The following is a 57,671-nucleotide window of genomic DNA, read 5'->3' on the forward strand; positions in this document are numbered from 1 at the left end:
GCGGTTGCCGAGCACCGGGTCCCGCCCCGTGACGATGGAGCGCCACAGCGCCAGCTCACCGGCGCGCTCGGCGGACTGGGCCTCCTGCACCAACGCGTGCGACCAGCGCCGGGCGGACGTGCCCACGGGTGCGAGCTTCGGGGTGCGGCCGTCGCGGAGCTGCTTCCACGCCTCGGCGAGGTCGGGCAGCAGCACGCGCCAGGACACGCCGTCGACGACGAAGTGGTGCAGGACCATGATCAGGCGCCCGGCGCCGCCGGTACCGGCGTCGAACCACACGAACTGCGCCATGCGTCCGGCCTTGGGGTCCAGGCGGTCGGTGGCGGCGTCCAGTTCGGCGGAGGCCTGCCCGTGCCAGCCGTCGGCCCAGCTGCCGTCGGTTTCCACGCGGTGGATCAGGGACGCGATGTCGACGGTGCCGGGAGCGGTCACCTCGAGACCGGTCTCCTCGCCGGTGGCCAGGCGGGAGCGCAGCATGTCGTGCCGGTCGAAGACCGCCGACAGGGTGGCGACCAGACCGGCCTCGTCCATGCCGACGGGCAGTTCCACCGCCATCGACATGGCGAACCGGTTCAGACCGGTGCCCAGGTCCAGCAGATAGTGGCCCACCGGCAGCAGCGGCATGAAGCCGACACCGGCGCCCTCCAGCTCCTCCAGGACCAGCCTGTCCTGGCCGCCGCTGACCGCCCTCTCGGCCAGCTCGGCCACCGTGCGCGCCTCGAAGACCTGCCGGGGCGTGACCTCCACACCCTGCGCCCGGGCCCGCGAGACCACCTGGATCGAGCGGATGCTGTCCCCGCCGATGGCGAAGAAGTCGTCGTCGGCGCCGACCCGGTCGAGGCCCAGGACCTCGGCGTACACCCCGGCCAGGACCTCCTCGACCGGGGTACGCGGTGCCCGGTAGGTGGCGGCGGTGAACTCGGGCTCCGGCAAAGCCTTGCGGTCCAGCTTGCCGTTGGGGGCCAGCGGAAGCCGGTCCAGCATCACGAACACCGAGGGCACCATGAACTCCGGCAGCGAGCCGGAGACGAACGAACGCAGCTCACGCGAGGAGACGGTGGCCGTCAGGTCGACCTCAAGGTCGCTCAGGCTCTCCACCGTGCCGAGCCCCGAATCGCCGGCGCCGCGCGGCACCACGTAGCCGACCAGCTGGGTGCTGCCACGGCCCTCGTGCGTGACCACCACGGCCTGTGCCACACCCGGGTGGGCGGTCAGCGCCGCCTCGACCTCTCCCGGCTCGATGCGGAAGCCGCGCACCTTGACCTGCTCGTCGCCGCGGCCGGCGTATTCCAGCTGCCCGTCGGCCGTCCAGCGGGCCAGGTCACCGGTGCGGTACATCCGCGCACCGGCCGGGCCGTACGGGTCGGCGACGAAGCGCTCGGCGGTGAGCCCGGCGCGGCCGAAGTAGCCGCGCGCCACGTTGCCCGCGACATACAGCTCACCCACGACACCCAGGCCCACCGGCTCCAGGCCGGGGCCGAGGACGTAGGCACGCATGTTGCCCAGCGGGGCACCGATCGGCGCGCCGGCCGTGCCGGTCCAGGTGCCGTCGGGGGTGAAGGTGGTGGCGTAGAACGACTCGGTCTGGCCGTAGGCGTTGACGACAGCCGCGCCCGGGATGGCCTCTCGCACCCGCTCCACCAGCGAGGCGGGCAGCGCCTCACCGGCGAACACGACCGCGTCGGCCTGGATCTTCTCGCCGACCTGGTCCAGGAGCTCGGCGAAGACCGACGGCACGGTGCTGATGACCCCGCCGGTCCAGCCGCCGCGCTCACCGATCACCAGCACGTCGCGGACCACTTCAAGAGTGCCGCCGACGGCCAGGGTGGTGATGGTCTCGAAGACCGACACGTCGAAGTTGACCGACGTGCCCGCGAGGACCCGCGTGCCCGCGTCGATCCCGACCGAGTCGGCAAGGCGCAGCACGCCGTTGACCACGTCGCGGTGTGTGATCGTCACGCCCTTCGGCGTGCCGGTGGAGCCCGAGGTGTACATCACGTACGCGGCGTTCGCGGGCCGGACCACGCCAAGGCGCACATCCGGGCCCGCGGCGTCGAAGTCGACGTCCTCGACGAACAGCCTCGGCACGTCCGTCGCCGGGAGCACGCCGACCGTGTCGGCGCTGGTCAGCACCAGCTGCGGACGCGCGTCGGACAGGATGTAGTCCAGGCGCGTGCTGGGGTACCTGGGGTCGATCGGGAGGTAGGCGGCGCCCGTCTTGAGGATGCCCAGCATGCCCACGATCAGGTCCGCCGAGCGCGGCAGGGCCAGTCCGACGACGGTCTCCGGGCCCACCCCGCGAGCCGCCAGCTCACGGGCGAGGCGCTCCGCCCGCGCGTCGAGTTCGGCGTACGACAGCTCTTGGTCCTCGTGGACCAGGGCGGTCGCGTCCGGCGTCGCCGCCACCCGGCGCGCGAGCAGGCCCGTGATGTCGAGCTCGGGCGTCGTGGCCGCGGTGTCGTTGAAGGTCCGCAGGACCAGCTCGCGCTCGTCCGCCTCCAGCACGTCCGCCAGCGCGACCGGGCGGGACGGCTCGGTGACCAGTTGCTCGATGAGGCGCTCGAAACGGGCCATGACGGCCTCTGCCGTGGACCGGTCGAACAGGTCGGTCGCGTACTCCAGGTAGATCGACAGGCCCGGGTCGTCAGGGTCGCTGAAGAAGTTGAACTCCATGTCGAACTTGGCCGTGGGAGTCGCCAGCGGGCCGAAGTGCGCCTTGAGGCCTCCGGGGAGATCGAAGTCGATCCAGCCGCGGGTCGCCCAGGTGAACATCACCTGGAACAGCGGGTGGTACGCGGTGGAGCGCTCCGGGTTGAGGATCTCCACCAGGCGCTCGAACGGCGCGTCCTGGTTGTCGTACGCGGTGAGAGCCTTCTGGTGCACCTGCGCGAGGAGCTGCTCGAAGGACGGGGTGTGGGAAAGGTCGGCGCGGAGCACCCAGGTGTTGACGAAGAAGCCCACCAGGTCGGCGAGTTCGTCATCGGTGCGGCCCGCGATGGTGGAGCCGATGGCGATGTCCTCGCCCGCGCCGAGCTGCTGGAGCAGGACCGTGAGCGCGGCCTGGAACACCATCGGCGCGGTCACGTCGGCGCGCCGGGCCAACGCCTCGACCTTGCCGAGCAGTTCTTCGTCGAGGGTGACGCCGACGCCGTCGCCGCGGTGGCTGGGGGCCGGGAGGCGCGGGCGGTCGGTGGACAGGCGCATCGGCTGCGGTATGCCGGACAGCTCGTCGCGCCAGTAGCCGAGCTGAGTGGACAGGACGCTCTCGGGGTCGCTCTCGTCACCGAGGAGTTCACGCTGCCACAGCGTGTAGTCGATGTACTGGACCGGCAGTTCGGGCCAGTCCGGCTCGCCGCCCCGAACGCGGGCCGTGTAGGCGGCGGCCAGGTCACGGGCGAGCGGGGCCGCGGACTCGCCGTCGCTGGCGATGTGGTGGATCAGGAGCAGGAGCTGGTGGTCCTGGGCACCGGCGCGGAAGAGGGTGGCGCGGACCGGTATCTCCTCGGACAGCGTCATCGCGTAGTTGGCGGCGTCCCGCACCGCCTCGTCCAGTTCCTGCGGGGCCACCTCGACCAACGGGATGTCCAGGCGCACCTGCTCGGCGGGGAGCACCTGCTGCTCGGGGACGCCCTCGTTCTCCACGATCAGGGTGCGCAGGCTCTCATGACGGGTCACCACGTCACGGACCGCCGCCGTGAGCGCCTCCGCATTCAGTTCACCCGTGAGCCGGATGAGGAAGGGAATGTTGTACGTCGCCGACGGCCCCTCGAACTTGTCGATGAACCACAGACGTCGCTGCGCGAAGGACAACGGAATCATTACTTGGCACTCCTGTTCATCTTGCGCAGACGGGGCCGGCTTGCCGCCGAGGTAAATGTGACCGTGCGCGCCGGTTATCCATGTCGTTGACGTCCAATACCGCCCGGGCCGCTGCTCACTGGGCCGCTGAGGCGAACCGCATGCCACTCCACGAGGGGTGGGGCCTTCGGGTCGGTTCCGGATCCGGGGCCGCGATCTGCACGACGTTCTCGGAACCGCGTTGAAGTAATTCTGGAAGCGAACTTGATCGGTCGATGGTGCACTAACTCACGCGTGTACTCCCCCAGGGTTTCGCCAGGTGGCAGCCTTCACAGCCACTCGGCGCATCGGCCTGGCGGCAAGAGAATTACCGCCGGCCGAAGCCGGCAGCGGGTCTCGGCGAGACTCAATCACTGCCACCTCGGCCGAGCCAAATATGGAAAAGCATGGCATGTCAACGCGGGAAACGGCTGCCATTTTCCCCCGAAGAACCTCACGCGATCACGGACATGCCCGTCGATACACCGGGAACCTATCCAGCCAGGCGACTGCTGTCCTGTCAACGGGACTTCGGGCGGCGGCCGCGGGGCGCCGGGGCTGCCACACGGCACTTGACAACACTCCGCCGCGCGGCCCCAAATACCGCACTCCGTTCTGGAGTCCCGCATTCCGCATCACATCGAGGTTTCTGTCCTGACTTTATCGCGGCCGGGAGAACGACGGCTTGTCACCGAGCCTCTTCCATCCCGGCTCTTGAGGGGTGAAAGGCCAGCTCAGGACGGATGTTGGTGACATGCCGAAGCCTCCGTCGCCGGTGGTGGTCCCACTCGTCACACCGACGGCCGGAGGCTCCGCGCGACCCGGACCGTGGATCAGGCCGTCAGGTGCGCAAGCACCGAGCGCATCGCGCGGTGCACGGCCTCGCGCGACTCGTCGGTCGGGTCGAGGGTCTCGAACCCGTGGCGGCCGTGCGGCACGTCGACCACCTCGACGTCCGCCCCGCAGTCCTCGGCCGCGGCCAGGAACTCCTCGACGGTGGCGGCGATCTCGGGCATCTCGAGTCCCGCCCGGGTGAGCACGACGGGCAGGGCGCCCGCGTGCGCCACCGCGGCCGCGGGGTGGAACCGACTGCCTGCCATCCCCCAGTTCGGCAGCGGCGCCAGGATCGGATACGTGGCCGCCAGGCAGCGCAGCCACGCCGGGGGCGCCCCCAGCCAGTCCGCCGTGATCGGACCGCCGCCCGAGAAGAACCACAGCGCGACTCGGTCCGCGTCCACGCGCGGATCGGCCCGGACGAGCTCCACCGCGGCGGCCACGTCCGCGGCGGCACGTTCGTAGTCGGCCACGTCGTGCAGGCGGTGGTCGAGGGTCACGCCCACCACGCCCTCCCCGGCCGCGTACCGGGCGTACCCCATCAGGGTCGGCCAGTCCCGCGGGGTCGGCCGGGCCTCGGCGGGCACCGGGCCGCCGTGCACGAACACCACCGCGGGCGACGGGCCCTCGGCGTCGGGCAGGTACAGGTCGACGTTCCCGGTCCGCTCACGGGGGAGTTCGGGCACGTCCAGCAGGAACGGCCGGAGGTGCGCGGGCGGCTCCGCGGCGCCGGCCGGCTTCAGCCGGTGCCCCTCGCCCGCCGCGGCCCGCAGCAGGACCTCCGCCAGCTCGGCGGGGCAGGACAGCATCGGCCAGTGTCCGGTGGGGAGTTCGAAGAAGGTCACCCCGGGCTCGGTCAGGGCCTGCAGGGCGGGGTCGCCGACGTCCACCCGGATCTGGACCATTTCGATGCCCGCGCCGTTGCCGGTGCACAGCACCCCGGTGCTGGGCACCGCTGCCACCGCGCCGGTGAGCCGCAGCGGCTGGAGCAGGGTGCCCAGCGGCTGCGGCGCGGCGAGGGCGGTGAGCCGGTCGAGGGCCGCGTCGGGGACGCCCACGGTACTGCCCCAGCGCTGCCACTCGTCGCGGGCCGGGGGCGACAGCTCCCCGTCAGTCCCCTCCGCCCCCTCCGCTCCGCCCGGTCCCCCAGCCCCGGCGCGCTCCGCCAACTGCCCGCGCAGGGACCGGTCGGGCACCGCGGCCAGGGCGGGGACGCCGTCCTGCGGCATCCCCGAGTCCAGGTAGACGATCCGGGCGATGCGCTCCGCGCGCCGGTCGGCGGCGCCCAGGGCCGGGTGGATGCCGTAGTCGTGGCCGACAAGGACGATCTCCCGGCCGGCCGCCGCGCCGACCGAGTCGATCACCGCTAGCACGTCGGCGATGTGCGTCTCCAGGTCGATGCCGGCCTCCGCGGTGCCGTCGATGCCGGCCTCCGCGGCACCGAGGGGCCCGTCGAGTCCGGTGAGGGGCACCGCGTGTACGTCCGCGCCCGCCGCGGCCAGTCGCGCGGCCACGTCCTCCCACACGTGTGCGCCGGTGAACACGCCCGACACCAGGATGAATTCGGTCATGGCTCTCTCCTCAGTACGCCGTCGTCCGCGGACCGGTTCGATCACCGTCCGCGCCGGCCCGTACGGTAGGAACTCCCCCTGAGGGAGGTTCAAGTGTTCACGTCACACGACGGTCTGTGCGGCATCGGCGAGCTCGCCGAGCAGGCGGGCGTCACCGTCAAGACCGTCCGCTTCTACTCCGACCGCGGCTTGTTGCCGGAGGCGTCCCGCAGCGCCGGCGGACACCGCCGGTACGGCCCCGACGCACTCGACCGGCTGCGTCTGATCCGCTCCTTGCGCAACCTCGACCTGCCGCTCCCCGAGGTGCGCCGCATCCTCGACGAGGAGGACGAGGCGGAACAGGCAGGCGAGGCGGGCGGCGCGCTGGAGGACGCCGTCGCCGGACAGCTCCGCGGACTCGGCTCCCAGCTCAGGGCCCTGCGCTGGCGGGAGGCGGCGCTGCGCCTTGTGCAGGAGTGCCCGCCGGGGGAACGGGCCGACCGGCTGCGCCTGATCGGCGCGGTGACGGCCCCGCCGAGCACGGACCCGCTGGCCCGGTTCTGGCGCGGCTGGCTGCCGCCGCGGATGCCGGCCCGGTCGACCGCCGCGTTCCTGGAGGCCGCGGTCCCGCAGCCGCCCGACGACCCGGCCCCGGCACAGGTCCTCGCCTTCGCCCGGCTGAACGCCTTCGTCCGCCGGCCGTGCACGGGCACCGAGCGGCCCCAGCCCGAGGCGCACAGGACCGCGGGGTCCGGCGGGTCGGCCGTGCTGTACGCGGGCCTGGCCGAGGCGTACGAACTGGCGGGCGCGCGGCTGCGCCGGGACCGGGGGCCTTACCCGGGCGAGGCACTGGACTGCTTCGTGGCCGCGTACGCGAGCGCGTACGGCACCCGGGACACCCCGGACTTCCGCCGCCTGCTGGCCGGGCAGCTCGCGGCCGACCCGCGGATCGACCGGTACTGGGAGCTGGTGGCCGAGGTGATCACCTCGCCGGGCGGCCGGACCGAGCCGACCCCCGGTTCCGCACACGACTGGCTGCTCGCGGCACTGGACGCACAGACGGCCACCGAGGCGGCCTGAGCCCGCGAGCCGTGCTCACGAGCTCGCCGCGAAGAACCGCTAGCCGCGCGGCCACTCCGGGTTCAGCCGGATCTCGATGCTGTCGGACGGCGTCTCCGGAGCCGGGTCGGCGGTGACGCGCGCCCGCACCGGGCGGCCGGTGTCGGGATCGACGAACGACAGGGGCGGGCGCCCGTCCTGCAGGTGCTTGTCCCCCCACTGCATCAGCGACAGGAACACCGGCAGCAGGTCCTCTCCGGCTTCCGTCAGACGGTATTCGTCGCGGGCCCGCCTGCCCGGTTCCTGATAGGGAACGCGCACGACGATCCGCGCGGACTCCAACTGTTTGAGCGCCCGGGACACCGCAGGTGCGGAGGTCCCGATCCGCGCCACGAAATCCTCGAACCTGGCCGTGCCGTAGAAGCACTCGCGGACCACCAGGAACACCGTCTTGGTGCTCAGCAGGTCCAGCACCCGCTCCGCCGAGCACCCGTCGCCGATCGACCAGGCGTCCCGGTCACGCAGCCGCTTCTCGAACTCCATCGCCATCCCGCCATCGTAACCCACATGGATAACGCTTGCGTTAGCCAGCCCTCCGTGATTCCATCTCGCTAACGACAACGTTAGCCAGGTGGAGGAAGCTGTGGTTGCAGTAGCGGGAAAGGTGGCCGTGGTGACCGGCGGCCGACGCGGGCTCGGGGCGGCGCTGGTGGACGAGTTGCTGGCGCGTGGGGTGCGAAAGGTGTACTCGACCGCGCGCTCGGCGTACACCGACGACTGCCCAGGGGTGGTCACCGCCGAGCTCGAGGTCCGCTCGGCGGAGTCGGTCGCCGCCTTCGCGGAGGTCGCCGCCGATGCCGAGATCGTGTTCAACAACGCCGGTGTCCTGCTGCCTGGCGCGCTCCTGACGGGCGACGTCGAGAACGCCGCCGAGACGTTCGACGTCAACGTCTTCGGGCCGCTGCGGGTGGCGCGGGCGTTCGCGCCGATCCTGGCCGCCAACGGCGGGGGCGCACTCGTCAACATGCACTCGGTGCTGTCCTGGCTGGCGGGCAGCGGCGCCTACGGGGCGTCCAAAGCCGCGGCGTGGTCCGTCACGAACTCGCTCCGACTCGAACTGGCGCCCCAGAACACCCAGGTCGTGGGCGTGCACGCCGGATTCATCGACACCGACATGGTCTCCGCCATCCAACGGCCGAAGGCCACGCCCGCCGAGATCGCCACGCGGATCATCGACGGCCTTGAAGCCGGGGACACGGAAGTGCTCGCCGACGACGTCAGCGTCACCGTCAAAGCAGCGCTCTCCGGGCCCGTGGAGAATCTGACCTTCTCAGCCTCCGCCTGACACCCCATCACGTCACCCGAGGAGTACTGAACCGCCATGCCACTGTGGACAATTCATCACACGCCCGGAATCTTCACCGAAGACGACAGACACCAACTCGCCTCCCGCATCGCCGACCACTACGAAAAGGTCGGGCTGCCCCGGTTCTACGTGGTCACGCTGTTCCACGAAGTGCCGTCCGAGGACTTCTACGTCGGCGGGGAACCCACCCCGGCCGGGGTCCGCATCACCATCGACCACATCGCCCGGCGCAACCCCGACCAGGAGGCCCGCCGCCGGACCACCCAGTGGATCAAGGGCATATTGCAGCCCCACCTCGAACGGCACGCAGAGCTGCACTGGGAGTTCCACGCCGACGAAACCAGCGAGGACCTCTGGATGATCAACGGCATCGTGCCGCCCCCGGGAGGCTCCGACGCCGAGAAGAACTGGGCGCAGCAGAACGCGGCGTCGCCCTACTGAACGCGGCGCGGCCGACCGGACGCATGACTCGGCGCCATGAGCGGCGCCCGCCTCTGTCGCTCCCCCGTGCCGCCGTCCTATGATCCGGGCCGGCTCGTCCTGGGAGGACCGTTGGCTGTCGGACCCGCGACCCCTGCGACCGCGTACGAACCCGTGCCCTTCTGGGCCAAGATCCCGCACGGGGTGTGGCTGAAGGAGGCCACCTCCGTCGCCGTCGACTCCGAGGACCGCGTCTACGTCTTCAACCGCGGCAACATGCCCGTTCTGGTCTTCGACCGGGACGGGCATCTCGTCGACATGTGGGGCAACGACACCCCGTTCGCCGGGACGGAGACGTTCGAGGACCCCTACGGCAACACGATGCCGCGCTGGAGGGGCTGCCGCTTCCAGCGCGCGCACGCCATCACCGTCGACCACGAGGACCACCTCTGGCTCGTCGACGACATCGGCAACCGGATCACCAAGACCGACCGCGAGGGCAACACCCTGCTCACGCTCGGCACCGGCCGCCCCTCCGGCTTCCAGAGCGGCGAGCCGTTCAACCGCCCCACCGACGTGGCGATATCGCCCCGCACCGGCGACGTCTTCGTGTCCGACGGCTACGGCAACTCCCGCGTCCACCGCTACGACGCCCGGGGCACCCACCTCATGTCCTGGGGCGAACCCGGCACCGACGACGGCCGGTTCAGCCTCCCGCACGGTGTCGCCCTGTTCGGCGACGACGCGGTGATCGTCTGCGACCGCGAGAACCACCGGGTCCAAGTCTTCTCCCTGGACGGCGAGTTCCGGACGTCCTGGCACGCGCACAAGGCGGTCGCCGTCTGCGCGGGCCGGGGCGCGGACACGAACGTGTACGTCGCCGAGCAGGGGCCGCCGCCGGTGCAGCGGGGCGTCCCGGGCCTCGGCCACAAGATCCAGATCTACGACCGTGAGGGACGGCGCGTCACGCGCTTCGGCGCCGAACTGCCCGGCGAGGCCCCCGACCGGTTCAACTGGCTGCACAGCGTCGCCGTGGACTCCGAAGGCAGCGTCTACGCCGCCGAGGTGTCGTACACCGAGGCGGGCAGCAAGCTGACGCCGCCGCGCGAGCTGGTGAGCCTGCGCAAGTGGCGGCGCGCGAACTGACGCAAGACTTGCCCGCTCTCGACGTGCTCGGCTACGAGCGTCAGGCCGCCAACTCCTCCACGAGCCCCTCCCGCACGCTCTTGGGGCCGACCACCACGAACGACGCGCGCCGCGTACGCGACGACACCAGTCCGGGCTCGGACATGGACGTACTGCTGTACGGGCTCGCGGGCATCCAGCTCGCCGAACGGATCGCCGCTCAACGGGATTTCGGGCAGCTTCTCCAACGGTGCGGCGGGTGGTCCGGACGCGCTGTCGCCGCCCTTCTCCACTGCCGTGCACCCCACGGCGGTGAGCGACGCGGCAAGGGCAAGGGCAACTGTCCGGAGAGATCGAATCACCGGCACGACCCTATCGCGCCGACGCCTCCCACCTGCGACTTCGGCACCCCCGGAATTCCGCTGCCGTCACCTCATCCATTGATTTGCCTTTTCCGAGAAAGTGTGGGCACAGGAAAAGAGAAAACTCCATTGCTCACATTCACATCGGCTCGTCAAGCGCGACAATGACCACACCAGAATTCTTTTTCCCGGTCGCCGCCACAGGAAATCCGCTGCTATTGTTTGGCTTCGTCCCGAGCCCGGGCGGCGCATGCATCGACCTCCGGCTCGGAGTGCACAGCGGGCGTGACCTGCATGAGCGGCAGATCGCCCAGCCCTGCCCCGCCCTTCCCGGAACCCCGACCTGAGCAGCTCGCTGTCCGTTCCCGAACCCGGTTCTGGTTCCGGTTCGGGTTCCGGCCGGTCCTTTCCAGTTTCTTTCCAGCACACTCTTGGAGTTCATCCATGCCCGCTGACAGCACCACCGCTGTCGTCACACCCGCCCAGCCGGACGCCTCCGGAAGACCGACCGGAGGCCGCCATCTCGGGATCGCCCTGGTCATCATCGCCGCGGCCCAGTTGATGGTCGTCCTCGATGCCACGATCACCAATATCGCCCTGCCGAACATCCAGACCGACCTCGGCGTGACCGACGCCAACCTCGCGTGGATCGTCAACTCCTACGCGCTCGCCTTCGGCGGCCTCCTGCTGCTCGGCGGCCGGGCAGGCGATCTGTTCGGGCGACGGCGGATGTTCCGCGCGGGCATCGTCGTCTTCACGCTGGCGTCGCTGCTCGGCGGACTCGCCCCCAATGAGGGCCTGTTGATCGGCGCCCGCGTCCTGCAGGGCGTCGGCGCGGCCCTCGCCGCACCCAGCGCCCTGGCCCTGATCACCACGACGTTCCCCACGGGCAAGCCCCGCAACACGGCCATGGGTGTGTACGCGGCCATGGGCGGCCTCGGCGCCACGGTCGGCCTGCTGCTCGGCGGCATGCTCACCGACGTACTCGACTGGCGCTGGGTGTTCTTCGTCAACATCCCCATCGGCGTGGCCGTCCTCGCCGGCACCCGCACCCTCGTCGAGGCCGAACGCCACCCCGGCCGCCTCGACGTCCCCGACGCGGTCACCGGCACCGGCGGACTGATCGCCCTCGTGTACGGCATCACGCGCGGCGGCGAACACGGCTGGGGCAACGCCCTCACCCTGGTCTCCTTCGCCGCGGCGGCCGCCCTGCTCGCCGCCTTCCTGCTCCTGCAGTCCCGCACGGCGCACCCGATGATGCCGCTGCGCCTGCTCAAGGACCGCAACCGGTGGGGCAGTTACGCCACCATGCTGTTCATCGGCGCGGGCATGTTCGCCACGTTCTACTTCCTGACGCTGTACATGCAGCTCATCCTCGGCTACAGCCCGGTGAAGACAGGCTTCGCCTACCTGCCCTTCAGCGTCGGCATGGCCACCGCGGCGGGCATCAGCTCCAAGCTGGCGGCCCGCTGGGCACCCCGGATGATCGCAGGTCCCGGCCTCCTGGTCGCCGCCGTCGGCATGTTCTAGTTCGCCGCCCTGGAACCCGACTCCTCGTACGCGGGTCATCTGATGCCGTCGATGTTCGTCACGGCCCTCGGCCTGGGGATGAGCTTCGTACCGATGACGCTGGGCGCGGTCAGCGGCGTCTCCCACGAGGACACCGGGATCGCCTCGGCGCTCCTCAACACAGCCCAGCAGATCGGTGGCGCGCTCGGCCTCGCCGTCCTGTCGACGATCTCCAACACCGCGGCCGACGACCGGCTGCCCGAGGCGGCCAGGGCTCTCCACCAAGGCCTGGCCACCCGGGACTTCGCCCTGGTGGAGCGCGCCGGTGACGCCCTGACGCACGGCTACACGATGGCCTTCGCCGGCGCCGCCGGCCTGTTCCTGGCCGGGCTCGTCGTCACGGGGCTCGCCGTCAATGCCAAGCGGCAGCAGCCCGGCGAGGGGGTGTCCGCCGCGCACATGGGCTGACGGCACGCACGGGGGCCGGGTCCTGAGCTACGGCAGGTCGCGGGTGCGCGTCGCACCCGCGGCCAGCCGGGCCAGGGCGGCGGCCTCGCCGCTTCCCTCCTCGGCGCTGAACACGTGCACCACCAGGCCCGTCTCTCCGGGCTCGGCCGGCACGTGCAGCGTCTCGAAGTCCAGGGTGAGGAGCCCGGCCTCCGGGTGCCGCAGCCGCTTGCGTCCCGCCGCGCACATCACGACCTCGCCGGTGTCCCAGATCCGCCGGAAGTCGGGGCTGCACCCGGAGAGTTCGGAGATGAGCGCGGCCAGTTCCGTGTCGTCGGGATAGCGCCCGGCGGCGACCCGCAGCTGGCCCACGGCCTCCGCGGCCCGGTCCTCCCAGTCCGGGTACACGTCCCGGGACGCGCGGTCGAGGAAGAGATACCGGGCGTTGTTCGGGTCCCGGCGGCCGGGGTCGCCGAGGCCGCCGGTCAGCTCGGCGCCCAGGGCGTTCCAGGCCACCACGTCGAGCCGGTGGTTCGTCGCGAACACCGGGAAGCGGGTCAGGGAGTCGAGAACCCGCCGCAGCAGCGGACTGACCCGGGCCCGCGGCACGGGGGCGCGGCGGGCACCGGCCAGGGTGTCGAGATGCCTGCGCTCCGCCGCGTCGAGGCCGAGCGCCCCGGCGAGCGCGTCGAGGACCTCCGGGGACGGCTGGGTGGCGCGGCCCTGTTCGAGACGTACGTAGTAGTCCACGCTGATCCCGGCGAGCTGGGCCAGCTCCTCGCGGCGCAGCCCGCGCACCCGACGGCGACGGCCGCCCGCGATGCCGACCTGCTCCGGCGCGACGCGGCCGCGGCGGGCGCGCAGGAAGCCGCCGAGGGCCCGCCGGGAGTCACCGGCCCCGTCGCGGCCGTCGCCCTCGCCGACACTGATACCGCCCCCGCCGACCTCGGCACCGTTCCCGATGCGCTCCTCCACGCCGTCCATGCGATCAAGTATGCGTGCCGCGCGCCAAGGTGGTCCTGGCAGTACCAGGACAGCCGGTCCGCCGGTCGCACAGGGTTCTGGCTGCCCCGCCGCGTACGGGAGAACGTGGCCCCATGACCGAAGCAACACAGCAGCCCCAGCCCCTTGCCCAGCCCCAGCCGCAGCCGCAGTCGCAGCCCCAGAAGAAGATCCTCGTCGTCAGCGCCCACCCGGACCCCGCTTCCCTCAACGCCGCCCTCACCGACTTCGCGGTCGGCCGTCTGCGCGCGGCGGGACACGAGGTGCTGCTCTCGGACCTGTACGCGATGAAGTGGAAGGCGACGGTCGACGCCGACGACTTCACCGACCACCTCGCGGACGAACGGCTGCACGTGATGGCGGCCTCCGAGCGGGCCACGCTGGCGGGACGCCTGTCGGCGGACGTCGCGGCGGAGCAGGAGAAGGTGCGCCGGTCGGACGCGGTGGTGCTGCAGTTCCCGATGTGGTGGTTCGGGCCCCCGGCGATCCTGAAGGGCTGGATCGACCGGGTGTTCACGAGCGGGTTCGGCTACGGCCCGCAGGTTCCCCCGCCCTACGCCGAGGGGATCCTGGCGGGACGGCGCGCGCTGGTGTCGGTGACGGCCGGAGCCCGGGAGTCGTCGTTCTCGGACCGGGGCATCCACGGCCGCCTCAGGGACGTCCTCCACCCGCTGCAGCACGGACTGTTCTGGTTCACCGGCATGGCACCGCTGGAGCCGTTCGCGGTGTACGGCGCGAACGACCTGCCGGCGGAGCGGTTCGAGGCGGCGCGACAGGAGTACGGCCGCCGCCTCGACGGCCTCTTCACGGACGAGCCGGTGCCGTTCCGCTCGCTCGTGGGCGGCGATTACGACCACGACATGCGGCTGCTGCCGGGTGTGGAGGGGGCGGGGGTGAGCGGCCTGGACCTGCACGTCCGCCCCGAAGGACAGGCAGGCCAGGCCATGGCGCGGGTGGGGCGGAAGCCGTAGCCGACGGTCGTGTCCTGCAGGTGTCCCCAGAGCTTGCCGTACCAGGGCAGTGTGGTCCGGTGGCGGCGCTGTTGGGCGAGTTGACCGCACGGGCTTCGGCGTCGTCACCGACGCGGCGGTAGGAGGCCGCGAGTTGCTCGTACGCGTGCGGCACGAAGCCGTCCTCGTCCCGCTCGAGCAGGGCGAGTCGTTGTGCGGCCGGCAGGCGGGGGGCGAGGGTTACGTACGTGAGGCCGTCCAGACGCACCGTGTCGGGCCAGACCTGGGGCCTGGCGTGGATGACCTTGAAGTTGGCGTAGTGCATTTTGATGTCGCCGGAGACCGGGGCCGCGTCCCAGAGCGAGAGACCTGCCGCCTCACAGCTGCTGACACCCAGCGCGACACCGCCTGGGTTGCGGAGCTCGGCTGAGGTCGAGCCGGCGGGTCTGCGCTCCGCGGAAGTCCGGGGGTTGCTCGAAGTGGCAGGCGATGAGGCGGATGGGGGTGGGGTATCTCCGCGTGCCGGAGGTTCAGGAGGCCGGTGATCCGGGCGTCGGTGAGATGGAGGCCGGGCACCTCGCCGGGGCCGGACGTGTCGCCGAGGAGGAGGGTGCGGATGACCTCGGCGCGGATCGTTCGCTCGGGCGCCCAGGCGCCGGGCTGTTCAGGGTTCTCGTCCGGGGACTGGCGGAGGTCGATCGGTTCACCGCGAGAGAACGCCTGGTACAGGCGCTGTTCCAGACAGGTCAAGTCCAAGATCTCCACCGGCGGGACATTCCCCGTCGGTGCGACGTCACGGGTCGGGTGGCCGACGGAACGTCACACTCGACGACGGCGAACCGTCCGGCCACGCCCCGGCTCTCGACCGTGAACGCCGCTGGGGACGCCCCCATCGGAACCCGCATGCTCAACGGTCCTGCAGGGCACGGAACGAGTCGAACCAGACAGTGGTCCGCCCGGCCCTTCCGTCCTCCTTCCTGACCGTGCGGTTCGCGTACAGGGGGTTGAGGATCCACGGCTTCTTGTCAGGGCCCCAGCCCGTCTGCATGGATTTGATCTGCACCACCCCGTAGGTGGCCACCGCGAGCTGCCCGGTCTCCCGGAACATCCGCGCCTGCTGCGTCAGATAGTCCTTGCGGGATGCGAACCACGGGCTCATCGCGAGGAAGTCGTCCCACCTCTTCTGGGGGAAGGGCTTGTCGAAGGCGTTGCCGATCACCTGCCACACGCGGGTGTCCGGGGGCACGTTGTACGCCTCGGCGTAGTCCGCCGAGATCTTGTCGTCCATGTGGTCCTCCCAGTGCTGCACCAGGGAGAACTCCGTGGCGAGGAACTTCTTGCTCCGGTCCAGGCGGGACACGACGTACTGGACGTACTTGTCGGCCGCCTGCAGGGAGTCGACGTGCGGATGGACGTCGAGGCCCTCGATCTCCGGCTTCCTGTTGACGAAGCCGACCCACCGCTCGGCGGCCTTCGTGCGCCCTTCCTCCTGGTCGAGGCGGGTGAGAGCCCCCATGTACAGGCGGGTCCTGCAGCCCTGCGGAAAGTTCTTCCCGCGGTAGGCGACGACGTGTTCGGCGACGTGCTCGTAGAAGACATTGAGCCGCGCGTCGCGCTCGTCCTTCATGGTCTCGAGGAAGGGCTCGTTGCCGATGGTGAGGATGTCCAGCTTCCCCATGACAGCGCCCAGCACCCGGTCCACTCGCTCGAGCTGCGCTGCCATCTCCTTGCTGCCCACCTGGGGCAGCGACTGCTCGAGAGTCAGGAAGGGGAACTTCAGCGAGAGGATCGTCCTGAAGTCGTTCCCGCTCGCGTCGAGCAGCCTGGCGATGGCCTGCTGCTGGGCCGGGGGGTGCGTGTCGAGGTATTCCGTCATCGGGACGAAGCCGCGCACCCACTGCGCCGAAAGGGCCCTCACCTGGTCGAAGTTCAGGTCGGACGGGTCCTCGTTGAAGTTCACCCCGAGTGCGCCGTTCGGCGCCTCGCCCGTGGGTGCGCCGCCGCCGTTCGCTTCCGGCCGCACACTCACCTCCCCACCCGGCTGCGTGCTCCCCGTGGAATTGCACGCCGCCGCGAGGAGGGCCGCGCCGGACACTCCCAGCAGCCGGCGCCGCGAGGTCGGCCTCGCGACGGAGGGCGTACCGGACGTGTCCGGCTGTGCGGACGACTCGTACCGCATTGCTGCACCCCGATTCTGGTGAAGTCCCTGTACTACCAACGTAGTTCACCGGCACCAGAGCACGGAGCTCCGCTCCGCCAGCGCGTCGTCGTCTCCTCCGGGGCCGGTGGCCCGGCCTCTGCGTGCCTGTCGGCTCGGCGGTGCCTGGTGAGAAAAGCGTGCGTCCGGCGGATTCCCGAAGTCCCGGGAGCGGGATACCGCAGGGCCGGAAGCGTACCGAGAGGGCGGGAAAGGCGCCGAGAGTGCGGGCAGCGCAGGCCTCCACCCGCTTGGTGCTGATGCCCAGGCGGGCGGCGGCTCCCGCGGTGGTCTGCCGAGGGGCGGCGAGGATGTCGAGTATCTCCCGCTCGCGTGCGGTGAGTCGGGGGAAGGCGCCGTCGCGCCTTGCGGAGCGCAGCTCACGACGACGTCGGGCTGGAATTCGAGGACGCGTGCGACCGCTTCGCGGCCGTCGCAGGCCTCGGCGGCCATGGCGGCGGCCCGCTCGCGGGAGCGGGCCAGGGCGAGGGAGAGACGTACGACCGCCGCGGCCTGCGCGATGTGCCGCGCCACGTCGTGCAGCAGCCGCGTGTCCGCCGCCGAGAAGCCCTCGTCGGCCGAGCGGGTGGCGACGAGCAGGGCGCCGATCTCCTCCCCCTGGTGGACCAGCGGGACCCGCACGGGGTCGGACACCGGCTCCCCCTGCGCGGCCGCCATCGTGCCCTCGACGCCCGTCCCCGGGACGTCGGCCAGCTCGATGGCCACGTACGGCAGGCGCAGCGCCTCCGCCACCGTCGAGGCGGCGGCGGGCAGGACGTCCGCGAGGTCGACGGCCGCCTCGAGCCGGCGGCCGAGCACGGCCAGCGCCGTGTAGGGGTCGTCCCGCAGCCCGTACACCAGGCGGCCGGCCAGGCGCTGGAGCAGCGTGCGCAGCGGCTGGAGCAGCACGGCCACGATGCCGGTGGCGAGCAGCCGGACGGCGCCCGAGCCGGACCGCTCGAACAGCACCCCCAGCGCGCTGACGAGACCGACGTAGAGGCCGACCATGCTCGCCGTCAGCCCGGCGTAGAGGAGGGAGTTGCTGAGGAGGCGGTCGATGTCGAAGAGGTTGTGGCGGACGATGGCGACGGCGATGGCCGCGCTTCTGTCGCGCCGCCCCAGAGCTCCGTCGGTAGCGGAAGAGGAGCGAAGCGACCGCCACCACGAAGGGAGGAAGCAGCACGAGGAGCGACAGGGCAACCACGTGCGTCGTCAGGAACGACAGCGCCGAGATGCCCACAGGGTTGGAGAGTGACGGGAAATACGCGTACTCGCCTCCCAGCGTTCCTGGCATGAAGGCCGCGACGAATCCGATCAGGCAACCGCAGGCGGCCACCTACCATCCGGCGAACCGCCAGCGGGCGGACGGCAGGCGGCCGTCGGGGAACACCAGGAAGAGGAACATCATCGGGAAGGTGAAGAGCACAAAGGCTCCACTCGTACATCCACATGGCCAGCACGCCCCCGGGCAACTCCCGGGGCACGGCATAGAGCCCGTACGCAACGCTGAGAAGCTGGCACGACCCACCGAACCCGGCTGCCAGCAACAGCCGGCCCGCGGAATTGCGTGGGCGGCGCGTGACCACCAGCAGTCCCAGCGGGGCCAGGAACACTCCGGTCAGCGACTCGACGACCAGCAGCCATCCGATGCGGTTGCGCGGCCGCCGCCGGGCCACCACGAACCCCGGGTAGGCGTAGGCGACGAGCGCCGCCGGTTCCGTCACGGCGACCGTCCACGGGTGCCATTCCGGCCGGGGGTACAAACGCGTGGGCAGCGCGAAGGCGGTGGTCGCCACGCCCATGACGACGATGGCGCCCCAGAGGCACCACGCGACCCGAACTCGCCGCCCGGGGCCGGGGCCGGGGCGGTCGAACCTGGTTGCCCTGAACCTCAGAGCGAACAGACGCTTGAGGACCTGCTCCCGGCTTAGGCGGGAGGCAGATGCGTGCGTCACTTGACGAACGTGTCAGAGCCCTGGGGCCCGGACAAGGCGTCCGAGGTGTCGCACACTCCTTCGCAACCGCCGCCAAGTCCCGTTCAGGCGGCGCCCGTTCGCGCAGTCGTGACCGCCACCGTGGCGTAGCGCATCGTGAAGCCGCCGCCCATCGTGTCGATCGCGGCGCCGATGCCGGTGAGCAGCTCCTCGAGGACGGCCTCCGGGAGCTGGTTGTTGCCGCCGTGCGTGGGCAGTTGGTCGAGCCACTGGTCCCGGGTGTACGGGTGCCCCCAGTCGTGCCGCCACTGTTCCGGAGCGCCGAAGGCGCCCGTCTGCCGCATGCCGTCGACCGCCCGTGCGGACAAGGCCTTGTACGCGTCGAGCGGAGGCGTCGACCAGGGGTTGCGGGGCGCGTCGGGCAGCACGCGCCGGTGCACCGCGGCGAAGGCCTCCCGTATGTCGGGGGCGGGGTCGAACACGTTCCAGAACACGGCCAGTCGGCCGCCCGGCCGCAGCGCCCGCGCCGCGTTCGCCGCCCCCGCGACCGCGTCGACCCAGTGCCAGGTCTGCGCGGCGACCACCGCGTCGAAGGTCCGGCCGGCCGGATCCCACGTCTCGAAGGCCGCCACCTCGGCATCGACGCCGGTCCGTCGCGCCAGGTCGGCCATCCGCGCGTCGACGTCGACGCCGAGCACCCGGCAGCCCGCCGCCTGGAACTGCCGGGCGGCGATGCCGGTGCCGACGCCCACGTCCAGGACGTCGGGTCCCGGGCCGGCGGCGACGATGCGGTCGACGAGGGCTTGGGGGTAGCGGGGCCGGGCGCGGTCGTAGCGTGCGGCGTCCGATCCGAAGGATTCCGCCAGTTGCCGGTTCCGGTGAGGCTCGTCGTCGGGGTGACTCGTACGCGTACGCGACGGAGGCATAGTGGGCATGCGCTCACTATGAGTGGGCACTCGCCCACTCGTCAATCGGTAGCGGACCGCGTGAAAGACTCGGCAGCCGGGCAGGCCCGGCGAACGAAGGAGCAGTGCACGTGCCGACAGGAGTGGCCATCCGCGACGCGCGCGAGCAGCTGTTCGGCGCCGCCGAGCGCATCCTGCTCCGGGACGGGCCGAGCGCGCTGACCAGCCGGGCGGTCACGACGGAGGCGGGCTGCGCCAAGGGTGTCCTGCACCGGCACTTCGCGGACTTCGACGCGTTCCTCGCCGAACTCGTCCTGGACCGCGTCGCCCGCGTCGAGGCGCGGGCCGACGCCCTGCGCGCGGCCGCCGGGACCGGCACCGTCGTCGGCAACCTCACCGACGTACTGACGGACCTGTTCGAGTCGGTCGCCGTGGCGATTGTCGGCCTGGTCACGTCCCGGGACGGCCTGCGCGCCCGGCTGCGCCGGGCCCGGCCGACCGGTGTCCCGGTCCTCGCGGAGGCGACGGCCGTGATCGCCTCGTACCTCGCCGCCGAGCGCGACCACGGCCGCGTCGCCGAGGACGCCGACATCGACACGCTCGCCCCCACGCTGATCGGCGCCGCGCATTTGCTGTTCGCCGACCGGAAGAGCGCGCCGCCGGAAGCCGAGGCCGTCGGCAAGGTCGTGGCGACGGTCGTCGCAGGCGTCGTACGGGATCGGCGGCCCTGAGCCGCCAGGAACGCCGCCTCACCGTGCCAGCGCACGATCCACCAGCCGTAGCGCGGCCTTGGCCTGGGCATCCCCCCGCTCGTCCGTGCGCAGCGTAAAGACGGCGGTGGTCGCCGCGCGGCTGCCGTCCGCGGTGACGCCGCTCTCGGAGACGATGCCGAGATGGGTGCCGCCGTGGAACCAGATGCCCGCGCCGCCGCGGCCTGCGGGCCGCCACGCGATGCCCATGCCGTAGCGCACGCCGTCGGCGGGAATCCAGTCGTCGGCCGCCACGGTCCGTTTCATCGCGGCCAGTTGGGCGGGGCGCAGCAGTCGGCCGCCCAGGAGTGCACGCAGGAAGACGGCGTGGTCGTGGGCGGTACTGATGATGCCGCCGTCCGCGCCGCCGCCGGTGGCGAGCGAGGTGTCAGTGAGCCGCGGGCTGCCGGGGAACTGGGTATAGGCCGTCGCAGTCGGCTGCGGTACGTACGCCGAGGTCCCCGGGACGAGGGTGTGCCGGAGCCCGAGGGGCGCGATGACGCGTTCGTGGATCTCCTGGGCCCAGGGGTGCCCGGTGACCTGCTCGATGACGAGGCCCAGGAGGACGTAGTTGGTGTTGGAGTAGCCCCAGCGCCGCTCCCCCGCCGGATCGCTCGCGTCGGGCAGCCACAGCGGAGGCTTGCTCAGGGCGGCCGCCACTTGCTGTCGCGGGGACGACACCCGGAAGCGTCCCTTCAGATAGCCCTCGGGCGTGAAGTCGTCCGCGTCGCCCGCCACGGCGACGTAGTCGTTCAGGCCGCTGGTCTGGCGGAGCAGGTTGGTGAGGGTGATCCTGCGGCCGTCGTTGCCGTTGCCGTCGACCAGGCCCGGCAGCCACCGCTCGACGGTGTCGTCCAGCGCGAGCCGCCCTTCGCCCGCCAGTTGCAGGGTGACGGCGGCGGTGAAGGGCTTGGTGTCGCTGCCGAGGCGGTAGTACGCGTCCCAGGGCGGCGGTTTCCCGGTGGTCAGGTCCGCCGTGCCGGCCCGCGCGGCGAGGCGGCCCCGCGCGCCGTGCACCTCGGCCAGCACGCCGGTGGCCCCGGTCGCCCGGATCGCGTCCACGTCGGCCTGCAGGGCGTCGTGCCCGCGCGGCCGCGCGTCGGCGGGGGCGGCGGAGGCGACGCCGGGTCCGGCACCGGCACCCGTCAGGACGGCCGCCGCCGCGGCCGCCATTCCCCTGCGCCGGCTGATCACCGGCCCACGCCCGCTCACCGGGCGGCTCCCGTGGCCGCGCAGGTGATGTCGCGCTCGGGCAGGGTGCCGTCGCGGAGGTAGTCGTTGACGGCGTCGTCGGCGCAGGGGACGGGGCGGTGGCCGTCGATGGCGCGGCCGTACACGCCGTGCGAGCGGATGTCCGCCGTGACCAGGCGCGATCCGGTGAGCCTGCGGTGCAGGGCCAGGGCGCCGTCGTACGGGACGTTGTTGTCGCGGCGGGCCTGCAGCATCAGCACGGGCACGTCGTTGTGAATGGCGGTGCCCGGCTCGCGCGGCTCGGCCTTCCAGAACGCGCACGGCGCGATCATGCCGTTGACGGCCGGGCCGAAGACCGGCTGCGTGACGCGGCTGCGGACGCTGTTGCGCCAGTACGTCTCCGGGTCCTTCGGCCAGCCTCCGGCGGGCCAGCCGCCGTCCCCGCACATGAACAGCGCGCCGCCGACCATGCTGTCCTCCAGGTCCGGCGAGTTGAGGAGCTGGAGCAGGGCGGCGAGCTCCTGCCCGGGCTCGGTGAGTTCACCGGCCGCGGCGTCGGTCAGGTCGCGCACCACGGCGGCGAGGGCGGGGTCGCTCTCCTGGTGCTGGACGAGCTGCCGCAGCAGGAGCCGCAGTACGGGCGCGTTGAGCCGCTGTCCGGCGACCGCCACCGGCCGGCGTTCGGCGCCGTCGAGCAACTTCTGTACGGTCGCCCGCACTTGGCCGGCGGTCCGGCCGAGCCGGTACCGGTCGTGGTGCCGGGCGGCCCACCCGGCCCACTCGTCGAGCCCCTCCTCCAGCGGGCCGCCCGCCCGCTGGAACAGCTCGTACTGGGTGGCGGCGGGGTCGGTGGAGGAGTCGATCACCACGCGGTCGGCCCGGCGCGGGAACAACTGGGTGTAGACGGCGCCCAGGTCGGCGCCGTAGGAGACGCCGTAGTACGAGAGCCGGGGCTCGCCGAGGGCGGCCCTGATGGCGTCCATGTCCCGGGCCACGTTCCGCGTCGAGGCGTGCGGCAGCAACGCGGCGTTGTCCCCGTGCTCCTGACAGCGCCGCGCCGTGTCCCGCGCCGACCGGACCGACGCGTCGAAGTCCTTGCGCGGCGTGGTGACGGGCCCGGGCCGCTGCGGCGCCGCGGCGGGGGCGCAGCGCAGCGGGCTGCTCTCGCCGAGGAACCGGGGGTCGAATCCGATCAGGTCGTAGTGCTTGGCGACGTCCTTCAACGCGGGTCGCAGCGCGAGGGTGTTGGCGAGACCGGTCCCGCCGGGCCCGCCGGGATTGGACAGCAGAATGCCGCGCCGCTCGTCCGGGGACGTCGCCTTGATCCGCGAAATCGCGATCCGGATCGTCCGCCCACCGGGATCGGCGTAGTCGAGCGGCACGGCCACCTTCGCGCACTGCGCGCCCGCGGCTCTCAACTCCGTCTGTGCCTCCGAACAGGGCCCCCAGGCAAGCCGCTGCCGCTGCGGGGCCGCCGTGCCCCGGCCGTCCACCGCCTGCTGCGGCGTGGCCGCGGCCGGCACGACCGCGGTGAGTAGTCCGGCCAGACCCAGGCCGACGGTGACCGTGGACGGGACGCGCATGGTGCTCCTCATGTCGAAATGTCGTACGCGACTGTCATCTGCCAGCCACGACGCTAGGAGCCCCCGCGACCCGGAGCCATGCGGCTGCCCGGCTCACTGATCATGGGGTGGGCGGTATTGACAAATCCACCCAGGTGGTCAAACTCCTTGCCCGAAGGGGCCGTTGGCGGTGAAGACGCGGTCGGCGAAGCGTTCGCCCATGCGCTGGTGGGTGGCCGCGTCCGGGTGGAGTTCGTCGGGCAGGGGGAGTTCGGCGGAGTCGGCCTCGCCGTAGAGGTCGCGGCCGTCGAGGTAGTGCACGTGCGGGTCGTCGGCCGCGCGTTGCTTCACGATCCGGGCCAGCTCGTCCCGGATCACGCGCAGGGTCAGCTTTCCGCTCGCGCGTTCCGCCGGGTCGCCCGTCGCCCGGAAGCGCAGCCGTCCGTTGCCGAGACCCGCGAAGTCCGGGGCGCAGGGGCCGGGAGTGTCCTCGTGGATGGGGCACAGGATGGGCGAGACGACCAGCAGGGGTGTGCTGGGGTGGCCGTCGCGGATGGTGTCGAGGAAGCCGTGGACGGCCGGGGTGAAGGCGCGCAGGCGCATCAGGTCGGCGTTGACGAGGTTGATGCCGATCTTGACGCTGATCAGGTCCGCGGGGGTGTCGCGCAGGGCACGGGCGGTGAACGGGTCGAGCAGGGCGCCGCCGCCGAACCCCAGGTTGATCAGCTCGACGCCGCCGAGGGAGGCGGCGAGGGCTGGCCAGGTGGTGGTGGGACTGGCGGCGTCGGAGCCGTGGCTGATCGAACTGCCGTGGTGCAGCCACACCTTGCGGCCCCGGTCCGGCATCGGCTCGACGGGGGCGTCGGTGCGCAGGGCGACGAGTTCGGTCGTCTCGTTGTGCGGCAACCAGATCTCGACGTCCTTCACGCGCTCGGGCAGACCGCTGAAGCGCACGGTGCCGACCGGTCCGGGCTCGTGCTCCGCGGTCCCGGTGGTCATGTCGATGGTCAGCGTGTTGCCGCCGCTCAGGCGGGCCTGTTCGGTCAGGCGGCCGTCGACCACGAGGTCGTACACGCCGTCGGGGCGCGGCGGGGCACCGACATAGACGCGCTTGGTGGGCAGCGTGTCCAGTTCCACGGCGGTGGCCCGCGTACGGAAGACGAGGCGGACGCCGGCGGGCTGGGCCTCGGCCATGGCGAGCTGCGGGTCGGCGCACTGGGCGCGAGCGCGGGCGGGCAGCCGGTGCGGCAGCACGCCGTGCGCGGTGCGCTCCAGGTCGAGGGCGCCGCGGAGGAGATCCGCGGTGAGGGGCGTGGTGGTCCAGGGGTGCGTGGGCATGGTGTCTCAGCCTGTTGATCGAGGTGTGGGTGTGGGTGTTGGCCGGGTTCAGGCCACCGCGGGCGGCCGGGTTCAGGCCGCCGCGGGCCAGTTCCGCAGCAGCGCGTCGAGCGCGTCCACGATCCGGCCCCAGGATTCCCGCGGGTCGGGAGCGCTGTGACTGAAGGAACCGGCCGCCTCCAGGCTGACGTAGCCGTGGAAGACGCTGCCGAGCAGCCGGACCGCGTGCGTCTGGTCCGGCTCCGCCAGGTCGTAGCCCCGCAGGATCGCGCGCATCATCTGCGCGTGCCGGACACCGGCGCTGGCGGCCGCCGTCTCGGGGTCGAGGCGGAACCGGGCCGCGGTGTAGCGGCCTGGATGCTCCAGGGCGTAGTCGCGGTAGACGTCGGCGAACGCGGCCAGGGCGTCCTTGCCCGCCCGCCCGGCGAGGGCCGCGGCGCACCGGTCGGCCAGTTCCTCCAGGGCGAGCAGGGCGATCCGGGTCTTCAGGTCGTGGGAGTTCTTCACGTGCGAGTACAGGCTCGCGACCTTGACGCCGAACCGCCGGGCGAGCTCCGAGACGGTCACCTGCTCGAAGCCGACCTCGTCGGCCAGCTCCGCCCCGGCCCGGGCCAGCCGTTCCGTGGTCACTCCTGCGCGCGCCATGATGTTCCTCCTCTTCGGCAGAAGCGATTATGCAGTTACCTAATAGCTTTAGGCAAATGCACTCACCCTGAAGGCACGCGGACGGAACGCCGGCCCCAGCCCCGGCCCCGGCCCCGGCCCCGGCCCCGGCCCCGGCCACAAAAAAGTCCCGGGCGAGCGGGGGCTCACGCCTCCCACCCGCCCGGGACTCCGGACGATCACATGGTCCCGCAGGCTCAGACCGCCACGGCCGGGTACGTCGGGTACTCCACCCCGGAGACGTGCTGCACGACCCGGATCACCTGGCACGAGTAGCCGAACTCGTTGTCGTACCAGAGGTAGAGGATCGCGCTGTCCCCGTCGACCTTGGTGGCACCCGCGTCGATGATCGAGGCGTGCCGCGAGCCGATGAAGTCGTTCGAGACCGCGTCGGGCGCGCTGGTGAAGTCGATCTGGCGCCTCAGCGGCGAGGTCAGGGAGACGTCGCGGAGGTGGTCGAGGACCTCGTCGCGGGTGGCCTCGCGGCCGAGCCGCAGGCTGAGGATCGCGATCGAGACGTCCGGCACCGGGACCCGGATGGAGCTGCCGGTGATGGGCGCCTTGAGGTCCGGCAGCGCCTTGGCGACGGCGGAGGCGGCACCCGTCTCGGTGATCACCATGTTGAGCGGCGCCGAGCGGCCGCGCCGGTCCGCCTTGTGGTAATTGTCCAGGAGGTTCTGGTCGTTGGTGAACGAGTGGACGGTCTCCACATGCCCGCGAAGCACGCCGTACTCGTCCGCCATCGCCTTCAGCGGCGGGACGATCGCGTTCGTGGTGCAGGAGGCGCAGGACAGGATCCGCTCGTCCGGCTTGATCATGTCGTGGTTGACGCCGTGCACGATGTTCGGGACGTCGCCCTTGCCCGGCGCGGTCAGGACGACCTTGTCGATGCCGGGGCGCAGGTGCTGCGACAGGCCCTCGCGGTCGCGCCACTTGCCGGTGTTGTCGATGAGGATGGCGTCCTTGATGCCGTACGCCGTGTAGTCGACCTCCGACGGGTCGCTCGCGTAGATCACCTTGATCTCGTTGCCGTTGGCGATGATCGTGCTGTTCGCCTCGTCGACGGTGATCGTGCCCTGGAACTGGCCGTGGATGGAGTCGCGGCGCAGGAGCGAGGCGCGCTTGACGATGTCCTGCTCGCCGCCCCGGCGGACGACGACAGCACGCAGCCGCAGGCCGTTGCCGGAACCGGCCTTCTCGATGAGCAGGCGGGCGACGAGGCGGCCGATGCGGCCGAAGCCGTAGAGGACGACGTCACGCCCCTCGCGGCACTCGATCTTGTTGGCGCCGGTGGCACCGGCGACGGCCTGGGCGGTGAACTCCGGCACCGAAAGACCGCGGCCGTCGGCCCGGTACGTCGCGGCGAGCATGCCGATGTCGATCTGCGAGGGGCCGAGGTCGAGCTCGGTGAGCGCCCGCAGGAACGGCAGCGTCTCGGTGACCGAGAGCTCCTCGCCGGCGATCTGCCGGGCGAATCGGTGGGTCTTGAGGATGCTGACCACCGACTTGTTCACCAAGGAGCGGCTGTGCAGCAGGATCGTCACGTCCCGCTCGCGGTGCAGCTTCCCGATGATCGGGATCATCGATTCCGCGATCTCCTCGCGGTTCTTCCAGTCGGTGAACGAGTCGTCGTTGACAGTCACAGGCGTATCTTTCGAGCTAGGCGGCGCTCATATGCTAACCCCACCCCAGTTTGATCTTTCAACCGGCCGCGTCCACCGCTCGCCCGGGGTCCCTCTCCTCCCCCGCCTCTGCCTTCCCCTCGGGCGCCGCGCCCCGCTTCCAAGCCCCGCCCCCGAGCAACATGAACGCCGAGGCGGCGGCCACGGCGCCCGCGGTGACGATCAGCAGCCGGTGGTCGACGAACGGGAGCAGGCCCGCGCCGAGGGCGAGGAAGACGGGGTTGGGGGCGAGGAGCAGGGTGTTGGCGGTGGCGGCGACGCGGCCCATGAGTGCGCCGGGAGTCTCCCGCTGGACGGCGGTCATGGCGGCGATGAGCACGCACGGCAGGCCCGCGCCGATCATCGCGCTCGCGACCAGGACGACCGGCGTGGAGGGCAGGGCGCGCAGCGCGACGCCGAGCGCGAACAGGAGGATGCCCGCGGCGGTGAAGACGCGCTCGGGCATGCGGCGCAGGAGGGCGCCGGCGAACAGCCCGCTCAGTACGGAGCCGGCGCCCTGCACGGTGTAGAGCATGCCGGCGAAGGCGGGCGCGCGGTGCAGGCCGGAGTCGACGACGGCGTACAGCGCCGCCCCGTTGACGCCCGCCATGCCCATCGTGACGGCGCCCGCCACGACCAGGCGCCACAGCACGGGGTGCGTGCGCAGGAAGCGGACGCCTTCGGAGACCTGGGCGGTCCACGGTTGCCGGTCGGCGCCCGTCGGCCGGGGCTCGGCGACACGCAGCAGCGTGAACGCGGCGGCCGCCACGGCGAACGTGACCGCGTCGAGGAGCGCGACGCTCTGGCCGCCGAACTGGATGAACAGGCCCGCCCCGATCAGCGGGGCGAGGAGCTTCATGCCCTCGTTGGCGGTCAGGCGCAGGCCGTTGAAGTCGCCGCGCAGTTCCTCGGGCACGGCGGCGGCGACCAGCGCCGCCTCGGCGGCGTCCATCAGGACGATGGTGATGCCGTACACGATCAGGACGGCGAACAGCAGCCAGATCCGGTCCTCGGAGTCGACGAGGACGAGGGCGGGCAGCAGGGCGGCCATCGACAGGTTCGACCAGATCAGCAGCGGCTTGCGGCGCACCCGGTCGGCGAGGGTGCCGATGAGCGGGCCGAGCAGCATCGGGGCCCACACGCAGAACGTCGTCAGGGCGGCCAGACTGTCCGACCCCGTCAGCGACTTGGCCCACACGCCGCCCGCGAGCGCCATCGCCGAGCTGCCGAAGCCGGAGACCACCACACCACCGAGATAGAACGCGGCGTTCCGGTCACGCAGGACACGTCCCACGCCCCAACTCATGCCGATCTCCTGACTGTTGCGTGGACGCGGGCAGCAACTCGCCATCTGTGCAGTACGAGTGACGGGCCATCGGGTTGCTGCCGCACCGAAGACGTACGCGATGTTACGACGATCACTCACCCGTTCCGGGCCAGTTGGCGGCCGAAGCGGCGGGCGTGCTCCGCCAGGTCCTCCTCGACCCGGCCAGGTACGGGCGGATCGGCCGAGGTGAGCCGGGCGAGGACCAGCACCGGCGCGGTGCACCGCGCGACCGCCGCACGCACCAGGTCGGCGAAGCGCGCCGCGTCGTCGGTCTCGTCGGCGCGCGCGTAGCCGCACGCCAGGGCCCAGGTGCACAGATCGGCGCGCCGGGACGGCACGGCCTGCCCGCCGGTGGAGGCGTAGCAGCCGTCGTCCAGCACGATGTGCACCAGCGGCAGCGTGGGCAGTGCGCCCGCCGTCGCCAGGCCGACGGGGTTCATCAGCAGGCTGCCGTCCCCGTCGACGACGACCGTCGTACGGCCCGTCTCGCGCGCGACGCCGATGCCGATGGAGGAGGCGAGGCCCATCGAGCCGGTCATGTAGAAGTGGCTCGGCCGGTCGTCCAGGTGCCGCGCGATGCGGCAGGCATAGCCGGTGGTGTGGACGATCGGCTCGGTCGTGGTGGCCGCGAGGACGGCGGCGACGGCTTCGGTCTTGTTCACGCGTGCCTCCCGTGCGGCAGCTCGCCGGCGCCGGCCACCCCAAGTCTCTTGTTCATGCCCGCCACCCGAACGCGGTCGGCGGGACGAGCAGGGCCGCGGCCCGGCGTTCGACGTGCACGAGGTGCCGTGCCCGGTCCAGGTCGACCGGGTCGGACAGCGTCGTGGACTCGATGCCGAGCGCGTCGAGGAGGGGCGCGGTGAGGCGTCCCATCACGGTGTTCTCCGGGGTCGGGTCGGGATCGACCCCGCGCAGGCTCACGACGAGGAGCATGGGGATCGCGTACGGGACGACGAGCGAGGCCAGGGCGTTGACCGACTGGCCGAGGCCGGAGTTCTGCATGAGCACGACCGGGGAGCGCCCGGCGAGCGCGGCTCCCGCGGCCACCCCGACGGCGTTGTCCTCGCGCGCGACGGTGAGGAGCCCCGCCTGCTCCTCCAACGCGCGGTAGAGCGGGGCGAGGATGCCGCACGGCGTGCCGAGGAACGGCCCGAAGTCCGTGCCGAGGTCGGCCGCGAGGCGCTCGGCCAGCGGCGTGCGTACGGTCGCGGTCGTCACTGGTCCACCTCGACGAGGTGCTCGTACAGCCGGTTGATCAGATCCATCACGAACCCCTCGGGCCAGCGGCGGAAGTAGAAGTGGTCGCCGGGGAAGACGCGGGCGGCGAACGGCCCCGTGGTGTAGGCCCGCCACGCGTCCAGGGATTCCCGGTCCAGGTCGATGTCCTCCTTGGACCCGTAGGCGATCAGGGGGCAGGACAGTGGTGGGGCCGGCCGGTGGGTGTAGCTGTCGCTCATGATCAGGTCGGCGCGGATGGTCGGTTCGACCAGGTGCCACAGCTCCTGGTCGGCGAGCACCTCGGGGTCCGAGCCGCCCATCGTGTCGAGCGCCGCGCGCAGGGTGGCGTCGTCCATCGCCGAGTACTGACGGCCCGTGACGAGCAGATGCGGCGGTCTGCTGCCGGAGACGACCACGCAGCTCGGCGTGAGGCCGAAGCGGTCGCGGAGCCGCAGGGCGATCTCGTACGACATGACGGCGCCCAGGCTGTGCCCGAACAGGGCGAAGGGGCCGTCGAGATGGGGACCGAGTTCGTCGGCGATGTCGGCGGCGAGGTCGCGCGGATCGTGGGGTACGGGATCGGCGATGCGGCTCTCGCGCCCGGGCAGCCGCAGGGTCTGCGCGTCCACGGCCTGCGGCAGCAGGCGCTGCCAGCTGTCGTACGACCGGCTGCCGCCGCCCGCGTACGGCAGGCACAGCAGCGGTTTGCGGCGGGCGCCGGAGCGGGGTGGGCGTGGGAGCAGGGAGAGGGCGTCTCGTTGTGCCATGGAAGTCGGAAGTCCCTTCAGGGCTGGGGCGGGATCCTCGGGTCAGGGCTGGGGCGGGGATCCTCAGGCGCGGGTGGCCTTGTCGAGGGCGCGGCTCAGCGCAGTCGCGAGGAGTTCGACCTGGTGGTCGGTCAGCCAGGGGCCGCAGGGCAGGTTCATGTGCTCCTGGAACCAGGACCGTTCGGCCGCCGGGCACTCGCCCAGGCCGTGTCCGCGGGCCCGCCACTCGGGCATGAGGTGCAGCGGGAAGTAGCGCAGGTACGTCTCGACGCCCTCGGCGGCGAGGCAGCGGAGCAGCTCGTCCCGGTCGACGCGCTGTGCGTCGACGGAGAAGGTGAACAGGTGGTGGGCGTGCTCGACGCCGGCCGGCACGACCGGGACGCGCACGGTGTCGAACTCGGCCAGCTCGTCCGTGAGTCGGGCGGCGACGGCCCGCCGGCGTGCGATCAGCGCGGGCAGCTTGCCCAGCTGCACCAGGCCCATGGCCGCGGCGGCCTCGCTGAGGGCCGCGTTGGTGCCCGAGCGCCGGAAGCGGAGGCAGTCGTGGGTGTACGTCTCGCCGGGGTAGAGCGCACCGGCCGGCGGGCCGCTCGCACCGGCGAAGCCGCCGTGCCGGGCGGTGAGGGCCATGTCGGCCTGGTTGCCGCGCACCCGGCGCAGCCGCTCCGCCCAGTCGGCGCGGTCCGTGGTGATCATCCCGCCCTCGCCGAGGGTCGTGATGTTCTTGCTGGAGTGGAAGCTGAAGCAGCCGATGTGGCCGAGGGCGCCGGGGCGGCGGCCGTTCAGGACGCTGCCGAGCGCGTGCGCGGCGTCCTCCACGACGATCAGGTCGTGCTCGCGGGCGAGGCGCATCAGGGCGTCCATGTCGGCGGGCAGGCCGCCGTAGTGCACCATGACGATCGCTCTGGTGCGGGGCGTGACCAGTTCGGCGACGCGCCGCGGGTCGATGTTCGCCGTCGCCGGGTCGATGTCGGCGAACCGCACCCGCACGTCGTGGTCGAGCAGCGGCTGGACGGTGGCCTGGTAGGTCTGCGGGGTGGTGATCACCTCGTCGCCCGGCTCCAGGTCGAGGAGGCGGATCGCCAGCTCCAGGGCGACCGTCCCGCTGGTCACCGACAGGGCGTGCCGGGCGCCGACGAGCGCGGCGAACTCCTCCTCGAACCGCTCCCTGACCGGCCCCGCGGACAGCGTGGCCCCCGAGAGCAGCACCTCGCGCACGGCCTCGACGTCGCTCTCGTCCAGCGTGCTGCCGACGCGTGCGTACGGCACGGCGTAGGGCGGCGGCGCGGCCGCCGGTTTCGTCTCCATCGTTTCCCCCGGTTCCGGACAGCGGACGGTATTGCCGATCGGATCCTCACCGCGGCCCCGTTGCTCACCACGGCTGCACTTCTCACCGCAGCGCCGTTGCTCACCGCGGCTCCCCTCCTCACCGCAGTTCCTCGGCGACCTCCTCGTCCTGCATGGCGTCGATCTCGGCGCGTACGGCTGCCTCGACCACGGCGGCGAGTTCGGCGACCGTGCGGTGTTCGAAGAGGGCCCGCAGCGGCAGTCGTACGGCGAAGGCCTCGTCGATGCGGGTGATCACCTGGGTGGCGAGCAGCGAGTGCCCGCCCCGGTCGAAGAAGTCGTCGTGGACCCCGACGCCGTGGCCGCCGTCGTCGCGGTCGCCACCGCCGCCGTCGCTTTCGAGGCCGAGGACCTCGTCCCAGATCGCGGCGACGGCCTCCTCGGTGGCGGTGCGGGGCGAGGCCGTGTCGTCGCCGCCGGTCCACTCCGGCGCGGGCAGCGACCGCCGGTCGACCTTGTCGCTCGCCGTCAGCGGCAGCTCCGCGAGGAACACGAAGGCCGACGGGATCATGTGCCGGGGCAGCACGGCGGCGAGGTGGGCGCGCAGCTCGGCCGGGGTGGGCGCCTCCCCCAACGCGACGACGTAGCCCACGAGTTGGCGGCCGTTCGGCGACTGGGCGGCCGCCACGGCGGCGCCGCCCACCCGGGGATGGGCGAGCAGCGCGGCCTCGATCTCGCCGGGCTCCACGCGGTAGCCGCGGATCGCGATCTGGTCGTCCGCGCGGCCGAGGAAGCGCAGGCCGCCCTCCTCCAGCCACAGCGCCAGGTCGCCCGTGCGGTACATCCGGGCGCCCGGCTCCCCGCCGAACGGGTCCGGCACGAAGCGTGCCGCGGTCAGGGCCGGATTGCCGACATAGCCGCGGGCCACTCCGACGCCGCCCAGGTACAGCTCGCCCGGCACCCCGACGCCCACCGGGCGGAGCGCCTCGTCCAGTACGTACGCGGTGACGCCGGCGATGGGCGAGCCGATGGGCGGCAGCTCCCAGGGCGCGGTGAGCGGCCCGGTCGCCGTCGCCACGACCGCGTTCTCGGTGGGGCCGTAGTGGTTGACCACGACGGGTCCCGCCCCGGCGGACGGGCGGGGGCGCAGCACGTCGCCGCCGGTCAGCAGGGCGCGCAGGGCGGTGCTCCCCGCCGACGGCAGGTCGAGGACGGCCTCCGCGAGGGGTGTCGGCGCGAAGGCGACCGTCGTTCCCGCGCGGGCGAAGTGGTCGACGAGCGCCGCGGGTGAGGCGACCGTCCCGTCGTCCGGCACGTCCAGGCACGCCCCGGACAGCAGCGTCGGCCAGATCTCCCACCCCGCGGCGTCGAAGGACGGGCTCGCGACCTGGCTGACCACGTCGCCGGGCCCGAGGCCGTAGGTGTCGAGGTGCCACCGGACGAGGTTGAGCAGCGAGGCGTGAGTGACCACGACGCCCTTGGGGTGTCCGGTGGAGCCGGAGGTGTACAGCACGTACGCCGCGTTGGCGCCGGTCGCGCGGTGGGCCGGGGTCGGCTTGTGCGGAGGGGGCGTCGCCGGTCCGTCCGGGTGCGGGGGTGTCCCGGCACCGTCCGGCCGCATCAGCGTCGTGGGCCAGCTCTCGGGCACCAGGTGCGCCAGCTCGGGCACCGTCAGCACGGTCACGGCACCGCCGTCCGTCAGCAGGAAGGCGATCCGCTCCACGGGCAGGTTCGGGTCCACCGGCAGATAGGCCGCACCGGTCTTCAGTACGCCGAGCAGCGCGCCGACCAGCTCCGCGCCCCGGGGCAGCAGCACCGCCACCACCGCTTCCGGACCGTGGTCCGCGAGCAGCCCGGCGACACGGTCGGCGCGCTGGTCGAGTCGCATGTACGTCACCTGCTCGGCGCCGCACGTCAGGGCGGGAGCGTCCGGGGTGCGGGCCGCCTGACGCGCGAAGGCCTCGGCGACGGTCGGGCCCACGGCGTCCGTGGCCGTACGGCCCCCCGTGCGCGTCCGGTTGTACGTGTGGACGACGAGTTCACGCTCGGCGGCCCCGGTCATCGGCAGGGACCGGATCGGCGCGTCGGGAGTGCGGACGACCGCGTCGAGCAGGGTCGTGTAGTGCGCGGCGAGGCGCCGCATGTCCGCCTCGTCGAACAGGTCCGTCGCGTAGACGAGTTCACCGGCGAGGGTGCCGTCCGCCTGCGCGGTCAGGTGCATTTCGAGGTCGAACCGGGTGACGGCGCCGGCGCTGTCGAACGGCGCCACGTCCAGGCCCGGTGGCGCGAACTCGTCGAGGGAGTCCGCGTCGAAGAGCTGGAAGCAGACCTGGACGACCGGGTTGCGGCCGAGGTCCCGGGGCGGCGCGAGTTCCTCCACCAACTGCTCGAAGGGCAGGTCCTGGTGGACGAACGCCTCCAGGGTGTCCTCGCGGACGCGGTCCAGGAGCTGGTCGAAGCGCGGGTCGGCGGACAGGTCGGCGCGCAGCGGCAGCAGGTTCACGAAGAACCCGATGAGCCGGTCGAGGCCGGGCCGGTGCCGGCCCGCCACGGGGCTGCCGACCACCACGTCGTCGACGCCGGCCGAGCGGCCGAGGAGGACCTGGAAGGCGGCCAGGCCCGTCATGAACGGCGTGGCCCCGCGGGACTTGGCCAGCTCGCGCAGGCCCCGCGCGGTGTCTCCCGCCACGGCGAACTCGACCACGGAGCCCCGGTAGGACGGCACGGGCGGGCGCGGGCGGGCCGTGGGCAGTTCGAGGGCCGCCGGGGCGTCGGCCAGTGCCTTGCGCCAGTGCGCGGTGTGCTCGGCGTACGCGTCGTCGGTGAGCTCCTCGTGCTGCCGGGCGGCGAAGTCGGCGTACTGCAGGGGTGGTTCGGGCACGTCCTGGCCCTGGTAGGCGGCGGTCAGCTCGCGGCCGAAGATCTTCCGGGACAGGCCGTCGAACACCGCGTGGTGCACGACCACCGTCAGGACGTGGTCGTCGGGGGCCAGGCGCAGCAGCGTCCCGCGGATCAGCTCCCCGCCCGTCACGTCGAACGGCGTGACCGCGTCGCGGGCGACGTGCTCCTCGGCGGCCCGCACCGGATCGGCGGCGGCGTCGAGGCCGACGACGGTGAGGGGCACCGCGGGCCCCGGCACCACGACCGGTTCGCCGTCGGCCTCGTGGAAGCGGCCGCGCAGCGCCTCGTGCCGGTCCTGGACCCCGGTGAACGCCCGGCACAGCGCGTCGGCGTCCAGAGGGCCGCGCAGCCGGTACGCGAACGGCACCAGGTAGGCGGGCAGGCCGGGTTGGAGCCGTTCGAGGAACCACAGGCGGCGCTGGGCGAACGACGGCACGCGCGGCGTGCCCGCCCTGTCGGGGGCGGGGGCGGCGGACCGCGGAGCCTCGGCCGCCGCGACCGCGTTGGCCAGGCGGGCCACCGTGCGGTGCGTGAACATCACGCGCAGCGGCAGCTCGACGCCGAAGATCCGGCCGACCCGGTGCAGCACGTCGACGCACAGCAGCGAGTGGCCGCCCAGGGCGAAGAAGTCGTCGTGGATCCCGAAGTCCCGGTGGCCGAGGACCCCTTCCCACACGTCGGCGATGCGCTCGTCGGCGTCGTGGCGCGGCGCGCCGTCCGTCGCGGTCCGCTCCGGCCGGGGCAGGGCGCCACGGTCGATCTTGCCGGTGGCGGTGGTCGGAAGCACCGGCAGCGCGACGAAGTCCTGGGGTGTCATGTGTGCGGGCAGCCGCTCCCCCAGCCAGTCGAGGAGCGCGTCGGTGTCGACGCCCGCGGTCTCCAGGTGGGCGACGAGGCGGGTGTCGGGGCCGTCGGTGAGCGCGGTGACGGCGGCGCGGGACACCGCGGGGTGGGACTCCAGGACGGTTTCGATCTCGCCGGGTTCCACGCGGTAGCCGTGCACCTTGAGCTGGAAGTCGGCGCGCCCGAGGAATTCCAGGGTGCCGTCGGCCCGCCACCGGCCCCGGTCGCCGGTGCGGTACATGCGGGCGCCCGGCTCGGCCGCGAACGGGTCGGGCAGGAAGAACTCGGCGGTGAGGTCCGGGCGTCCCAGGTAGCCGCGGGCGAGCGGCGGTCCCGCCACGTACAGATCGCCGGGAACGCGGGTGGGTACGGGGCGCATGCGGTCGTCGAGGACGTAGATCCGCGCCTGGGAGACGGGGGCGCCGATGCCGGGAACGGTGGGCCAGTCCTCCGTGGGCGGGGTGAGCCGGCCCGCGGTGACCACGTTGACCTCGGTGGAGCCCCACTGGTTGTCGAGGCGGACGCCCAGGGCGCGGAGCGCGTCGGTGACGACGAGGCGGTCGCCGGTGGTGACGGCCTCGGTGAGGGTGCCGAGGCGCGTGCGGTGGTGCGCGGCCAGTTCGTTGAGCACCGTGCCGGGCAGCAGCACCGTGGTGATCTCGTGGGTCTCGATGAGTGCGGCGAGCCGGGCCGTGTCGTACCGGTCGCGCTCGTCGGCGAGGACCAGCGTGCCGCCGGTCCACCAGGTCGACCACACCTCGTAGGCGCACACGTCCGACGTGACCGGGAAGTACTGCAGGGCGACGGGCGCGGGGGTGTAGCGGTCGGCGGCCCAGTGCATGAGGCGCGCCGTCGGCCCGTGGTCCATCACGACGCCCTTGGGGCGCCCGGTGGAACCCGAGGTGTAGACGACGTACAGCGCGTTCTCCGGGCCCGCGCGGTCGGCGCCGTCCGCCCGAGCGTCCGGGCGGGCCGCGTCCGCCTGCGCGTCCAGGTCGGCGACCGTCGAGACCGGCACCGGCCAGTCCACGTCCGTGGCGCGTGACGTGACGACGAGCGCGGCGCCCGAGTCCTCAGCGAGCAGCCGCAGCCGCGACGCCGGGTGGTCGGGGTCGAGCGCGACACAGACCGCGCCCGCCTTGGCGACCGCGAGGAGGGTGAGGGGCAGGTCCGCCGTGCGCGGCAGGCACACGGCGACCCGGGACTCCACGCGGATCCCCCGCGCGCGCAGGGCGGCGGCAAGCCGTCCGGCCCGTTGGTCGAGTTCGCGGTACGTCCACCGGGTGCCGTCGGCGATCAGGGCGGGGGTGTCGGGGGTGCGGCGGGCCTGGTCCTCGAACCGGCCGACCACGGTGGCCGCGGGGTCGACGCCGGTCAGCGCGCTGTCGTTGAAGTCGGTCAGGAGGCGGCGGCGCTCGGCGGGGGCGACCGCGACGAGTTCGCCCGCCGGGCGGTCGGGGCCCTCCGCGACCCGGGCGACCAGCGCGGCGTAGTGCTCGGCGAAGACCTCCATGGTGGAGCGCTCGAACAGATCGGTCGCGTAGACCAGTTCGCCCGCCAGGCCGCCGGTGTCCTCCTCGGCCAGGCGCAGTTCCAGGTCGAACCGGGTCGTGCCGCCCTCGGGGACGATCCGCTCGGTGTCGGCGTCCTCGACGTGCAGGCGGCAGCCCGGCGTGAACAGATCGAACCAGGCCTGCACGATCGGGTTGCGCCCGATGTCGCGCGGCGGCGCGAGCTCCTCGACGAGCCGCTCGAACGGCAGCTCCTGGTGGGCGAACGCGTCCAGGGTGGTCTCGCGGACCCGGGCGAGCAGCTCGCCGAAGGCGGGCGCGCCGGACAGGTCGGTGCGCAGCGGAAGGGAGTTGACGAAGAGGCCGATCAGCCGCTCCAGCTCGGGCCGGTCACGGCCGGCGGCCGGGCAGCCGATCACCACGTCGTCGGTTCCGGCCCAGCGGCCGAGCAGCAGTTGGTACGCAGCTGCCGTGACCATGAACAGTGTGGCCTCGCGCGCCCCCGCGATCTCCCGCAGCCGGGTCACGACCTCTTCGGGCAGGTCGAAGCGGATGATGCCCGCCCGGTACGACGGCTGCAGCGGACGCGGCAGGTCCGTGGGCAGCTCCAGGGTGGGCGGTGCGCCGCCGAGCTTCTGCCGCCAGTACGCGGCGTGCGCGGCGGCCACCTCGTCGGTCAGCGTCCGGCGCTGCCAGGCGGCGAAGTCGGCGTAGTCCACGGGGAGCGGGGCGGGGGCGGGGCCGCCGCCCGTCGACGCCGCCCGGTAGGCGAGGGCGAGTTCCTCCTCGAACAGCGGGATGGAGACGCCGTCGAAGACCGAGTGGTGCACGGTCACCTGCAGGACGTGGTCGTCCTCGCCGAGGCGCAGCACGGTCGGCCGGATCAGCGGCCCCCGGGCCAGGTCGAACGGGGTGTGGGCGCTCCGCTCCGTGAACTCAAGCGCGCCGCGCAGCGGATCGGCCGTGGCGCTCAGGTCGAGGTGCTCGACCACGAGGTCCGCGCTGTCCATGAAGGCGACGCGGGGCGTGCCGTCGGCGGCGTCGTCGGCGGCAGCGTCCTCGTAGTGGCTGCGCAGGACCGCGTGCCGGTCGAGCACCGTGCGCAGCGCCCGTTCGAGGGCCGGGATGTCCAGCGGGCCGCGGATGCGATAGGTGGTGTCCGGCATGACGTACGCGACCGAGTGCGGCTGCAGCCGGTCCAGGAACCACAACCGCTTCTGCGCGAAGGACAGTTGGGGTGGCTCGTCCGCCGGGCGGCGGGTGGGGGCGCTGCGGGCGAACGGCACGGCCCCGCCGAGCGCGGCGGTGAGGCGCGCGACCGTGCGGTGGCTGAAGATCGCGCGCAGCGGCAGGTCGACGCCGAAGACCTTGCTCACCCGGGCGGTGACGCGGGTGGCGAGCAGCGAGTGACCGCCCAGGTCGAAGAAGTCGTCGTGGACGCCGACGCGCTCCAGGCCCGTCGCCTCGGCCCAGATCCGGGCCATGGCGGCCTCCCGCTCGTCGCGGGGTGCGGCGTAGTCCTCGGCCACGCCGGACTCCCGGTCCGGCAGCGGGAGTGCCTTGCGGTCGAGCTTGCCGGGCCCGGTCAGGGGCAGCTTCGGCAGCGTCACGACATAGCTGGGCACCATGTAGTCGGGGAGCAGCCCTTCCAGGTACGCGCGCAGGGCCGCGACGTCCAGGTCGGCCCCGGCCGCGGGCGCCACGTAGGCGGCGAGGCGCAGGTCGCCCCGGACCAGTTCGGTCGGCACCACGACGGCCTCGGCCACGTCGGGGTGCTCGCCGAGCAGGGCCGCGACCTCGCCCGGTTCGATCCGGTAGCCGCGGATCTTCACCTGGTCGTCGGCGCGGCCGAGGAACTGCAGCGTGCCGTCGTGGTTGCGGCGGGCCAGGTCGCCGGTGCGGTAGAGGCGCGCGCCCGGTGTGGTCGCGAAGGGGTCCGGGATGAAGCGGTCCGCCGTCAGGTCGGGCCGGTTGAGGTAGCCCCGGGCCAGGCAGCTGCCGCCGACGTACAGCTCTCCGGGGATGCCCACCGGCACGGGACGCATCCGCTCGTCGAGCAGATAGACGCGGGTGTTGGCGATCGGGCTGCCCACCGGCGGGTCCGTCGGCCAGTCCAGCGGGTCGCCCTCCAGGAGGTGGGCGGTGATGACGTGGGCCTCGGTGGGGCCGTAGTGGTTGTCGAGGCGGGCGCCGGGCAACCGGTCGATCAGGTCGATGAGTTCGCGGGTGAGGTGCAGCTGATCGCCGGCCGGGTGGATGTCGAGCAGCGGTGGCAGCGTCTCGCGCCCGCTCGCGGCCTGCGCGATCTGTTCGAGGACCATCGGCGGGCAGAACAGCCTGCGGGTGCCGGTGCGGAGCATGGTGTCGAGGAGTTGGTCGGGGTCGCGCCGCTCGTCCTCGGTGACGAGGACGACCGTGCCGCCGTCCAGCCAGGTGGAGAACAGCTCCTGGAACGAGATGTCGAAGTTGATGGCCGAGAACTGCAGCGTCGGGCCCGCGACCCGGGCCCGGTCGCGCTGCCAGCGCACCATGTTCAGGAGGGGGCGGTGCGTCATCGCCACGCCCTTGGGGCGGCCCGTGGACCCCGAGGTGTAGATGACGTAGACGAGGTGGTCGGCCGTGCCGTCCCGGGGCGGGTCGGTGCGGGGGCGGCCGTCCGGTGCGGGCGGCTCGATGGCGGTGACGCCGTCCGGGAGCCGGTCGACGAGCCCGGGGGCGACGACGGCCCGGCGCACCCCGGCGTCGTCGAGCATGAACGCGAGGCGTTCTTGGGGGGTCTGGGGGTCCAGCGGCAGGTAGGCCGCGCCGCTCTTGAGCACGCCGAGGAGGGCGGCGACGAGTTCGGCGCCGCGGGGAAGGAGCAGGCCGACCATCGCCTCCGGGCCGACGCCCGCGTCCTTCAGCTGCCAGGCGAGCTGGTTGGCGCGCGAGTTGAGTTCCCAGTACGAGAGCTGTTCCGCGCCCGACACCAGGGCGGTCGCGTCGGGGGTGCGGGCGACCTGCTGCTCGAACGCGTCGACGACCGTGGTGCCGGTGTCGGCCTCGGGGGCAGCGGTGTCGTTCCAGCCGTCGAGGAGGAGGTCCAGCTCGGCGGGCGGCGACATGACGACGTCGGCGAGCGGGCGCTGCGGGTCCCGGGCGACGGCGGTCAGGAAGGTGACGTAGTGCTCGGCCAGCCGCTCGGCCGTGGTGCGGTCGAACAGGTCGACCGCATACACCAGATGACCGCGGAGGCTGCCGTCGGCATGCTCGACCAGGTGCAGCTCCAGGTCGAAGCGGGTGGTGTACCAGTGCGCGGTGAACTTCTCGGCCGTGGTGCCGTCGAGTGCGAGGCGACAGCGCGGGGTGAACAGGTCGAACCAGGTCTGGGCGATCGGGTTGCGGCCGATCTCGCGCGGCGGCGCAAGCTCCTCCACGATCCGTTCGAAGGGCAGCTCCTCGTGCGCGAACGCGTCCAGGGTGGTGTCGCGCACCGCGTCGACGAGGCCGGCGAACGACTGGTCCGGGTCGAGCCGGGTGCGCAGCGGCAGTGAGTTGACGAAGAACCCGATCAGGTCCTCCAGTTCCGGCCGGGTCCGTCCCGCGGTGGGGCAGCCCACCACGACGTCGTCGGTGCGCGCGTACCGGCCGAGGACCGCCTGGTAGCCGGCGAGCGTGGTCATGAAGAGGGTGGCGCGCCGGCCGCGGGAGAGCTCGCGCAGCGCGTCGGTGACGTCGGCCGGCACGGTGAAGGACACCGTTCCGCCGCGGTAGGAGGGCACGGGCGGCCGGGGGCGGTCGGCGGGCAGTTCGAGCACCGGCGGGGCCCCCGCGAGGCGCTCCCGCCAGTACGCGACGTCGTCCGCGGTCGCCTCGTCCGACAGGGCCTCGCGCTGCCACACCGCGAAGTCGGCGTAGTCCACGGGCAGTTCGGGCCAGGCGGGGGCCGTGCCGGAGCGTGCCGCGTGGTAGGCGGTGCTGAGGTCGGCCTCGAACACGCCGATGGACAGGCCGTCGAAGACGACGTGGTGCACCGTCACCTGGAGCACGTGGTCGTCGGGGCCGAGCCGCAGCAGCGTGGTGCGCAGCAGCGGGCCGGTGTCGAGGTCGATGGGGGTGCGGGCGGCCTCGCGGACGAAGGCCATGACGGCGGCGTACGGATCGGGGGCGGCGGAGACGTCGACCACGTCGAGCCGGGTCTGCTCGGCCTTGTCGAAGACCAGGTGCGGCTGTCCGTCGGCGCTCTCGAAGCGGCTGCGCAGCACCGCGTGCCGGGCGGTGACGGCGCGCAGGGCCGCCTCCAGGGCGTCGGCGTCGAGCGGGCCGCGCAGCCGGTACGTGGCGTCGGGCATCACGTAGGCGATGGCTCCCGGCTGGAGCTGGTCCAGGAACCAGAGCCGCATCTGGGCGAAGGACGGTTCGGCGGGCGCCCCTTGGGGGCGGGGCTCGAGGGCCGGCCCCGCGGCACCGGCGGCGGTGGAGCGTTGCCCGCCCCGCAGGCGCTGGGCGAGCAGCGCGGCCTGCCCCGGAGAGAGCCGGGGGCGTTCAGCGGTCATGCGGCCTCCAGGTTCGTGTGCACGGGCGGCGTTCGCGTGCACGGCGAGGGACGGGGAAACGGTGCGGGACGGAGGAGCGGCGAGGGACGGGGAAACGGTGCGGGTGGGTCAGCGGCCGAGGTCCGCGGGCCAGAGGGAATACTGCTCCTCGTGGTTCACGACGACACGGTGATTCATGTCTTCTCCAATGCTTTCCGCATGCTTTCCGTACGAGAAAGAGGGCGTCCCGGAACAGCCCCTTTGGGCAAGGTGAATTCACCCGCGGGCGGCCGACTCGGCGCACGGAAACGGAGACGGCGAAACGGTGACCCTTTCACGCGCGACGATTCGGGCCGACGGCCCCGACCGGATTTCGGGGGAACTGGATTCCACGTCGGTCGTATCGTGGGGAGGCCCGCGCAGGCTCCTCACATGGTGTCGCTCGCGGCGTTCCACTGTGCCATCAGTTCCAGTTCTTCGTCCGTGACCAGGGAAACGTCCGAAATCGGCACGGACGGATCGGCCGCCACCGCGGTGACGAAATGCAGGAGATGCTCCGCGAACCAGGCCATGGTCGGGTGGTCGAACAATGCGGTGGCGTAGACGATCCTGCCGGTGAGCCGTGAGCCGTGGTCGTGGACGTGGCATTCCAGGTCGAACCGGGTGGTGACGGTCTCGCCGCCGAACTCGGTGACGTCGAGGCCGTCGAGCCGCAGCGCGCCGGGCTCCGTCCCCGTCTCCCGGGTGAGCAGGTTGAACAGCACCTGCACAAGGGGGTTGCGGCCGAGCTCCCGGGTCGGCGTCAGGTGCTCGACCAGCTGCTCGAAGGGCAGCTCCTGGTGGGACATGCCGTCCAGGGCGCTGTCCCGGACCCGGGCGACCAGGTCGGTGAACGCGGGGTCGTCGTCGAGGCGGGCCCGCAGCGGCAGGGTGTGCGCGAAGAACCCGATGAGGTGCTCAAGCTCGCGGCGGTCCCGCCCGGCCACGGGCACGCCGACCAGCAGGTCGGACGTGGCGGCGTGCCGGGCGAGGACGGCCTGGTAGGCGGCGAGCATCACCACGAACAGGCTGGCCGACTGCTCGCGGGCCAGCTCCCGCAGCCGGTCAGCGGTGGCGGCGGGCACCTCGAACGGCACTTCCCCGGCGGCGTGCGATGCCACCTCGGGCCGCGGGTGGTCGCCGGGCAGTTCGAGGACGGTGGGCGCGCCGTCGAGCTCCGCGCGCCAGTGGTCGAGGTGCCCGCGCAGCCGGTCGGCGGTGAGGTGCGCCCGCTGCCAGGCGGCGAAGTCGGCGTACTGCACGGGCAGTTCGGGCAGGTCGGGGCGGCGGCCCGCGCGGAGCGCCGCGTAGCACTCGGCGAGCTCGCGGGTGAACACGCTCAGCGACCAGCCGTCGAAGGCGATGTGATGGACGGTCACCGCGAGGACGTGGTCGGCCGGGGCCAGGCGCAGCAGTTCGGCGCGCAGCAGCGGTCCCGCGGCGAGGTCGAACGTGCCCTCCGCGGCCGCGGCGATGAGCTCCCGGGCCCGCGCTTCGGCGTCGGGCAGCGCGCTGAGGTCCTCGAACCGGATGGCCGGGGGTGCGTCCTCGACGAGTTGGTACGGCTCCCCCTTGTCTGCGGGGTAGCGGGTGCGCAGCGCTTCGTGGCGGTGCGCGACGGCGGCGAGCGCGGCGTCCAGCGCGCCACGGTCCACTTCGCCGCGCAGGCGGTGGGCCCACGGGATCGTGTACGCCGCGCTGTCGGGCTGCAGCCGGTCGATGAACCAGATGCGGCGCTGCCCGAAGGAGAGTTCGGGGCGCTCGGCCCGGCGGGATGTGGCCAGGGAACCGGTCCTGCCCGCCCGCCCCGCGAGGCGGAGGCGCAGCAGTTCCTCTCGGTCGGGGCTGTGTTTCCTTCGCAACGTAGAAGACTCCCAGGAAGACGAAACGAACCCCTCGGGAAGGCAGCCAAAGGAGGCCCCGGCAATTGATCGGGGCAGAACGCACCTGTCGTCGATGGGTACTGGAATCGGCTGATACAGGAAACAGCGGGTGCAGGAAACAGCGAGTACGAGAATCGACTGGTGGTAACGACTCGGCCAGTCTGGGCAGTTGCCATCGACACTGTCAACACTTCAACAAAAGCGGAGGACTTCCCTCCGTATTGAAGGAATGGCATGGTCGTCCACCTCTCGCGCCCACCACCGGACGTGGCCCGCGATACCCGAAAGACACATGCTTGACAGCCTTTCCCGGCCTGGTCCAAGCTTTCATGAGTCGGTGATCAACATACACATCCGGCGCCCCGGTTCCGGAATCGTGAACCCCACTTCACCACCCTATTGACATGGCTCGGCTTTTGCGTTGGGCAAGGTGCGGCAGTTCAGCCCCAGAAATCGTCAAATAGAGGGGCGCGGTACGTGCACAGAACCCGAACCGACGAGGAGGGTCCGTTGAAGGGCTATCCCGCTGACCCGGATCCGTATCCGAACTACCGCTGGCTGCGGGAGAACGCCCCGGCCTGCCCGATGGGCGGCGGCACGGACGAGGAATCCACCTGTTTCGTCACCTCCTACGAGCTGGTGCGCGCGGGGCTGCTCGACTCCCGGCTCAGCTCCGACCCGCGCAACGCCGCGGGCGCGGACCCGTCGGCGCCGGCCGACCGCAGCGTCCTGGACACCGACCCGCCGGACCACGGCCGGATGCGCCGCGTGGTCAACCCGGCCTTCAGCCTCACCGCCGTCGACGCCCTGCGCCCGCGGATTGCCCGCGCCTGCCGGGAGGCGATCGCCGCCTTCGCCGGACGCGGGCACGCCGACCTGATGGCCGAGTACGGCCTGGTCGTCCCCGTCGCCGTGATCCACGAGATCCTCGGCGTCCCGCCGGAACAGCGCGCCGACCCGGCCGAGTTCCTGGACCGGTTCTGGTGGGCCGGAGCGGCCCGTGAACCGGAGCCCGCGGCCGTCGAGTTCGTCGACGCGTACGTGACCCGCATCCTGGACTACAAGCGCGCCCACCCGGGCGACGACGTGACCACCGCCCTCCTGCGCGCCCTCGACGAGGGCGAGCTGCACGACGAGTCCGAACTGCGCGGCATGGTCACCGCCGTGCTGGGGGCCGGGCACATCACCACCGTTCCGCTGGTGTCCGCCGGGGTCGTACGCATGCTGCAGCACCCCGAGCAGTTGGCGAAGGCCCTGGCGGAGCCCGCGCGCTGGGCGGACGTGGTGGAGGAACTGCTGCGCCACGACTCGGTCATCCAGGTGTCCACCAACCGGTACGCCCTGGAGGACGTCGTCGTCGGCGGGGTGCCCGTGCCCAAGGGCGGCACGGTCCTGATGTCGTTCGCCGCCGCCAACCGCGATCCGGCGCGCTTCGACGACCCGGACGCCTTCGACATGGACCGGCCCCGGGGCGGCCACCTCGCCTTCGGGCACGGCACCCACTTCTGCCTGGGGGCGCATCTGGGCCGCGCCGAGGCGGAGATCGCGCTCGGCACGCTCTTCGAGGCACTCGGCGACGTGCGGCCGGCCGTGGCGGCCGACGACATCGTGTGGAGCTTCGGCCCCATGCTGCGCGGTCCCGCCGCGATCCCGGTGACCTTCACCCCGGTGGCGGCCCCATGACGAGGAACACGAGCACGCCGACCGTGGTCGCCCGGTTCGAGGACCGCGCGCGCCTGCACCCCGACGCGCCCGCCGTGATCTGCGGCGCCGAGCGGCTGACGTACGCGGAGCTCAACGCCCGGGCCAACAGCGTCGCCGCGGGCCTGCGGGCCCGTGGCGTCCGCGCCGAGTCCCGCGTCGGGCTGTGCCTGGAGCGCACGGCGGACCTGCCGGTGGCCCTGCTCGCCATCGCCAAGTCCGGCGCGGCGTACGTGACGTTGGACCCACAGCAGCCGCGCGACCGCCTGGTCCTCCTGGCCGAGGACGCCGGGGCCGCGTGCGTCGTGGTGGAGCCGGAGGCACCGCCGGGATGGCCGATGCCCGCGCCGACCCTGAAGGACCTGTCCGCAGGGTCGGACACGAACCCGCCTCTCGCCGCGGGACCCGCCAACGCCCTGTACGTCGTCCACACCTCCGGTTCCACCGGGCGCCCCAAGGCCGTGGTGATGGAGCACGGCCCCACCGCCCGGCTGATGCGCTGGACGGAGCGGCGCTACCGCCTCGACGGCTGCGTGCTCCAGTACTTCCCGGTCACCTCGGACGTGTGCAGCTACGAGTTCCTGTCCACCTGGTGGGCCGGCGGCTGCGCGGTGATGGCCGAGGAGTCCGACCGCTTCGACGCCGCCGCCCTCGCCGAACTCGTCCGCCGGCACGCCGTGGACACGGTGCTGCTGCCCGGCGCCGTCCTGGAGGAGCTGGCCCGGCTCGCGCGGCGCAAGCCCCACCACCTCGCGAGCGTCCGCCAGATCGTCACGACCGGCGACCGGCTGACGGTGAGCGAGCACCTGCGGTCCCTGTGCGCGGAGCCGGAAGACGGCGTCGTCCTCGACAACCAGTGGGGATCCACCGAGGTCAACGTGGTGACGGCACTGCGCCTCACCGGCCCGCCCGGCGACTGGCCGGGCACGCCGTCCATCGGCTCCCCGGTGTCCGGCGGGAAGATCCACGTACTCGACGAACGGCTGCGCAGGGTGCCGGTCAATGTCCCGGGCGATCTGTACGTCGGCGGCGGGCAGTTGGCGCGCGGCTACCTGGGGCGGCCGGACCTGACGGCCGCGTCGTTCCTGCCGGACCCGTTCACGGACCGGCCGGGCGGGCGCATGTACCGGACGGGCGACCGGGGGCGGTGGCGGCCGGACGGGACGCTGGAGTTCCTGGGGCGCGCGGACTTCCAGGTGAAGATCCACGGATACCGCGTCGAACCGGGCGAGATCGAGGGCGTGCTGCGCGACCATCCGGCGGTCGGCCGCGCCGCCGTCACGGCCGCCCGCGCCACGGACGGCGGCGTGCGGCTGACCGCCTACGCTGCGCCGCCGCCGGGCGAGGACGCCCCCGGCCCTTCCGACCTCCTGGACTTCCTGCGCGCCCGGCTTCCCGCCCACATGGTGCCCCGCGTCTGTGCCGTCCTTGACCGGCTGCCGTCCACCTCGACCGGCAAGGTCGACCGCAAAGCCCTGCCGGAACCCGCGGCCGAGGCCGACGGGCCCGCCCCGCCGCGGGACGAGACGGACCGCCGGATCGTCGCCATGTGGCAGGAGGTCCTTGGGCGCGCGGACATCGGGATCCGGGACAACTTCTTCGACCTGGGCGGCCATTCGCTGCTCGTCCCCCAGGTCGTGCTCCGGGTCAACCGCGACTTCGGCGTCTCGCTGTCGCTGCGCGTCCTGTTCCGCTCCCAGACCGTGCGGGCGCTGGCGGACGAGGTGCGGGCGGCCCGGGCCGCCGCTGCGGAGGCGCGTCCCGGGCCGGTCGCGCAGGACCACCCCGACAGGGCCGGCGCGCAGGACCGCCCCGAGACCACCCCGGCGCAGGGAGCCCTCGATGGACCTCGTTGACCGGTTCCACCAGCAGGTGGGCCGCACCCCCGACGCCGTCGCCCTCGTCGACGGCGGTCACCGGATCACGTACCGCGAACTGGACGCCCGCGCGAACCGGCTCGCCCACCGGCTGCGGGACCACGGCATCGGCGCGGAGGACGTCGTCGGCTCCTGCCTGCCGCGCGGTCGGCAGGCCCTCACCGGGCTCCTGGCGATCATGAAGGCGGGGGGCGTCTATCTGCCGCTCGACGGTTCGTATCCGCACGACAGGCTGGCGCACATGGTCGCCGTCTCCGGGGCACGCCTTGTGCTCGGCCCCACCGGGTTCGGCGTGCCCGCGCTGCAGCCCGCCCCGGAAACCGGCACCGACGCCGACGCCCCGCCGTCGATGACCGCGCCCGAGCGCCGCTCCTCGCCGGACGGCGTCCTCTGCGTCATCTTCACCTCGGGCTCGACGGGGCGCCCCAAAGGCATCGGCCTGCCGTCACGGACCATCGAGAACGTCGCCGACTGGGCGATGCGCGTCCCCGGCCCCCGTATCTGCGCCCAGTTCTGTTCGCTGGGCTTCGACATGTCCCTCCAGGAGATCTTCGGCTCGCTGCTCGCGGGCGGCAGCCTCGTCACGGTGTCGGAGGAGCAGCGCAAGGACCCCTTCCTCCTCCTCGACCTGCTGGAACGCGAGCGGGTGAAGCGGCTCTACCTCTCCCCCAGCTTCCTGCGGCAGCTCGCCGGCGCCCATCTGAGCCGGGCGGACCGCCCCCGGCTCGCCCTGCGCGAGGTGATCGCGGCGGGCGAGCCGCTGCGCGTCACCGACGAGGTACGCCGCTTCCTCACCGAGGCGGGCGCCGCGCTAGAGAACCAGTACGGGCCCTCGGAGACCCACCAGGCGACGGCCAACCCGCTGCCGGGACGGCCGGACGACTGGGCCACCGACCCCGCCCTCGGCGCCCCGATCCCGGACGTGACGATCCACCTCCTCGACGACCGGCTGCGCCCCGTGCGGGAGGGCGAGGTGTACATCGGCGGGCGCGGCGTCGCCCGTGGGTACGTCGGCCAACCCGCCCTGACCGCCGAGCGTTTCGTGCCCGACCCCTTCGCCGGAGCGCCCGGCGCGCTGATGTACCGCACCGGCGACCGGGCCCACCGCGCCCCGGACGGCCTGGCGTTCCTCGGCCGCGTCGACGACCAGATCAAGGTGCGCGGCTTCCGCGTGGAACCCGCCGAAACCGAAGCGGTCCTTGCCGGCCACCCGCAGGTGAAGGAGGCCGCCGTGGTGGCGCGCCGCACCCCCGAGGGGGCGTGGCGGCTCGACGGCTACGCGGTCGGCCCCGCGAGCGCCGCGACGCTGCGCGCGTACCTCGCGCACCGGCTGCCCGACCACATGGTCCCGGCGACGGTCCAGACCCTCGACCGGCTGCCGCTCAACCAGAACGGCAAGGTCGACCGGGCCGCCCTGCCCGCACCCGGTGACCGGCACCTCGACACGCCGTACACCGCGCCGGGCAACGACCAGGAACGCGTCCTGTGCGCGATCTTCGCCGAGGTCCTCGACGTACAACAGGTCGGTGTCGACGACGAGTTCATGGATCTGGGCGGCAACTCGCTGTCCGCCGCCCGCGTCGCCACCCGCATCGTCGGCGAGTTCGGTGTCCGGCTGCCGGTGAGCCTGGTCTTCCGGGAGGCGACGGTGCGCGGGCTCGCCGTGGCCGTCGAGGACGCCATCGTCGCGGAGATCGAGGGGCTCGGCGCGGCGGAAGTCGAGGCGCTGCTGACACCGGAGAAGGACGCATGACCAGCTGGAGGCACCGCATGACCGACCGGAGGTACCACATGACCGACCGGAGGTACCGATGCGCATCGGAGTCATGATCCTGCCCGCCCAGTCCTGGCGGGAGTCCGCCCCGTACTGGCGGGCCGTCGACGAGATGGGCTTCGACCACGCCTGGACGCACGACCATCTCGCCTGGCGCGAGCTGCTCGACCGGACCTGGTTCGCGGCCCTGCCCACCCTGACCGCCGCGGCCGCGGTGACCGAGAGGGTGCGGCTCGGCACCCTGGTGTGCACCCCGAACTACCGGCACCCGGTCACGCTCGCCAAGGAGGCCGTCGCCCTCGACGACATCTCCGAGGGACGGATGATCCTCGGCCTCGGTGCCGGAGTGGACGGTCCTGACGCGCGGGTGCTCGGCGAGCCGGCGGTGGACAACCGCACGCGGACCGCCCGGTTCGCGGAGTTCACCGACCTCACCGACCGGCTGCTGCGCCAGGACGTGACGGACTTCGCCGGGAGTTGGTACGTCGCCGAGGGGGCGCGGATGTTCCCCGGCTGCCGCCAGCGGCCCCGGCTGCCGCTGGCTGTCGCCGCGACCGGACCGCGCGTCATGCGCACCGCCGCCCGGTACGCGGACATCTGGATCACCAACGGCATCTCGCCGGAGCCGGGGCTGCGGGCCCCCGTCGTGGACTCGGCCATCGTGCGCAAGCAGATGGAACGGTTCGACGAGGCGTGCGCCGAGGCCGGCCGCGACCCGGCGGCGGTCGCCCGGCTCGTATACCACGGCGACCGCACGCACCCCGCGCTGCGGTCCGTCGACGCGTTCACCGAACTCGCCGGGCGCTACGCCGAACTCGGCGTGACGGACCTTGTCGTTCCCTTCCCCCGAGCCGAACCCCCGCACCAGGTCGACCCCGCCGTCCTCGAACGGATCGCCACCGACGTGCTGCCCGCGCTGCAGGCGCGCTCGAACCGAACAGAAGGGTAAGTCCCATGTCCGCCATATCGGATGCCCACCCGGATCACCTCGGCACCGTGCGCAACGCGCTGGCCCACTACCACTCCGGCGTGCAGGCCGCCGCCCGGCACCTCACGGCCCGGCGGGCGTCCGGAAACCCCCTCCCGGTGCCGCTGACCCTGCCGGAGGCCGACGAGGCCTTCACCCGCTTCACGGACGTCACCGACCTCGTCCTCACCCGGCTCGACGAGGAGTTGTACCTCCTCGACCTGATGCGCAGCCCGGGCACCCGGACCACCAAGGCGTTCGCCTCGCTGACGATGGTCGCCCGCGCCGTGGACCACATCCGGCGCACCGGCGAGCGCGTCGTCTTCCTCACCCCGACCTCCGGCAACAAGGGCAGCGCCCTGCGGGACGCCGTCGCCCGCGCCTACGCCACCGGGTTCGCGAGCCCCGACGAGCTGCGCGTGGTGATGGTCGCGCCCGCCGCGTCGACGTCCAAGCTGCGCGGCGGCCCGCTGTCCGAGGACTCCGCGCTGCGCGGGGCCAACCCGGTGGCGCTCGCCGACGTCGACGCTCCCGCCGGGGTGAAGGACCTCGCCAAGGAGGTCGTCGACGAGTACGCCGAAGAGGCCCTGTCCGGCACCGGCTTCCGCTGCTGGTACACCCTCGACCTGGACAACTACCGGGTCGCCGACTCCGTACGCGCCTTCGCCGAGGCCGAACTCCTGCCGCTCACACCGGACTCGCCGCCCCGCTGGCACGCGCACGCCGTGTCCAGCGCGTACGGGCTGCTCGGCTACCACCTCGGGCACCAGGTCCTCACCGACGGCCTGTACCCGAAGCTGGCCGCGCCCGCCCGGCACCCGGGGTTCTTCCTCGTCCAGCAGCTCGCCACGCCCGACATGGTCGTCAGCGCCCTCGGCCGGGACGTCCCCCGCTACACCCAGGACCCTGACGCCGCGCTGTGGCGGCAGAGCGGCGACCCGGCGTTCCCCGCCGTCACCGACGACCCGGCCGAGGTCCTCGACCCGACCTTCTACACCAAGAAGCCGGTCACCTCGGCCGACATCGATCCCCTGATCGCCCGGCACGGCGGCGGCGGGGTCGTGGTGTCACGGCGCGAGTGCCTCAACCGGTTCGACCGCGTCCGGGGCCTCGCCGCCCGCGCGGGCGTCGCCATCGACGGCGATCCCGCGCGGATCCGCGAGTGGTCCCTGGTCAAGGTGCTCACCGGCATCCTGGTCGCCCGCGAGCGCGGTCTCGTCCCACCGGGCACCCAGATCGTCGCGCACGCCTCCGGCTACTACACGGACGAGACGATCCCGCCGCTGCCCGTCGAGCACACCGAACCGGTGCGCACGGCACCGGAGTTGGCGAAGGTGCTCACCGCAGCGGTCTCTGCGTGATCCTGAACGCGCTGGTCGAGGAGGGCCGCTACCGCTGGCACAACAGCGCCGACCCACGTCTCGTACGCCTGCACCACACCGTCGACCGGCTCACCGCCCTGCGCCCCGGGGTGACCGTCTCGCACCCCGCGGGCGCCGGGCCCACCCTCGCGTACGCCGGTCTCGGCGCCGGACTCGACCACGTGCTGCCGTTCCTGGAGCAACAGCGCGGCCCCACCGCGCGGCGGGAGCAGCGGCGCACCACCTGGGCGCGGCTCGCCGCCCGCGGCGTGCCCGAGGCGGACCTGCTCGCCGTGGGCTGCCCGCCGGGCCGGACGTTCCGGCCGCCCGCCCGGCAGCCCACGGTCGTCGCGCCCTTCCGCGTCGGCCTGGTGGTGCCCCTGGACCACGACCGCCCCGACCGCGCGGCCGTCCCGGCCCGGCTCTCCCGCAAGGCCCGGCAGCAGTACCAGCGCGAGCAGCGGGCGCTCGACCGCACCCTCGAAGTGGCCACCGCCCGGGAGGACTTCACGTTCTTCTACGACCGGATGCACCGTCCGACCATGGACCGCAGGCACGGCGCGGCGACCCGCTCCGTGCCCAAGAAGACCGCCTGGTACGGCCTGTTCCGGCACGGCGTGCTCTTCTTCCTGCGCGAGCAGGGCCAGCGCGTCGCCGGGATGCTGTGCCGCCTGGAGCCGGACGCGCTGGTCCTGCGCCTCGCCGGGGTGCTCGACGGCTCCGAGAGCCGCTACCGCTCGGGGACGTACGTCGCCTTGTACGTGTCCATCCTGGAGTGGGCCGAGCGGGAGGGCCTTTCGCGGGTCGACCTGTCGGGCGCCGAGCCGTTCCTCAGCAAGGGCATCGTCCAGTTCAAGCGCAAGCTGCACCCTCATGTGGCGCCGCCCGCCACGCACTTCGCGGGCAAGCGGCTGTGGCTGTGCGTGCGCCGGGACACCCCGGCCGTACGGGACTTCCTGGTCGCCAACCCCGTCCTGGCCGAGGCGCGGGGCGGGCTGCGCGCGACGTACTTCCACGACCGCGACCGGCCGCCGCGGACGGGCCTGCGCTGGCGGACCGGCGGTGTCGTGGACGCCACCGAGGTCGATCTCGATGTGTTCCTGAAAGGATTGCCATGTGCGGAATCGCGGGCTGGGTCGACTTCACCCGGGACCTGAGGACGGAGCGCCCGGCCGTCGAGGCCATGACGGCCACGCTGAGCCGCCGCGGCCCGGACGCCTCCGGCACCTGGCTGTCCGCGCACGCCGCGATCGGTCACCGCAGGCTCTCGGTGCTCGACCTCGAAGGCGGGCGGCAGCCGATGGAGGCCGCCCGTGCGCCCGGCCGGCCGCCCGTCGTCCTCACCTACAGCGGCGAGGTCTACAACTACCGTGCGCTGCGCGGGCAGTTGACCTCACGCGGCCACACGTTCACCACCGAGTCCGACACCGAGGTGGTGCTGCGCGCCTTTCTGGAGTGGGGGGCGGGCTGCGTCGACCACCTGGCGGGGATGTACGCGTTCGCCGTCTGGGACGCCGAGCGCGAGGAACTGCTGCTGGTCCGCGACCGCCTCGGCGTCAAGCCGCTCTACTACCACCCGCTCCCGGGCGGCGTGCTGTTCGGCTCCGAGCCCAAGGCGCTCCTGGCCAACCCGCTGTTCCGCGCGCGGATGCGGCTCGAAGCGCTGCCCGTCCTGTTCAACCCCCGGCTGCTGATGCCCGGGGAGACGCCGCTGAGCGATCTTCACCAGGTCCCGCCGGGCCATCTCGTGCGCGTCGACCGGGCCGGCGTCCACACCACCCCGTACTGGCGGCTCGTCAGCCGTGAACACACCGACGACGAGCCCACCACGACGGCCCGTGTCCGCGAGCTGCTGACCGGGATCGTCTCGGAGCAGATGGTCGCCGACGTGCCCACCTGCGCGCTGCTGTCCGGCGGCCTCGACTCCAGCGCCGTCACGGCGCTCGCCGCCGCCGAGCACCCTCACCTCACCTCCTACTCCATGGACTTCGAGGACGGCGACACCGACTTCCGGCCCACTCCCCTGCGTCCGGAACGCGACGCGCCGTACGCCCACGCCGCGGCGCGGCACATCGGCACCGAGCACATCGAGGTGCTCCTTGACCCGGCCCGGCTCGCGGACGCCGTCCCGGCCGCGCTCGCCGCGCGCGACCTGCCCAGCCTCGGCCAGTTCGACACCTCCATGTACCTCCTGTTCGCCCGGGTCCGGGAGCGCTTCACCGTCGCGCTGTCCGGGGAGGCCGCGGACGAGGTGTTCGGCGGCTACCCCTGGTTCTTCGACCCGGCCACCGTCGACCGGGACACCTTCCCCTGGTTGGGCAACGGCCCCCGGCTCACCGACTGCCTCGCCCCAGACGTCCGCGCGCGCGTGCGGCCCGAGGAGGACGAACACGACCGCTACGCCACCCTCCTCGCCCGCACGCCCCGCCTGGACGGCGAGACGGGTCTCGAGGCGCGCATGCGCGAGGTGCTGTACCTCAGCCTCCAGGGCCCGCTGGCGTACCTCCTGGACCGCAAGGACCGGATGAGCATGGCCGTGGGCCTGGAGGTACGGGTGCCGTTCTGCGACCACCGGCTCCTCGAGTACGTCTGGAACGTGCCGTGGAAGATGAAGACGGGCGACGGCCGGGAGAAGAGCGTGCTGCGCGCGGCGGTCGCCGACCTGCTGCCCGCGTCCGTGCTCGACCGCCGCAAGAGCGCCTACCCGGCGACCTTCGCGCCCGCGCACGGCGCCCGGGTCCGGGCCGAACTCGACACGCTGCTGTCCGCCCCGGACTCCCCCTTGGCCGGGCTCCTCGACGCGACGGCCGTCCGACGGCTCGGCACACACAGCGGCCCCATGATGGCCGTCGCCGACACGCTGCACCTGCTGCTGCCCCTGATCGAGGTGGACCGCTGGATGCGGGACTACGGCGTCACGGTGGAGTGACGGCCACCCGGGCCAACGGCCGTCCGCTCTGCGGAGGTTGCCCTGCCCCGAAGAACCCGCCTAGTCGCGGAAAGCCGTGGTCGCCTCGAGCGCGGCCCGCTCGGTCGTGACCCGGTTCACCGGCGCGGTCTCGTCGGCGTAGCCGAAGGAGATGCCCACGAGCAGCTTTCCTCCGGTGACGCCGAGTTCGGCGCGGACGGTGTCGGCGTAGAAGCTCAGCAGCCCCTGCGGGCAACTGTCCACGCCGTACGCGGTCATGGCCAGGAGCAGCGTCTGCATGTAGGCGCCGACATCCGCGGCAAGGCGCGCTCCGCCGTCACCGGTGACGAACAGGAACGCGGCGTGTGGCGCGCCGTAGAACCGAAGGCTCTCCGCGTCGTACGCCGCACGTGCCGCGTGGTCGTCAAGGCCGATGCCCAGCGCTCCGTACAACTCGGCGCCGAACTCGGCCCGGCGCGTCCGGTGCACCCGCGCGTACATGTCCTCGGCATACGGAACGTCCACCGAGTGGCGCTTCTCGGCGTGGGCCGCCTGCAAGGCGTCCGCCAGGCGCGCACGCGCCGCGCCGCTCACCACCTCCACCTGCCACGGCTGCGCGTTGGAATTGGACGGCGCCGCGCCGGCCAGCGAGAAGATCGCGCGCATCGTGTCCGCGGGCACGGCCTCCCGGCGGAACGCACGGGTCGCGTGCCGGCCGCGTATCAACTTCTCCGCGCAGCCACTCAGCTCGGTGGGATCCAGCCTTCTCATGGAACGCTCCTCGGCGACGATTTATGTAAACGGGATCGTGTACTTAAGGTCGATGCTAGCGGACCGGCCCTGCCGAAGTAAACGCGTACGTATACTTGCCGCGTGGGCACGACGACTACGGCATCTCGACGGCGGGGGCGTGGCGGCCGGGAGCGCATCCTGGCCGCCGCCGCCCAGCTGTTCGCGACCCAGGGGATCAACGCGACCGGCATGGAACAGGTCGCGGAGGAAGCACCGGTGTCCAAGCGCACGCTCTACGCGCACTTCCGGACCAAGAGCGACCTGGTCGTCGCCCACCTCCAGGACCTCGCGTCGTCGGGCGCCACCCTGGAGAGCGCGCTGACCCGCGAGGACGTCACCCCACGGGAGCGGATCCTCGGCCTCTTCGACCAGCCCGCGCCGGACGCGGCCCCGGTACGCGGGTGCCCGTTCATCGATGCCGCCGCGGAGTTCCCCGACCCGGCGAGCGCGGTCCACTCCTACGCCCGCGAACAGAAGCTGCGGATGGTGGCGCTGGTCACCGCACTGGTGACAGAGCTGGGCTGCCGCGAACCCGCCGCCCTCGCCGAACAGCTGGTGACCCTCGCGGACGGGGCGGCCAGTCGCGCCATGGTGCTGGGCGAAGCGGACTACGGCCGGCACGCGCGGGCAGCGGCGGAGATCCTCCTCGATCGCACTCTGCCCGGACGCACTCGCCCTCGAGTGCGCTGAGCCCCGGCGGTCAGGCCGCCGGGCTGTCGTCCTCCCGGATGGAGTCACCGGCGAGCGCGTCCGCCCGGTCGAGGTGGTCGCGGCGGCCGAGCAGTTCCCATCGCTGGAGCGCGAGCGGCACGTTGCCCTCCTGCCACAGGCGGCGGTGGAAGTCGGCGAGGGCGACGTCGCCGGGCAGCTCCGCGATCAGTTCGTTGATCTGGAGCTTCCCCACCTGGTAGCTGAGCGCCTGTCCCGGGGTGCCCGCGAAGAACACCGCCTCCTCCCAGGCCGTCCGGCGGTCGGCCAGCACGACGTCGAGCCGGTCCGTCGCCTCCTCGATGCTCAGGTCGCCCGCCGCCAGGCCGATGTCGACCTCCGCACGCACGGCCCGCAGCCGGAGGAACCCGGCGATCGTCAGCGCGCTGTGCGGGGCGTCGTCGAACATGCCCGCCGCGAGCAGCAGTTCCTCCTGGTGGAAGGCGATGCCCTCGTTGGGCGTCGAGTCGTAGAAATGCCTGCGTACGAAGTTGGGGTGCTGCCACGACAGCGCGATCTGCTGGGCGTGCACGCCCTCGTGGCAGATGCCGAGCCGGGGGTCGAGCGCGTCGGCGTACGGGAAGTAGGGCAGGCCGGGGTGCGGCCGCGGCACGTACCGCACGGCGTCCTCGTCGGCGCGCGTGCGGGAGGTGAGGTCGTCGGGCACGCCGAGCCACGTCAGCGGCGCGAGGTGGGCGGGCATGTCGGCGAACCGGTACCTGCGCAGGTCCTGCGGGTCGCGGAAGAGGCCGCGGTCGGCCAGGAAGGCGCGCATCTCCCGTTCGGCGGCCTCCTGGCGGGCGATCTGCTCGGCCGCGGTGGACGGCAGGGCGGCCGGGGGCAGGTCGCGGTGGCGCGCGCGGAGCACCTGCTCCAGGGCCGTGGCCCGGTCCCACTCCTGCCGCGCCATCTCCCGGATACGTTCCGGACGGTGCGGAAGCAGTGCCACCCGGTGGAGGAGGTGGCTGAGGTCGCCGGCGGGTGCGCTCTCCTTGAAGCCGGCCTCGGTCCGGGCGTCGGCGAGCCAGTTCCGGTAGCCGACGAGCGCCCGCGCGGCGGTCTCGGTCACTTCGGGCAGGGCACGCGCCCGGTCAGGGGGTAGCTGCGGGGCGAGAGCCCGCATGCTCGTCGTCAACTGCTCCTCGGCTCCGTCGAGTTTGCGGACCGCCGACCGGGCGAACGGCCGCTCCGCGTGGCCCGCGAGGTTCTCCCGCGCGTGCCGCAGCGTCTCGGGCACCCGGCGCAGTTGGCGCAGCACCGCCTCGGCCCGCTCCCCGGCGAACGGCCGCCGGTCGAGCAGGAGGCAGTACAGGGGCCCCAGTGCCTGGTCGATGTAGAAGCACGGGTTGCGCTGCCAGCCGCGCAGGTGGTCGAGCTCCCAGCGCACCCGCGCGAGGGCCGAGCCGAGCAGCCGCGCGTCCACGGCACCGGGTCCATCGGGGGCGGCCACGGCACCGGGTCCGTCGGGCGCGTCCACGGCCCGGGATCCATCGCGGGCGGTCCGCCCACCCGCCGACCCGAGCAGGACCTTCTCGAGCTCCCCCTCGAACTCCCCCAGCCTGCGGCCCCGTTCCCGCACGGCCTCGGCGGACCAGTCCGCCACCCACCCCGAAGGCCGCTCCACGCGCGGCAGATCGTCCTCCGAGTCGGGCTGGGTCTCCTCCCGCCAGGCCCAGAACCTGGCTGCCAGTTCGGCTGTCCCGCTCACGCTCGTCCTCGCGCCATCACGTCGCGCCTCCCCCAAGCAAGTGTCCCTGACACATGCGTCCTACCCCACTCCGTGGCCCCATCCACCTCACCCTCCACCTCACCGCAGTCAGCGGCCGCCCGTCCGCACCAAGCACGCGGCGAACAGCTCGTCCCGGCCGGCCACGCCCAACTTGCGGTAGACCGACTTGAGATGATCGTTGGCGGTGTGTACCGACACGCCGAGCCGACGGGCGATGTGCTTGACCGGCAGCCCGTGAAACGCGTACTTGATCACGTCCCGCTCCCGGGGCGTGACCCCGTACCACTCCGCGATGGCCGGAAGCAGCGCGTCGGCCGTCGCGGGCTGAATGGTGATCACGTTGCCCTCGTCCCCGTTGTCGCCGAGCGGCTGCGCGTGCAGGGTGGCCCAGCCGCGCGGGGTGAACAGCCGGCTCACCGCCGTGCCGTCCGGCGCCCTGCGCGCGGTGTGCGTGATGTTGCACAGCGCGGTGAACAGCGCCTCGTCGTCGAGGGGTTGCGACGGGTCGGGGACGTACGCGCGCAGCCACTCCCGCGCTCCCGGGGTGACCGCGCGGACCGTGTCGTCCGCGCCCACGATCACCACGCCCGGTGGCCCGCCGTGCGCCGCGATGCGCAGCGGCCTGCTCGCCACGAACGCCCGCAGCGCCGCGGCGAGCGGCCCCGCCAACTGCTCCGCGTGCGCGATCTCGGCCAGTGAGAACGGCCGGCTGCGCCGCTCCCGCAGCAGTACGACACCACCCCACGCCCGGCCGCCCAGGGCGAGCGCGATCCGCATCTCGCTGCCCATCCCCTCGGCGCGCATGATGTCGTGCAGCCGCGCGCAGTACCGGTGTTCATGGACGCCGGTGCTCAACACGCCCACCGGCGTTGGCCCTTCGAACAGGGCCGCGAAGGGGAACGC

39 protein-coding genes (2 of these 39 only partly in view) are annotated in these 57,671 nt (G+C 72.7%); 16 read left to right on the plus strand and 23 right to left on the minus strand.

Features of this window, described 5'->3' with window-relative positions; translation table 11 throughout:
• Positions 1-3,819 carry the 5' end (the start) of an amino acid adenylation domain-containing protein gene (locus AC0KTA_RS02980; protein WP_481053501.1) on the minus strand. It extends 13,680 nt beyond the left edge of the window, so only the first 3,819 of its 17,499 coding nucleotides appear in the window; its start codon is at positions 3,817-3,819; its stop codon lies beyond the left edge, outside the window.
• A gap of 851 nt (positions 3,820-4,670) precedes the next feature.
• The gene (locus tag AC0KTA_RS02985) at positions 4,671-6,242 is read right to left on the minus strand and encodes an alpha/beta hydrolase (protein WP_481053502.1); all 1,572 of its coding nucleotides are present in this window, start codon (positions 6,240-6,242) and stop codon (positions 4,671-4,673) included.
• Between the two features lie 93 nt (positions 6,243-6,335).
• Between AC0KTA_RS02985 and AC0KTA_RS02990 the strand changes: the two genes are divergently transcribed.
• A complete protein-coding gene (locus AC0KTA_RS02990; RefSeq protein WP_481053503.1) occupies positions 6,336-7,301 on the plus strand; it encodes a MerR family transcriptional regulator in 966 nt (321 codons plus the stop codon).
• A gap of 39 nt (positions 7,302-7,340) precedes the next feature.
• Here the strand turns inward: AC0KTA_RS02990 and AC0KTA_RS02995 are convergent, their stop codons facing one another.
• Entirely contained in the window at positions 7,341-7,829 is a 489-nt protein-coding gene (locus AC0KTA_RS02995) for a winged helix-turn-helix transcriptional regulator (RefSeq protein WP_481053504.1), read from the minus strand.
• Positions 7,830-7,923: 94 nt separating this feature from the next.
• Here AC0KTA_RS02995 and AC0KTA_RS03000 point away from each other — a divergent pair, with 94 nt between their 5' ends.
• From AC0KTA_RS03000 to AC0KTA_RS03020, 5 genes are all read left to right on the plus strand, one after another.
• Positions 7,924-8,625: an SDR family oxidoreductase gene (locus tag AC0KTA_RS03000; RefSeq protein ID WP_481053505.1), complete on the plus strand. Its 702-nt coding sequence runs from the start codon at positions 7,924-7,926 to the stop codon at positions 8,623-8,625.
• Positions 8,626-8,661: 36 nt separating this feature from the next.
• The gene (locus AC0KTA_RS03005) at positions 8,662-9,087 is read left to right on the plus strand and encodes a tautomerase family protein (RefSeq protein WP_481053506.1); all 426 of its coding nucleotides are present in this window, start codon (positions 8,662-8,664) and stop codon (positions 9,085-9,087) included.
• Positions 9,088-9,198: 111 nt separating this feature from the next.
• Positions 9,199-10,212, plus strand: coding sequence for a peptidyl-alpha-hydroxyglycine alpha-amidating lyase family protein (locus AC0KTA_RS03010; RefSeq protein WP_481053507.1), 1,014 nt, complete (start codon positions 9,199-9,201; stop codon positions 10,210-10,212).
• 785 nt (positions 10,213-10,997) lie between these two features.
• Positions 10,998-12,083, plus strand: coding sequence for an MFS transporter (locus AC0KTA_RS03015; RefSeq protein WP_481053508.1), 1,086 nt, complete (start codon positions 10,998-11,000; stop codon positions 12,081-12,083).
• 51 nt (positions 12,084-12,134) lie between these two features.
• Positions 12,135-12,530 carry a hypothetical protein gene (locus tag AC0KTA_RS03020; protein ID WP_481053509.1) on the plus strand — a complete coding sequence of 132 codons (396 nt, stop codon included), beginning with the start codon at positions 12,135-12,137 and terminating at the stop codon, positions 12,528-12,530.
• 27 nt (positions 12,531-12,557) lie between these two features.
• Here AC0KTA_RS03020 and AC0KTA_RS03025 read toward each other — a convergent pair whose 3' ends face one another.
• Positions 12,558-13,493, minus strand: a complete 936-nt coding sequence (locus AC0KTA_RS03025; RefSeq protein WP_481053510.1) for a helix-turn-helix domain-containing protein — start codon at positions 13,491-13,493, stop codon at positions 12,558-12,560.
• Between the two features lie 113 nt (positions 13,494-13,606).
• Here AC0KTA_RS03025 and AC0KTA_RS03030 point away from each other — a divergent pair, with 113 nt between their 5' ends.
• Entirely contained in the window at positions 13,607-14,482 is an 876-nt protein-coding gene (locus tag AC0KTA_RS03030) for an NAD(P)H-dependent oxidoreductase (protein ID WP_481053511.1), read from the plus strand.
• A gap of 886 nt (positions 14,483-15,368) precedes the next feature.
• On the opposite strand, the gene AC0KTA_RS03035 is transcribed toward AC0KTA_RS03030, so the two are convergent.
• The 3 genes from AC0KTA_RS03035 to AC0KTA_RS03045 all read right to left on the minus strand — a co-directional run bounded on the left by AC0KTA_RS03035 (position 15,369) and on the right by AC0KTA_RS03045 (position 19,518).
• Positions 15,369-16,640, minus strand: coding sequence for a hypothetical protein (locus AC0KTA_RS03035; protein WP_481053512.1), 1,272 nt, complete (start codon positions 16,638-16,640; stop codon positions 15,369-15,371).
• 45 nt (positions 16,641-16,685) lie between these two features.
• The gene (locus AC0KTA_RS03040; RefSeq protein WP_481053513.1) at positions 16,686-17,858 is read right to left on the minus strand and encodes a hypothetical protein; all 1,173 of its coding nucleotides are present in this window, start codon (positions 17,856-17,858) and stop codon (positions 16,686-16,688) included.
• An 838-nt stretch (positions 17,859-18,696) separates the two neighbouring features.
• Positions 18,697-19,518, minus strand: coding sequence for a class I SAM-dependent methyltransferase (locus AC0KTA_RS03045; protein WP_481056292.1), 822 nt, complete (start codon positions 19,516-19,518; stop codon positions 18,697-18,699).
• 110 nt (positions 19,519-19,628) lie between these two features.
• Between AC0KTA_RS03045 and AC0KTA_RS03050 the strand changes: the two genes are divergently transcribed.
• Positions 19,629-20,228 carry a TetR/AcrR family transcriptional regulator gene (locus AC0KTA_RS03050; protein WP_481053514.1) on the plus strand — a complete coding sequence of 200 codons (600 nt, stop codon included), beginning with the start codon at positions 19,629-19,631 and terminating at the stop codon, positions 20,226-20,228.
• Between the two features lie 18 nt (positions 20,229-20,246).
• On the opposite strand, the gene AC0KTA_RS03055 is transcribed toward AC0KTA_RS03050, so the two are convergent.
• From AC0KTA_RS03055 to AC0KTA_RS03115, 13 genes are all read right to left on the minus strand, one after another.
• Positions 20,247-21,458, minus strand: a complete 1,212-nt coding sequence (locus tag AC0KTA_RS03055; RefSeq protein WP_481053515.1) for a serine hydrolase domain-containing protein — start codon at positions 21,456-21,458, stop codon at positions 20,247-20,249.
• A complete protein-coding gene (locus tag AC0KTA_RS03060; RefSeq protein ID WP_481056293.1) occupies positions 21,455-23,020 on the minus strand; it encodes an alpha/beta hydrolase in 1,566 nt (521 codons plus the stop codon). Before AC0KTA_RS03060 ends, AC0KTA_RS03055 begins: the two co-directional genes overlap by 4 nt.
• Positions 23,021-23,158: 138 nt before the next feature.
• A complete protein-coding gene (locus tag AC0KTA_RS03065) occupies positions 23,159-24,337 on the minus strand; it encodes a GDSL-type esterase/lipase family protein (protein WP_481053516.1) in 1,179 nt (392 codons plus the stop codon).
• Positions 24,338-24,409: 72 nt separating this feature from the next.
• Positions 24,410-24,982 carry a TetR/AcrR family transcriptional regulator gene (locus AC0KTA_RS03070; protein ID WP_481053517.1) on the minus strand — a complete coding sequence of 191 codons (573 nt, stop codon included), beginning with the start codon at positions 24,980-24,982 and terminating at the stop codon, positions 24,410-24,412.
• 215 nt (positions 24,983-25,197) lie between these two features.
• On the minus strand, positions 25,198-26,643 hold the full coding sequence (locus AC0KTA_RS03075; RefSeq protein WP_481053518.1) for a glyceraldehyde-3-phosphate dehydrogenase: 1,446 nt from the start codon (positions 26,641-26,643) through the stop codon (positions 25,198-25,200).
• Positions 26,644-26,701: 58 nt separating this feature from the next.
• The gene (locus AC0KTA_RS03080) at positions 26,702-27,967 is read right to left on the minus strand and encodes an MFS transporter (protein ID WP_481053519.1); all 1,266 of its coding nucleotides are present in this window, start codon (positions 27,965-27,967) and stop codon (positions 26,702-26,704) included.
• 116 nt (positions 27,968-28,083) lie between these two features.
• Entirely contained in the window at positions 28,084-28,650 is a 567-nt protein-coding gene (locus AC0KTA_RS03085) for a thiamine pyrophosphate-dependent enzyme (protein ID WP_481053520.1), read from the minus strand.
• 52 nt (positions 28,651-28,702) lie between these two features.
• Positions 28,703-29,206, minus strand: a complete 504-nt coding sequence (locus tag AC0KTA_RS03090) for a hypothetical protein (RefSeq protein ID WP_481053521.1) — start codon at positions 29,204-29,206, stop codon at positions 28,703-28,705.
• A complete protein-coding gene (locus AC0KTA_RS03095) occupies positions 29,203-29,973 on the minus strand; it encodes a thioesterase II family protein (protein ID WP_481053522.1) in 771 nt (256 codons plus the stop codon). The genes AC0KTA_RS03090 and AC0KTA_RS03095 overlap by 4 nt, the downstream gene beginning before the upstream one ends.
• A gap of 63 nt (positions 29,974-30,036) precedes the next feature.
• On the minus strand, positions 30,037-31,281 hold the full coding sequence (locus tag AC0KTA_RS03100) for a DegT/DnrJ/EryC1/StrS family aminotransferase (RefSeq protein ID WP_481053523.1): 1,245 nt from the start codon (positions 31,279-31,281) through the stop codon (positions 30,037-30,039).
• Positions 31,282-31,399: 118 nt separating this feature from the next.
• The gene (locus AC0KTA_RS03105) at positions 31,400-41,050 is read right to left on the minus strand and encodes a non-ribosomal peptide synthetase (protein ID WP_481053524.1); all 9,651 of its coding nucleotides are present in this window, start codon (positions 41,048-41,050) and stop codon (positions 31,400-31,402) included.
• Positions 41,051-41,158: 108 nt separating this feature from the next.
• Complete coding sequence (locus tag AC0KTA_RS03110) at positions 41,159-41,305, minus strand: MbtH family NRPS accessory protein (RefSeq protein ID WP_481056294.1); 147 nt, start codon at positions 41,303-41,305, stop codon at positions 41,159-41,161.
• A gap of 152 nt (positions 41,306-41,457) precedes the next feature.
• Positions 41,458-42,930 carry a condensation domain-containing protein gene (locus AC0KTA_RS03115; RefSeq protein WP_481053525.1) on the minus strand — a complete coding sequence of 491 codons (1,473 nt, stop codon included), beginning with the start codon at positions 42,928-42,930 and terminating at the stop codon, positions 41,458-41,460.
• A gap of 498 nt (positions 42,931-43,428) precedes the next feature.
• Between AC0KTA_RS03115 and AC0KTA_RS03120 the strand changes: the two genes are divergently transcribed.
• Genes AC0KTA_RS03120 through asnB form a run of 7 tightly spaced genes read left to right on the plus strand, consistent with a single transcriptional unit; the run spans position 43,429 to position 53,560 of the window.
• Positions 43,429-44,634, plus strand: coding sequence for a cytochrome P450 (locus tag AC0KTA_RS03120; RefSeq protein ID WP_481053526.1), 1,206 nt, complete (start codon positions 43,429-43,431; stop codon positions 44,632-44,634).
• Entirely contained in the window at positions 44,631-46,508 is a 1,878-nt protein-coding gene (locus AC0KTA_RS03125; protein ID WP_481053527.1) for a non-ribosomal peptide synthetase, read from the plus strand. Before AC0KTA_RS03120 ends, AC0KTA_RS03125 begins: the two co-directional genes overlap by 4 nt.
• Positions 46,495-48,282, plus strand: coding sequence for a non-ribosomal peptide synthetase (locus AC0KTA_RS03130; protein ID WP_481053528.1), 1,788 nt, complete (start codon positions 46,495-46,497; stop codon positions 48,280-48,282). Before AC0KTA_RS03125 ends, AC0KTA_RS03130 begins: the two co-directional genes overlap by 14 nt.
• 58 nt (positions 48,283-48,340) lie before the next feature.
• Complete coding sequence (locus AC0KTA_RS03135; protein WP_481053529.1) at positions 48,341-49,252, plus strand: LLM class flavin-dependent oxidoreductase; 912 nt, start codon at positions 48,341-48,343, stop codon at positions 49,250-49,252.
• Between the two features lie 5 nt (positions 49,253-49,257).
• A complete protein-coding gene (locus tag AC0KTA_RS03140) occupies positions 49,258-50,631 on the plus strand; it encodes a DUF6002 family protein (RefSeq protein WP_481053530.1) in 1,374 nt (457 codons plus the stop codon).
• The gene (locus AC0KTA_RS03145) at positions 50,628-51,788 is read left to right on the plus strand and encodes a GNAT family N-acetyltransferase (protein ID WP_481053531.1); all 1,161 of its coding nucleotides are present in this window, start codon (positions 50,628-50,630) and stop codon (positions 51,786-51,788) included. Before AC0KTA_RS03140 ends, AC0KTA_RS03145 begins: the two co-directional genes overlap by 4 nt.
• Positions 51,746-53,560 (plus strand): asparagine synthase (glutamine-hydrolyzing), encoded by a 1,815-nt coding sequence (gene asnB / locus AC0KTA_RS03150; RefSeq protein ID WP_481053532.1) that lies wholly within the window; start codon positions 51,746-51,748, stop codon positions 53,558-53,560. The genes AC0KTA_RS03145 and asnB overlap by 43 nt, the downstream gene beginning before the upstream one ends.
• A 60-nt stretch (positions 53,561-53,620) precedes the next feature.
• Here the strand turns inward: asnB and AC0KTA_RS03155 are convergent, their stop codons facing one another.
• Entirely contained in the window at positions 53,621-54,310 is a 690-nt protein-coding gene (locus AC0KTA_RS03155) for a nitroreductase (RefSeq protein WP_481053533.1), read from the minus strand.
• 102 nt (positions 54,311-54,412) lie between these two features.
• Here AC0KTA_RS03155 and AC0KTA_RS03160 point away from each other — a divergent pair, with 102 nt between their 5' ends.
• Entirely contained in the window at positions 54,413-55,021 is a 609-nt protein-coding gene (locus AC0KTA_RS03160; protein ID WP_481053534.1) for a TetR/AcrR family transcriptional regulator, read from the plus strand.
• Between the two features lie 10 nt (positions 55,022-55,031).
• Here AC0KTA_RS03160 and AC0KTA_RS03165 read toward each other — a convergent pair whose 3' ends face one another.
• Both AC0KTA_RS03165 and AC0KTA_RS03170 read right to left on the minus strand, forming a co-directional pair.
• Positions 55,032-56,747 (minus strand): DUF885 family protein, encoded by a 1,716-nt coding sequence (locus tag AC0KTA_RS03165; RefSeq protein WP_481053535.1) that lies wholly within the window; start codon positions 56,745-56,747, stop codon positions 55,032-55,034.
• Between the two features lie 108 nt (positions 56,748-56,855).
• Positions 56,856-57,671, minus strand: the 3' portion of a protein-coding gene (locus AC0KTA_RS03170; protein WP_481053536.1) for a helix-turn-helix transcriptional regulator. It continues 240 nt past the right edge of the window; only the last 816 of its 1,056 coding nucleotides appear in the window; its start codon lies off the right edge, out of view — the gene reads right to left on this strand; it ends in the stop codon at positions 56,856-56,858.

The sequence above is a fragment of the Streptomyces sp. Y309 genome, assembly GCF_056712025.1.

Excerpts from the sequence above, each read along its gene's own strand:
- AC0KTA_RS03125 (WP_481053527.1), top strand. The coding sequence starts at position 44,631 with ATGACGAGGAACACGAGCACGCCGACCGTGGTCGCCCGGTTCGAGGAC.
- AC0KTA_RS03100 (WP_481053523.1), bottom strand. The coding sequence starts at position 31,281 with ATGGAGACGAAACCGGCGGCCGCGCCGCCGCCCTACGCCGTGCCGTAC.
- AC0KTA_RS02995 (WP_481053504.1), bottom strand. The coding sequence starts at position 7,829 with ATGGCGATGGAGTTCGAGAAGCGGCTGCGTGACCGGGACGCCTGGTCG.
- AC0KTA_RS03070 (WP_481053517.1), bottom strand. The coding sequence starts at position 24,982 with ATGGCGCGCGCAGGAGTGACCACGGAACGGCTGGCCCGGGCCGGGGCG.
- AC0KTA_RS03035 (WP_481053512.1), bottom strand. The coding sequence starts at position 16,640 with ATGCGGTACGAGTCGTCCGCACAGCCGGACACGTCCGGTACGCCCTCC.
- AC0KTA_RS03025 (WP_481053510.1), bottom strand. The coding sequence starts at position 13,493 with ATGGACGGCGTGGAGGAGCGCATCGGGAACGGTGCCGAGGTCGGCGGG.
- AC0KTA_RS03005 (WP_481053506.1), top strand. The coding sequence starts at position 8,662 with ATGCCACTGTGGACAATTCATCACACGCCCGGAATCTTCACCGAAGAC.
- asnB (WP_481053532.1), top strand. The coding sequence starts at position 51,746 with ATGTGCGGAATCGCGGGCTGGGTCGACTTCACCCGGGACCTGAGGACG.
- AC0KTA_RS03020 (WP_481053509.1), top strand. The coding sequence starts at position 12,135 with ATGTTCGTCACGGCCCTCGGCCTGGGGATGAGCTTCGTACCGATGACG.
- AC0KTA_RS03095 (WP_481053522.1), bottom strand. The coding sequence starts at position 29,973 with ATGGCACAACGAGACGCCCTCTCCCTGCTCCCACGCCCACCCCGCTCC.
- AC0KTA_RS03065 (WP_481053516.1), bottom strand. The coding sequence starts at position 24,337 with ATGCCCACGCACCCCTGGACCACCACGCCCCTCACCGCGGATCTCCTC.
- AC0KTA_RS03105 (WP_481053524.1), bottom strand. The coding sequence starts at position 41,050 with ATGACCGCTGAACGCCCCCGGCTCTCTCCGGGGCAGGCCGCGCTGCTC.
- AC0KTA_RS03015 (WP_481053508.1), top strand. The coding sequence starts at position 10,998 with ATGCCCGCTGACAGCACCACCGCTGTCGTCACACCCGCCCAGCCGGAC.
- AC0KTA_RS03155 (WP_481053533.1), bottom strand. The coding sequence starts at position 54,310 with ATGAGAAGGCTGGATCCCACCGAGCTGAGTGGCTGCGCGGAGAAGTTG.
- AC0KTA_RS03130 (WP_481053528.1), top strand. The coding sequence starts at position 46,495 with ATGGACCTCGTTGACCGGTTCCACCAGCAGGTGGGCCGCACCCCCGAC.
- AC0KTA_RS02985 (WP_481053502.1), bottom strand. The coding sequence starts at position 6,242 with ATGACCGAATTCATCCTGGTGTCGGGCGTGTTCACCGGCGCACACGTG.
- AC0KTA_RS03135 (WP_481053529.1), top strand. The coding sequence starts at position 48,341 with ATGCGCATCGGAGTCATGATCCTGCCCGCCCAGTCCTGGCGGGAGTCC.
- AC0KTA_RS03045 (WP_481056292.1), bottom strand. The coding sequence starts at position 19,518 with ATGCCTCCGTCGCGTACGCGTACGAGTCACCCCGACGACGAGCCTCAC.
- AC0KTA_RS03140 (WP_481053530.1), top strand. The coding sequence starts at position 49,258 with ATGTCCGCCATATCGGATGCCCACCCGGATCACCTCGGCACCGTGCGC.
- AC0KTA_RS03080 (WP_481053519.1), bottom strand. The coding sequence starts at position 27,967 with ATGAGTTGGGGCGTGGGACGTGTCCTGCGTGACCGGAACGCCGCGTTC.
- AC0KTA_RS03060 (WP_481056293.1), bottom strand. The coding sequence starts at position 23,020 with ATGCGCGTCCCGTCCACGGTCACCGTCGGCCTGGGTCTGGCCGGACTA.
- AC0KTA_RS03030 (WP_481053511.1), top strand. The coding sequence starts at position 13,607 with ATGACCGAAGCAACACAGCAGCCCCAGCCCCTTGCCCAGCCCCAGCCG.